The organism is Leucobacter sp. BZR 635 (genome assembly GCF_048061935.2).
GTDB lineage: Bacteria > Actinomycetota > Actinomycetes > Actinomycetales > Microbacteriaceae > Leucobacter.
Genome location: NZ_JBLUNZ020000022.1, coordinates 115344 through 171889, shown reverse-complemented (window position 1 = coordinate 171889; position 56546 = coordinate 115344). Strand labels below are relative to the sequence as shown.

The 56546-nt window shown below is 67.9% G+C and carries 49 protein-coding genes and 1 riboswitch (2 of these 50 cut by a window edge); of the genes, 24 read left to right on the top strand and 25 right to left on the bottom strand.

All coding sequences use genetic code 11. The features are described 5' to 3' along the window. A protein-coding gene (locus ACI1US_RS03940; RefSeq protein ID WP_416550046.1) for an aminotransferase class I/II-fold pyridoxal phosphate-dependent enzyme crosses the window boundary here: on the bottom strand, nucleotides 1–767 show its beginning. It extends 1894 nt beyond the left edge of the window; only the first 767 of its 2661 coding nucleotides appear in the window; the start codon lies at nucleotides 765–767; its stop codon lies off the left edge, out of view. A 163-nt stretch (nucleotides 768–930) separates the two neighbouring features. Here ACI1US_RS03940 and ACI1US_RS03935 point away from each other — a divergent pair, with 163 nt between their 5' ends. Together ACI1US_RS03935 and ACI1US_RS03930 are read left to right on the top strand one after the other, a co-directional pair. Next, nucleotides 931–2361 (top strand): NAD(P)H-quinone dehydrogenase, encoded by a 1431-nt coding sequence (locus ACI1US_RS03935; protein WP_416550043.1) that lies wholly within the window; start codon nucleotides 931–933, stop codon nucleotides 2359–2361. Beyond that, nucleotides 2361–2825, top strand: coding sequence for a cupredoxin domain-containing protein (locus ACI1US_RS03930; protein WP_416550044.1), 465 nt, complete (start codon nucleotides 2361–2363; stop codon nucleotides 2823–2825). Before ACI1US_RS03935 ends, ACI1US_RS03930 begins: the two co-directional genes overlap by 1 nt. Nucleotides 2826–2884: 59 nt before the next feature. On the opposite strand, the gene ACI1US_RS03925 is transcribed toward ACI1US_RS03930, so the two are convergent. After that, entirely contained in the window at nucleotides 2885–3865 is a 981-nt protein-coding gene (locus ACI1US_RS03925) for an LLM class flavin-dependent oxidoreductase (protein ID WP_461638315.1), read from the bottom strand. An 85-nt stretch (nucleotides 3866–3950) separates the two neighbouring features. On the opposite strand from ACI1US_RS03925, the gene ACI1US_RS03920 reads away from it, so the two are divergent. From ACI1US_RS03920 to ACI1US_RS03910, 3 genes are read left to right on the top strand one after another with little or no spacing between them, the layout of a single operon-like run. Next, nucleotides 3951–4700 carry a hypothetical protein gene (locus ACI1US_RS03920; RefSeq protein ID WP_461638313.1) on the top strand — a complete coding sequence of 250 codons (750 nt, stop codon included), beginning with the start codon at nucleotides 3951–3953 and terminating at the stop codon, nucleotides 4698–4700. After that, entirely contained in the window at nucleotides 4697–5281 is a 585-nt protein-coding gene (locus ACI1US_RS03915; protein WP_461638311.1) for a hypothetical protein, read from the top strand. Before ACI1US_RS03920 ends, ACI1US_RS03915 begins: the two co-directional genes overlap by 4 nt. Further along, nucleotides 5278–5787 (top strand): hypothetical protein, encoded by a 510-nt coding sequence (locus ACI1US_RS03910; protein WP_416550047.1) that lies wholly within the window; start codon nucleotides 5278–5280, stop codon nucleotides 5785–5787. Before ACI1US_RS03915 ends, ACI1US_RS03910 begins: the two co-directional genes overlap by 4 nt. Here the strand turns inward: ACI1US_RS03910 and ACI1US_RS03905 are convergent. Further along, entirely contained in the window at nucleotides 5691–6926 is a 1236-nt protein-coding gene (locus ACI1US_RS03905) for a hypothetical protein (RefSeq protein WP_416550048.1), read from the bottom strand. The two genes, ACI1US_RS03910 and ACI1US_RS03905, sit on opposite strands and share 97 nt — an antisense overlap. A gap of 49 nt (nucleotides 6927–6975) precedes the next feature. Further along, a complete protein-coding gene (locus ACI1US_RS03900; RefSeq protein ID WP_416550049.1) occupies nucleotides 6976–8742 on the bottom strand; it encodes an acetyl/propionyl/methylcrotonyl-CoA carboxylase subunit alpha in 1767 nt (588 codons plus the stop codon). A gap of 158 nt (nucleotides 8743–8900) precedes the next feature. Between ACI1US_RS03900 and ACI1US_RS03895 the strand changes: the two genes are divergently transcribed. The 4 genes from ACI1US_RS03895 (at nucleotide 8901) to ACI1US_RS03880 (ending at nucleotide 11603) form a co-directional block, all read left to right on the top strand. After that, a complete protein-coding gene (locus ACI1US_RS03895) occupies nucleotides 8901–9503 on the top strand; it encodes a DUF937 domain-containing protein (RefSeq protein ID WP_416550050.1) in 603 nt (200 codons plus the stop codon). Between the two features lie 77 nt (nucleotides 9504–9580). Next, nucleotides 9581–10027 (top strand): FAS1-like dehydratase domain-containing protein, encoded by a 447-nt coding sequence (locus ACI1US_RS03890; RefSeq protein WP_416550051.1) that lies wholly within the window; start codon nucleotides 9581–9583, stop codon nucleotides 10025–10027. Next, nucleotides 10024–10455, top strand: coding sequence for a MaoC/PaaZ C-terminal domain-containing protein (locus tag ACI1US_RS03885; RefSeq protein ID WP_416550052.1), 432 nt, complete (start codon nucleotides 10024–10026; stop codon nucleotides 10453–10455). Before ACI1US_RS03890 ends, ACI1US_RS03885 begins: the two co-directional genes overlap by 4 nt. Continuing rightward, nucleotides 10446–11603: a UDP-N-acetylmuramate dehydrogenase gene (locus ACI1US_RS03880; RefSeq protein ID WP_416550053.1), complete on the top strand. Its 1158-nt coding sequence runs from the start codon at nucleotides 10446–10448 to the stop codon at nucleotides 11601–11603. Before ACI1US_RS03885 ends, ACI1US_RS03880 begins: the two co-directional genes overlap by 10 nt. 317 nt (nucleotides 11604–11920) lie before the next feature. Here ACI1US_RS03880 and ACI1US_RS03875 read toward each other — a convergent pair whose 3' ends face one another. Further along, entirely contained in the window at nucleotides 11921–12826 is a 906-nt protein-coding gene (locus ACI1US_RS03875; RefSeq protein WP_461638307.1) for a metallophosphoesterase, read from the bottom strand. 122 nt (nucleotides 12827–12948) lie between these two features. Between ACI1US_RS03875 and ACI1US_RS03870 the strand changes: the two genes are divergently transcribed. Both ACI1US_RS03870 and ACI1US_RS03865 read left to right on the top strand, forming a co-directional pair. After that, nucleotides 12949–13515 carry an NADPH-dependent FMN reductase gene (locus ACI1US_RS03870; protein ID WP_461638305.1) on the top strand — a complete coding sequence of 189 codons (567 nt, stop codon included), beginning with the start codon at nucleotides 12949–12951 and terminating at the stop codon, nucleotides 13513–13515. Between the two features lie 102 nt (nucleotides 13516–13617). Then, nucleotides 13618–14553 (top strand): helix-turn-helix transcriptional regulator, encoded by a 936-nt coding sequence (locus ACI1US_RS03865; protein WP_461638303.1) that lies wholly within the window; start codon nucleotides 13618–13620, stop codon nucleotides 14551–14553. Here the strand turns inward: ACI1US_RS03865 and ACI1US_RS03860 are convergent. The 4 genes from ACI1US_RS03860 to ACI1US_RS03845 form a co-directional block, all read right to left on the bottom strand. Next, nucleotides 14550–15803 (bottom strand): MFS transporter, encoded by a 1254-nt coding sequence (locus ACI1US_RS03860; protein WP_461638301.1) that lies wholly within the window; start codon nucleotides 15801–15803, stop codon nucleotides 14550–14552. The two genes, ACI1US_RS03865 and ACI1US_RS03860, sit on opposite strands and share 4 nt — an antisense overlap. A 99-nt stretch (nucleotides 15804–15902) precedes the next feature. Then, nucleotides 15903–17390: an O-acetylhomoserine aminocarboxypropyltransferase/cysteine synthase family protein gene (locus tag ACI1US_RS03855; protein WP_461638299.1), complete on the bottom strand. Its 1488-nt coding sequence runs from the start codon at nucleotides 17388–17390 to the stop codon at nucleotides 15903–15905. Between the two features lie 187 nt (nucleotides 17391–17577). Further along, nucleotides 17578–18810 (bottom strand): heparan-alpha-glucosaminide N-acetyltransferase domain-containing protein, encoded by a 1233-nt coding sequence (locus ACI1US_RS03850; RefSeq protein WP_461638297.1) that lies wholly within the window; start codon nucleotides 18808–18810, stop codon nucleotides 17578–17580. Nucleotides 18811–18890: 80 nt separating this feature from the next. Further along, the gene (locus tag ACI1US_RS03845; RefSeq protein WP_461638295.1) at nucleotides 18891–20528 is read right to left on the bottom strand and encodes a SulP family inorganic anion transporter; all 1638 of its coding nucleotides are present in this window, start codon (nucleotides 20526–20528) and stop codon (nucleotides 18891–18893) included. A gap of 135 nt (nucleotides 20529–20663) precedes the next feature. On the opposite strand from ACI1US_RS03845, the gene ACI1US_RS03840 reads away from it, so the two are divergent. Further along, a complete protein-coding gene (locus tag ACI1US_RS03840) occupies nucleotides 20664–21995 on the top strand; it encodes an anaerobic C4-dicarboxylate transporter (RefSeq protein ID WP_416550056.1) in 1332 nt (443 codons plus the stop codon). 72 nt (nucleotides 21996–22067) lie between these two features. Here the strand turns inward: ACI1US_RS03840 and ACI1US_RS03835 are convergent, their stop codons facing one another. Both ACI1US_RS03835 and ACI1US_RS03830 read right to left on the bottom strand, forming a co-directional pair. Continuing rightward, nucleotides 22068–23165 carry an N-formylglutamate amidohydrolase gene (locus tag ACI1US_RS03835; RefSeq protein ID WP_416550057.1) on the bottom strand — a complete coding sequence of 366 codons (1098 nt, stop codon included), beginning with the start codon at nucleotides 23163–23165 and terminating at the stop codon, nucleotides 22068–22070. 62 nt (nucleotides 23166–23227) lie between these two features. Beyond that, nucleotides 23228–23704: an ATP-dependent zinc protease family protein gene (locus ACI1US_RS03830; protein WP_416550058.1), complete on the bottom strand. Its 477-nt coding sequence runs from the start codon at nucleotides 23702–23704 to the stop codon at nucleotides 23228–23230. Nucleotides 23705–23730: 26 nt separating this feature from the next. Between ACI1US_RS03830 and ACI1US_RS03825 the strand changes: the two genes are divergently transcribed. Next, complete coding sequence (locus ACI1US_RS03825) at nucleotides 23731–24927, top strand: RimK family alpha-L-glutamate ligase (protein ID WP_416550059.1); 1197 nt, start codon at nucleotides 23731–23733, stop codon at nucleotides 24925–24927. Between the two features lie 50 nt (nucleotides 24928–24977). Here ACI1US_RS03825 and ACI1US_RS03820 read toward each other — a convergent pair whose 3' ends face one another. Continuing rightward, nucleotides 24978–25709 (bottom strand): YceI family protein, encoded by a 732-nt coding sequence (locus tag ACI1US_RS03820; RefSeq protein WP_461638291.1) that lies wholly within the window; start codon nucleotides 25707–25709, stop codon nucleotides 24978–24980. A gap of 92 nt (nucleotides 25710–25801) precedes the next feature. Beyond that, the gene (locus ACI1US_RS03815; RefSeq protein ID WP_461638289.1) at nucleotides 25802–26386 is read right to left on the bottom strand and encodes a hypothetical protein; all 585 of its coding nucleotides are present in this window, start codon (nucleotides 26384–26386) and stop codon (nucleotides 25802–25804) included. Between the two features lie 107 nt (nucleotides 26387–26493). Here ACI1US_RS03815 and ACI1US_RS03810 point away from each other — a divergent pair, with 107 nt between their 5' ends. Together ACI1US_RS03810 and ACI1US_RS03805 are read left to right on the top strand one after the other, a co-directional pair. Beyond that, a complete protein-coding gene (locus ACI1US_RS03810; RefSeq protein ID WP_461638287.1) occupies nucleotides 26494–27696 on the top strand; it encodes a histidine kinase in 1203 nt (400 codons plus the stop codon). Then, a complete protein-coding gene (locus ACI1US_RS03805; protein WP_461638285.1) occupies nucleotides 27693–28388 on the top strand; it encodes a response regulator in 696 nt (231 codons plus the stop codon). Before ACI1US_RS03810 ends, ACI1US_RS03805 begins: the two co-directional genes overlap by 4 nt. A 25-nt stretch (nucleotides 28389–28413) precedes the next feature. On the opposite strand, the gene ACI1US_RS03800 is transcribed toward ACI1US_RS03805, so the two are convergent. The 3 genes from ACI1US_RS03800 to ACI1US_RS03790 all read right to left on the bottom strand — a co-directional run bounded on the left by ACI1US_RS03800 (nucleotide 28414) and on the right by ACI1US_RS03790 (nucleotide 30603). Continuing rightward, nucleotides 28414–29364 carry a diacylglycerol/lipid kinase family protein gene (locus tag ACI1US_RS03800; RefSeq protein ID WP_461638283.1) on the bottom strand — a complete coding sequence of 317 codons (951 nt, stop codon included), beginning with the start codon at nucleotides 29362–29364 and terminating at the stop codon, nucleotides 28414–28416. Nucleotides 29365–29460: 96 nt separating this feature from the next. Then, nucleotides 29461–30039, bottom strand: a complete 579-nt coding sequence (locus ACI1US_RS03795; RefSeq protein WP_461638281.1) for a hypothetical protein — start codon at nucleotides 30037–30039, stop codon at nucleotides 29461–29463. 21 nt (nucleotides 30040–30060) lie between these two features. Further along, nucleotides 30061–30603 (bottom strand): GNAT family N-acetyltransferase, encoded by a 543-nt coding sequence (locus tag ACI1US_RS03790; RefSeq protein ID WP_461638279.1) that lies wholly within the window; start codon nucleotides 30601–30603, stop codon nucleotides 30061–30063. A gap of 45 nt (nucleotides 30604–30648) precedes the next feature. On the opposite strand from ACI1US_RS03790, the gene ACI1US_RS03785 reads away from it, so the two are divergent. Beyond that, nucleotides 30649–32271 carry a deoxyguanosinetriphosphate triphosphohydrolase family protein gene (locus ACI1US_RS03785; protein WP_461638277.1) on the top strand — a complete coding sequence of 541 codons (1623 nt, stop codon included), beginning with the start codon at nucleotides 30649–30651 and terminating at the stop codon, nucleotides 32269–32271. A gap of 395 nt (nucleotides 32272–32666) precedes the next feature. On the opposite strand, the gene ACI1US_RS03780 is transcribed toward ACI1US_RS03785, so the two are convergent. Genes ACI1US_RS03780 through ACI1US_RS03770 form a run of 3 tightly spaced genes read right to left on the bottom strand, consistent with a single transcriptional unit; the run spans nucleotide 32667 to nucleotide 35324 of the window. Next, a complete protein-coding gene (locus tag ACI1US_RS03780) occupies nucleotides 32667–33356 on the bottom strand; it encodes an NUDIX hydrolase (RefSeq protein WP_416550060.1) in 690 nt (229 codons plus the stop codon). 31 nt (nucleotides 33357–33387) lie between these two features. After that, entirely contained in the window at nucleotides 33388–33723 is a 336-nt protein-coding gene (locus ACI1US_RS03775; protein WP_416550061.1) for a hypothetical protein, read from the bottom strand. Continuing rightward, nucleotides 33720–35324, bottom strand: a complete 1605-nt coding sequence (locus ACI1US_RS03770; protein ID WP_416550062.1) for an acyl-CoA carboxylase subunit beta — start codon at nucleotides 35322–35324, stop codon at nucleotides 33720–33722. Before ACI1US_RS03770 ends, ACI1US_RS03775 begins: the two co-directional genes overlap by 4 nt. A 109-nt stretch (nucleotides 35325–35433) precedes the next feature. On the opposite strand from ACI1US_RS03770, the gene ACI1US_RS03765 reads away from it, so the two are divergent. Next, nucleotides 35434–36318: a biotin--[acetyl-CoA-carboxylase] ligase gene (locus tag ACI1US_RS03765; protein WP_416550063.1), complete on the top strand. Its 885-nt coding sequence runs from the start codon at nucleotides 35434–35436 to the stop codon at nucleotides 36316–36318. Between the two features lie 38 nt (nucleotides 36319–36356). Here ACI1US_RS03765 and ACI1US_RS03760 read toward each other — a convergent pair whose 3' ends face one another. Together ACI1US_RS03760 and ACI1US_RS03755 are read right to left on the bottom strand one after the other, a co-directional pair. After that, on the bottom strand, nucleotides 36357–37751 hold the full coding sequence (locus tag ACI1US_RS03760) for an APC family permease (protein WP_416550065.1): 1395 nt from the start codon (nucleotides 37749–37751) through the stop codon (nucleotides 36357–36359). An 84-nt stretch (nucleotides 37752–37835) separates the two neighbouring features. Next, entirely contained in the window at nucleotides 37836–39452 is a 1617-nt protein-coding gene (locus tag ACI1US_RS03755) for an amidohydrolase (protein WP_461638273.1), read from the bottom strand. A 155-nt stretch (nucleotides 39453–39607) separates the two neighbouring features. Between ACI1US_RS03755 and ACI1US_RS03750 the strand changes: the two genes are divergently transcribed. Continuing rightward, on the top strand, nucleotides 39608–40357 hold the full coding sequence (locus ACI1US_RS03750; protein ID WP_461638271.1) for a TetR/AcrR family transcriptional regulator: 750 nt from the start codon (nucleotides 39608–39610) through the stop codon (nucleotides 40355–40357). On the opposite strand, the gene ACI1US_RS03745 is transcribed toward ACI1US_RS03750, so the two are convergent. After that, the gene (locus ACI1US_RS03745; protein WP_461638269.1) at nucleotides 40354–41112 is read right to left on the bottom strand and encodes a hypothetical protein; all 759 of its coding nucleotides are present in this window, start codon (nucleotides 41110–41112) and stop codon (nucleotides 40354–40356) included. The two genes, ACI1US_RS03750 and ACI1US_RS03745, sit on opposite strands and share 4 nt — an antisense overlap. 603 nt (nucleotides 41113–41715) lie before the next feature. After that, entirely contained in the window at nucleotides 41716–42600 is an 885-nt protein-coding gene (purU, locus tag ACI1US_RS03740; RefSeq protein ID WP_416550066.1) for a formyltetrahydrofolate deformylase, read from the bottom strand. 46 nt (nucleotides 42601–42646) lie between these two features. Further along, nucleotides 42647–42726: riboswitch (ZMP/ZTP riboswitch) on the top strand. A 29-nt stretch (nucleotides 42727–42755) separates the two neighbouring features. Between purU and glyA the strand changes: the two genes are divergently transcribed. Both glyA and ACI1US_RS03730 read left to right on the top strand, forming a co-directional pair. Continuing rightward, nucleotides 42756–44039 carry a serine hydroxymethyltransferase gene (gene glyA, locus ACI1US_RS03735; RefSeq protein ID WP_416550067.1) on the top strand — a complete coding sequence of 428 codons (1284 nt, stop codon included), beginning with the start codon at nucleotides 42756–42758 and terminating at the stop codon, nucleotides 44037–44039. Between the two features lie 94 nt (nucleotides 44040–44133). Next, the gene (locus tag ACI1US_RS03730; RefSeq protein ID WP_416550068.1) at nucleotides 44134–45015 is read left to right on the top strand and encodes a bifunctional methylenetetrahydrofolate dehydrogenase/methenyltetrahydrofolate cyclohydrolase; all 882 of its coding nucleotides are present in this window, start codon (nucleotides 44134–44136) and stop codon (nucleotides 45013–45015) included. Nucleotides 45016–45065: 50 nt separating this feature from the next. On the opposite strand, the gene ACI1US_RS03725 is transcribed toward ACI1US_RS03730, so the two are convergent. Further along, a complete protein-coding gene (locus ACI1US_RS03725) occupies nucleotides 45066–47480 on the bottom strand; it encodes a helix-turn-helix transcriptional regulator (protein WP_461638266.1) in 2415 nt (804 codons plus the stop codon). Between the two features lie 699 nt (nucleotides 47481–48179). Between ACI1US_RS03725 and ACI1US_RS03720 the strand changes: the two genes are divergently transcribed. The 4 genes from ACI1US_RS03720 (at nucleotide 48180) to ACI1US_RS03705 (ending at nucleotide 55518) form a co-directional block, all read left to right on the top strand. Continuing rightward, nucleotides 48180–51980: a DUF7927 domain-containing protein gene (locus ACI1US_RS03720; RefSeq protein WP_461638264.1), complete on the top strand. Its 3801-nt coding sequence runs from the start codon at nucleotides 48180–48182 to the stop codon at nucleotides 51978–51980. An 83-nt stretch (nucleotides 51981–52063) separates the two neighbouring features. Further along, nucleotides 52064–53629: a SpaH/EbpB family LPXTG-anchored major pilin gene (locus ACI1US_RS03715; protein ID WP_461638263.1), complete on the top strand. Its 1566-nt coding sequence runs from the start codon at nucleotides 52064–52066 to the stop codon at nucleotides 53627–53629. A gap of 57 nt (nucleotides 53630–53686) precedes the next feature. Beyond that, the gene (locus ACI1US_RS03710; protein ID WP_461638261.1) at nucleotides 53687–54634 is read left to right on the top strand and encodes a class C sortase; all 948 of its coding nucleotides are present in this window, start codon (nucleotides 53687–53689) and stop codon (nucleotides 54632–54634) included. A gap of 23 nt (nucleotides 54635–54657) precedes the next feature. Beyond that, entirely contained in the window at nucleotides 54658–55518 is an 861-nt protein-coding gene (locus ACI1US_RS03705) for a class C sortase (RefSeq protein WP_461638259.1), read from the top strand. Here the strand turns inward: ACI1US_RS03705 and nagA are convergent. After that, nucleotides 55508–56546: the 3' portion of an N-acetylglucosamine-6-phosphate deacetylase gene (gene nagA / locus ACI1US_RS03700; RefSeq protein WP_461638257.1), read on the bottom strand. It continues 152 nt past the right edge of the window; only the last 1039 of its 1191 coding nucleotides appear in the window; its start codon lies off the right edge, out of view; its stop codon occupies nucleotides 55508–55510. The genes ACI1US_RS03705 and nagA overlap by 11 nt on opposite strands.

Sequence of the window (56546 nt, the reverse complement as noted above, 5' to 3'; positions counted from 1 at the left end):
CGCTTTGTGAGTGCGCCCGCGAGCTCCTCGATGTGCGCGCCGGCCATGAGGTACAGGTCGAGCTCGGGCCGGAGCGAGGAGAGTGTATCGGCGAGGCCGAGCACGCGCTGCACCGAGGCCAGCGGGCTGCGCGCAGTGGTCTGTGGGGCGACCGTCGCCTCGTGGGCGAGCTCGATGGTCTCGCGCAGGTCGCGGCTGAGCGTCTGCTTGGTGCGCTCGCTGAAGCCGGGACGAACGACGCAGGCGAGAATGTTCGGGTTGGTGAGCACGGCCGCAACCGCGTCGTCTGCGGAGGGTACGATCACGTACTCGTAGACGAAGGTGTCGGCGGCGCTGCGCATGCGGAAGCTCTCCGCGCGCATGGTGTCGCGATCTGCGTCGGTGGTCTCATCGACAACGAGCACCTCGAAGCGGGGGCGCGGGTCGTTGTCGCTCAACGCCTCATCGTCTGCGTCAGGATCGGTGTCGCCGGCGGCCTCTTCTGAGGTGCCGACCGCGCGAAGCCGGTTCACGACGCGTCCGATGCGGTCGAGCGCCGACTGGTACTCCCCGGCCGAGAGGAGCTTGCTGATGGTGGTGACGTAGCGCTGGCCGAAACCCGCCCAGTACATCTCGAGCGTTTCGAGGGCGCGGAGGGAACGGAAAATCTCGCTGTCTGCCGCAAGCGCCTCACTGGCCTCAGACCGGTCGCCGAGTGCGAGCCGCTTCACGGCAATGCGGAGGTACTCCCATGCGTCGCTTCGCATCCGCCATGTGCTCGAAGGCATACCCGGGTCGCGTTCAAGTACCGGTTCTGCTGTCGTGTCCGTCACCAATTGCCTCCAACGTCGCTGTCGCGTGCTCAGCCCGCGCGCAGAAGAACGCTGGCGCGGGGCTCTAGTCCTTGATCCTACGGTGCCGAGTATGCCCGAGCACGCCTAGACTTGTCATATGGCGAAAGAACGTAAGCACAGGATCGTTGTACTCGGCGGCGGACCTGGGGGGTACGAAGCGGCTCTCGCGGGCGCGCAGCTGGGTGCAGAGGTGACGCTCGTGGAGCGGGCCGGAGTCGGCGGCTCCGCGGTGCTCACCGACGTTGTTCCGTCAAAGAGCCTCATCGCGACCGCTGGCGCGGTGCAGTCGGTGCGCGACGCGGGAAAGCTGGGTGTGCAGGCGTTTCTGCCCGGCGGCGACGGCAAGCCCGTGCGCCCCGAGATCGCAGTGAACCTTGCAGCCGTGAACAAGCGCCTGCTCGCGATGGCCGGTGCCCAGTCGACCGACATGCGCCAGAGCCTCGAGGAGAGCGGCGTGCGGCTCGTGCAGGGGTCGGGCAGGCTCGACGGTCCGAACGCCGTGCTCGTGTCGACCTCGCAAGATGGCGGAACCGACTTCGACCGCATCGAGGCCGACACGATCGTGGTTTCGGTCGGTGCAAGCCCGCGCGAACTCGACTCGGCAAAGCCTGACGGTGAGCGGATCCTCACCTGGCAGCAGCTCTACAATCTGCAGGATGTTCCTGAGCACCTCGTGGTTGTGGGCTCTGGCGTCACCGGCGCGGAGTTCGCGAACGCTTATGCCACCCTCGGAGCCGAGGTGACACTGGTTTCCAGTCGCGAGCAGGTGCTCCCCGGAGAAGACCCAGACGCGGCGGCCGTGATCGAACACGAGTTCAAGCGCATCGGCATGAACGTGATGTCGAAGTCGCGCGCCGACGCGGTCGAGCGCACCGCCGACGGCGTTCGCGTGACGCTCGCAGACGGCAGCGTCGTCGAGGGATCCCACTGCCTCATGGCCGTCGGATCGATCCCGAACACCGCGGGCCTCGGCCTCGAAGAGGCAGGCGTCGAGCTCAGCGACAGCGGGCACATCAAGGTCAACAAGGTCGCACGCACGTCGATCCCCTCGGTGTACGCCGCGGGCGACTGCACCGACTTCTTCCCGCTCGCGTCTGTCGCCTCGATGCAGGGTCGCACCGCAATCATGCACGCGCTCGGCGACTTCGTGCGCCCGATCGACCTGCGCAACGTCGCGTCGAACGTCTTCACCTACCCGGAGATCGCGACCGTCGGCTGGAACGAGCGCACCCTCGCCGACGCGACGACGATGGCGACCGCGATCAGCCACACGATCCCGCTCAACGCGAACCCGCGCGCGAAGATGATCGGCTTCACCGACGGCTTCGTGAAGCTGTTCGCGTGGAAGGCCTCCGGCACGGTCATCGGCGGCGTCATCGTCGCGCACCGCGCAAGCGAGCTCATCTTCCCGCTCGCGCTCGCCGTCGAACACCGCCTCACGGTCGACCAGGTCGCCTCGGCCTTCACCGTCTACCCCTCGCTCACCGGCGCGATCACCGACGCCGCGCGCGCGATGCACGTGCACTAATGGCGACGCTGCAGAGTGAGACTGGCCGCGCGGCGATCCCGGCGCGCACGGCGCAGCGATCCAGCACGGCGCAGCGATCCAGCACCGCGCGACGCGCCGCCGCGCACCTCGCGGCCCGGCTCGCGGCGGTCGTCGCCGTATTTGGGCTCGCGCTCGGGCTTGCCGCGTGCTCGCCCGAGAAGCCACCTGTGGTGCCGTCTGACGACGACGCGAAGGTGTCAATCACCGTTCGCGTGATCGACAACCGCTTCGAGCCGAGCAACATCACCATTCAGCAGGGGCAGGCAGTGAACTGGGTGTTCGAGGGCGCTTCGTCTGAACACGACGTTGTCGCGAAAGACGGCAGCTTCGTGAGCGAGCTCATGATGGAGGGCAGCTACACGCACGTCTTCGACGAGCCGGGTGCCTTCGACTACCTCTGCTCGGTGCACCCCGAGATGCGCGGGCTCATCACCGTCGAGTAGCTGCGCCCGCCGGAAGGTAACTGCCGCGACGCCAGCCCGCAGCCGCTACTTCGGGGTCGCTACCCCGCAGCTCCGAGCCTGATCGACTCGAGCTGCTCGGCGCGTGTCGGCGCGGGGTGCACGGTGACGAGCTCGTCGGCGTCCGCGAGCTTCGCGAAGTCAACGAGCTGCTCGCGCACCCGTTCGGGCCCGCCGACGGCCGTGTAACGCATCATCGAGCGAATCTCGGTCGCGGCTGGGGTGTCGCGAATCGACTCCGCCTGTTCGACAGTGAGCGGCACATCGCGACCGCGCGACAGGAACGCGCGAATGCGCTCGACCTCGGCCCGGGCGAACAGCGCACGTGCCGCCTCGTCGTTCTCCGCGGCGATGACGTTCACGCCCGCGCTCACGTACGGCTCGGGGTGCGCCGCGCTTGGCTGGTAGTTCGTGCGGTAGTGCTGCACGGCGGCCTGCAGCGCCTGCGGTGCGAAGTGCGAGGCAAACGAGTAGGGGAGGCCGAGCTGTGCCGCGAGGTTCGCGCCGAACAGGCTCGACCCGAGGATCGTGATGGGTACATTGGTGCCGCGGCCGGGGTAGGCGTTCACCGCGGTGATCGGAAGCTGATCGCCGAGATAGGCCTGCAGCTCGAGCACGTCGTTCGGGAACGCATCGGCAGCCTGCACCGTGCGGCGCAGTGCGCGGAAGGTCAGGCCGTCGGTGCCGGGCGCGCGCCCAAGCCCCAGGTGGATCCGGCCCGGGTGCAGCTCCGCGAGCATGCCAAACTGCTCGGCGACGACGAGCGGGGAGTGATTCGGCAGCATGATGCCGCCCGCACCGAGACCGATGCGCTCGGTCTGAGAGGCGACGTGAGCGATGAGCACCGCGGGGGAGCTGGAGGCAATCGTCGCCATGTTGTGGTGCTCCGCATACCAAATGCGGTCGTACCCTGCGGTCTCAGCCGCCTGCGCGAGCTTCACAGAGTGCTGCAGAGCCGAAGCGACGCTGCCACCCTCCTCGATCGTTGCGAGGTCCAGGAGGGAGAGCTTCAGATCAGTCATATCCGGTACAACGGCCTGGAGGAGCCCGCTATTCCAATGGAATCAACGGCCTGACCAGGGAACACATAGGCCTTAGACTGAATTCGTGCCTGATCCCGCCCCCGACGCAACCACTGTGGCAACGCCCGGTTGGTGGACTCGGCTGTCGCGCTGGGTGCAGCGCATCCCAACCGGCTGGTTCGCGAGTATCTTGACCGGTGTCTTCCTCGCAGTGACCGCAGCCTTCGGCGGCCTGGCTCCCGTCGCCGAAGCGGCAGTTGAGTCGCTCGAACCCGGTGAGGCCCGCGTCGGGCCACAGCTGTCGGTGGCCGTGGAGCGGGCGGTGGTGTTCGATAGCTTCCCGCAGGCTGGTGCCTACGCCGGCGAGGGCGAGCGGGTGCTTGCGCTGCTCGTCACGGTCGAGAACCGCTGGAGCGAACCGTTGCTCGCCTCAGCGGGGGCCGTCGAACAGGCGCTCCGGGTCGAGGGGCTCGGCGCGCTTGGCGAGGGATCCGGCGACGGGCCAGGCGAAGCGCCCGACGATCCAGCGCCCACCGCGATCGCGCGGCTTGATGACGCAACCCTCGGCCCGTGGCTGCAGCCGGGCGTGCCCGCCGACCTGGTCGTGACATGGGTGGTGCCCGAAGCGAGCGCGCGGGTGGGCGAGACGATCTCCGTAGTGATCCGCGAGGCAAAGCTCGAGCGTGGCCAACGGCTGACCAGCGACGAACGATGGACGAGCCCGAGCGAGGTCGCCACCGTGACCCTCGAGACAATTGCCGGCGGCTCGGACGAGCCTGAGGCAGAGCCAGAGCCAGAGCCAGAGCCAGAGCCTGAGTCGGAGGCGGGCGCGTGACGCGTGCGCGGCCCCGCGCGCGGACGGTTGCCGTCTGGGTGGCCGGCCTCCTCCTGCTCGCGCTCGCGTCACTCCTGCTGCGAGCTGTCCCATCGACCGCAGATAGCGAGCGCCCGTTTGTGGTCGACGCGCAGCTCGGTGAGACTGCCTACGGGCGAACGATCGCGGTCGCGGCGAGCGACATGGAATTCGCAGACACCGTCCGTGCGGGGAGCTGGGAGCAGCCGGGAAACTGGCTCGTCGTCGATGTTGCCGCGACGGCCACGGGCTCTGACGCGGCGACCTACCTCGGCCGCGTCGCGCTGGTGATCCACGGCGAGGGGTCGGCGGGCGGTGCGCGGGAGTATCGCGCGAGTGAGCGCTTTCCCTCCATCACCGCTGGGCCGCTCATCGCAGGGGTCCCCATCGCCGGGGGAATCGCATTCGAGCTCCCGGCGGGTGCCACAGGTCACGCAAGTCTCGAGTTCGCGGAGAACGCGGACACGCGCCTCGACTCGCTGCTGCGATTCAGCGTTGACCTTGACGAGGTGCCCCGTGTGCAGGAGCGAGAGATCACCGACGAGCATTGGGGGCAGCTATGACTTGGTGGCGCCGAAACCGGCTGGCCCTCGCAGCCCTCGCGCTCCTGCTCCCCGTGACCGCCGGGGTGATGAGCTGGAGCGCGTGGAGCGGATACCGGGCCAACCAGCCCACCACCCCAGTGCCCGTCGCTGGCGGCGCAGTGAATTACGCCAGCGGCATCCTGGGCCCGGCAGAGACAACCGAGCTCGTAGCCGCAGACTTCGGCCTGCCCGCAAACACGAGGCTGATCCGCGTCGTAGTGCCAGTGGTGCCCCACGACGGCGAGAGCGCCACCTGCCAGGTCCCCGAGCTCTGGGAGCGGGGCGGCGAGCGGCGCTGGGCGGAGCAGTCGAGCCTTATCGGCGCGGAACCCCTCACGCGCAGTGTCGCGTGCACTGACGAGATGGGCCCCTACGAGCTGACGCTCGACTACGTGGTGCCGACGGACGCGGGCGAGCTGTCGCTGGCCATCGTGTCGCCCGGAGCGCTGCCGGTGTTCGCGGAGATCCCGATCATCTCGTCGTAGCTGCTCGCGACGAGCGCCATGCGGATCGGCTCGATCACGAGCGGCACGATGAGCAGGATCAGTGAGTCCGCGAGCAGCCAGAAGCTGTTGATGTCGTGCGGTCCGAGCGCCCGGAACACGCCGACCCTGAGCGCTCCCTCGAGGAAGAGCACCGCGGTGAACGCGAGGATGTAGCCACCAATGAACATCGGCCCTGCGGTGCGCATGTGGAGGACTGCACGCCAGATGGGGGTGAAGCGCGAGGCAAAGTCGCGCCAGAGATCGCCGAGCCTGGAACGGACCTGCTCGGGCAGGTGCTGGTAGCGCTCGTCGATCCGCGCCGCGGCCTTCGGAACCGCGATCTTCGGCTCAGTGAGCTGCACGGAGCGGCCGTAGATCACGCCGACGATTGCGAGCCAGGCGAGCGGCGCGATGGTCACCTTCGCCGCCTCGCCGATGATGAGCACCACGGTGTCCCAGGTGGCCCCGAGCGGCGCGAGCCAGCCGGTAAGGCCCGCGCGCAGATCCGCCAGCCACGCCATTGCCTGCCGAGAGTCGACCCACGCACCGAACGCCTCGAAGCCGCGCGAGATGAGCGTGACGGAGAGGTAGATCCAGAGCGTCTCAAGATACACAGCCCCGAGTGCGAACCCTGCTGGGAGGCGCTCGCGATAGCGCCCCCACAGCCAGCGCAGTGCGTAGGCTGCGACGATGATCGCAATGGCGGTCACCGACACCCCGAGTACCTCGGACGTCGGCTGCTCAGGGGCACTCTGCCCCTCAGCGGTCGCGGTGAGGATCAGGTCTGCCCGGACCTCGATGAGCCGGTGGAAGTAGCTCGTGACATCGTCGGCGAGGTACCCGCGTGCCGCGTAGAACGCGACGAAGGGAAGGATCCCGGCGAGCAGCGCGTCAGTGAATCGGCGCGCGGGGCTCCTGCCGGAGTCGGGCAGTGCGCCCACGTTGGCGAGGCCATCGCGCAACACCACCAGCATCGCGACGAGAGCGAGCAGGCGCGCGAGCACCGCCAGCGGCAGCAGCAGAGTGCCGAGCTCCTCAACCCAAGCCCCGACAAAGCCGGCGAATTGGATGAGCAGGTGGTGCAGCAGCATGCCCGCGAGGTAGCACGCAACGAGGAGGGGACCGTAGGTTGCGAGCAACCGTACGGTCTTCCTCCCCGCCGCGAGCATGGGCTAGGCCGGCCCGCGGTTAGACGGCGTCGACGATCGAGAGCAGCGGGTGGCCGCTCGACACCGTCTCGCCGAGCGGGGCATCGATCTTGCAGACGACGCCGGAGCGGTGCGCGTAGATCGACTGTTCCATCTTCATTGCCTCAAGTACCACGATGAGTTCGCCCTCGGCGACCTCTTGGCCGTCCTCGACAGCGAGCTTCACGACCGTCGCCTGCATCGGGGCGGCCACGGTGTCGCCCGTCGCCGTGGCGACTCCGGCACCCTTGGCGCGCTTCGGGGCTGGGCCGCGGGTCACGTCTTGGTCGGCGAGCGGAAGCAGAGTGGTCGGCATCGTGACCTCGACGCGGCGACCAGCGACCTCCACGACGACCGACTGGCGGCTCGTGACTGCCGCGGGAGAGGTCTTCTCGCCCTCCCAGGGCTCGATGTCGTTGACGAACTCGGTCTCGATCCAGAGCGTGTACACGCCGAACTTGCCATCGGGCGCGGTGAACGCGGGATCGCGCACGATCTTGCGGTGGAACGGGATCACGGTCGGCAGTCCGCGCACCTCGAGCTCGTCGAGCGCGCGGCGTGAGCGCTCAAGCGCCTCCTCGCGGGTCGCGCCGGTGACGATGAGCTTGCCGAGCATCGAGTCGAACGCGCCGGAGATCACGTCGCCCGACTGCACGCCGGTGTCGACGCGCACGCCGGGGCCGAGCGCCGGCTTGAACAGCGCGACCGGGCCTGGCGCGGGCAGGAAGCCGTTGCCGGGGTCCTCGCCGTTGAGACGGAACTCGAAGGAGTGGCCGTGCGCAACCGGATCGTCATAGTCGAGCACGCCGCCCTCTGCGATGCGGAACTGCTCGCGTACGAGGTCGATGCCGGTGATCTCCTCGGAGACCGGGTGCTCGACCTGCAGGCGGGTGTTCACCTCGAGGAACGAGATCGTGCCGTCTTTCGCGACGAGGAACTCGCAGGTGCCGGCACCCACGTAGCCGACCTCGCGGAGGATCGCCTTCGACGCGGCGTAGAGCTCTGCGTTCTGTGCGTCGCTGAGGAACGGCGCGGGGGCCTCCTCGACGAGCTTCTGGTGGCGGCGCTGCAGCGAGCAGTCACGCGTCGAAATGACGACGACGTTGCCGTGGCTGTCGGCGAGGCACTGGGTCTCGACGTGGCGGGGCTTCTCGAGGAACTTCTCGACGAAGCACTCGCCGCGGCCGAAGGCAGCGACGGCCTCGCGGGTGGCCGACTCGAAGAGGTCGGCGACCTCTTCACGGTTGTAGGCGACCTTCAGGCCGCGACCGCCGCCGCCGAAGGCAGCCTTGATCGCAACGGGGAGTCCGACCTCGTCGGCAAAGGCGAGCACCTCTTCGGCACCGGCGACGGGATCGCTCGTGCCGGGGGCAAGGGGGGCGTTGACCTTCTCGGCGACGTGCCGGGCAGAGACCTTGTCGCCGAGACGCTCGATGGCTTCGGGGCTGGGGCCGATCCAGATCAGGCCGGCACCGATGACGGCGCGAGCGAAGTCGGCGTTCTCGGCGAGGAAGCCGTAGCCGGGGTGCACGGCGTCGGCGCCTGCGCGGCGGGCGACGCTGAGAATCTTGTCGATGGCGAGGTAGCTGTCGGCGCTCGTCGAGCCGCCGAGGGCGTACGCCTCGTCGGCGAGCTGGGCGTGCATGGCGTCGCGATCCTGATCTGCGTACACCGCAACGGAGGCGATGCCGCTATCGCTAGCGGCCCTGATAATACGAACGGCGATCTCGCCCCGGTTGGCGATGAGCACTTTACGAATGCGAGACATAAATTACAGCCTATTCGACAGGCGGTGTCGTCCGTTGGATATTCGTCACAAACCTTTTGCTGGATCGTTGCCGATGACTACATGGCATCCGAATCAGGCGAGGTAGTCTATGAAGCGTGTAAGTCGCACCGGGCGACACTCGATGGGGGATATCCAACATGGCAAACACCAATCCACTTGATGCCCTGCTCTCGCAGGTGCCGGTCGGCGAGCTCGCCGCAAAGCTTGGCGTTGACGAAGACACCGCGCTCGCGGCAGTGAAGCAGGCCCTGCCCGGCCTCCTCGGCGGCCTCGCAGTCAACGCGGCAAGCGACGAGGGCAAGCAGCAGCTCGAAGGTGCGCTCGCAAAGCACACCCCCGCTGACGGCACGATCTCACTCGACGCGATCGACGAGCAGGACGGCGAGAAGATCGTCAAGCACGTGCTCGGCGACAAGCAGGACGCGGTCGCGAACGCACTCGGCCAGCAGGCAGGCAACGCTGGCATCGCGAAGCTCATCCCGATGCTCCTGCCGCTGCTCGCACCGATCGTCATGCAGTTCCTCGCTGGCAAGAAGCAGCAGGCTCCCGCACAGGCTGAAGAAGCTGGCGGCGGCATCGGCGACGTCCTCGGCGGTCTGCTCGGCGGCCTCACCGGCGGCAACCAGGCGAAGAGCCAGGGCGGCCTCGGCGATCTCCTCGGCGGCCTGCTCGGCGGCGGTGGCGGCAACGCGCAGGGCGGCGGCCTCGGCGGCCTGCTCGGCGGCCTCCTCGGCAAGTAAGCCGAAGCCCACGCAACGCTGCGGGCCCGTGCCAGGTGGAAACACCGGCACGGGCCCGCAGTCGTTAGACTGGTCCCGTGGTTAATCCAGACGTTCAGGGCCGGGTCTACCCGCCCACGCAGCCGTACCTTGTCGGGCGAGAGAAAGTGCGCGAGTTCGCTCGTGCCGTGCTCAGCGAATCGCCGATCCACCTCGACCCCGAGGCCGCTCGCGCCGCCGGGTACGCCGACGTGGTCGCCCCGCCGACCTTCCCGGTGACCGTGCAGGAGGCGACGCTCGCGCAGCTGCTCGCCGACGACGACGCGGGAGTCGACTTCACGCGCGTCGTGCACGGTGATCAGCGCTTCAGCTACACGCGACCGATCGTCGCCGGCGACGAGCTCACCGCGACGCTCACGATCGCCGCGGTGAAGCAGCTCGGCGGCCACTCGATGGTCACCGCGTCGAGCGAGATCGTCGACGCTGCGGGCGAGCACGTCGTCACCGCAATTTCCACACTCGTCGTGCGAGGAGAAGAAGCATGAGCGCCATCGCACCGAACTTCGAACAGCTGACCGCGGGCGACGTCGTCGCCGAGCGCGAGATCACCCTCACCCGCGACGAGCTCGTTCGCTACGCGGGGGCCTCGGGCGACTTCAACCCGATCCACTACCGCGACGACTTCGCGCAGTCCGTCGGGCTTCCCGGAGTGCTCGCGCACGGCATGCTCACGATGGGCGCGGCGGGTTCAGTCGCGACCGACTGGCTCGGCACCGCCGGCGTCGTTCGCGACTTCCAGTCCCGCTTCACCCGCCCGGTTCCCGTCGACGCTGCCGCGGGCGCGATCCTCACCGTGACCGCAACCGTCGGCCAGCTCGACGGCGAGGCCCGCACCGCGCGCCTCGACCTGAAGGTCACCTTCGGCGGCGCAACCGTGCTCGGCAAGTCACAGATGGTGGTGGCATTCGCGTGAGCGCCCAGCCGCTGTCCGCACTCACTACGATGCGGGTCGGGGGGCCGGCTGAGCAGATCCTCACCGCGCACACCCGTGACGAGCTCATTGAGCAGGCGATCGCCCTGTGGGGGCACCGCGACGACTGGCTGCTGCTCGGCGGTGGATCGAACACCGTCATCTCCGATGAGGGCTACCCGGGAGCGGTGCTGCTCGTGCGTACGAGCGGCATCGCCCGCATCGACGACCCCGAGCTCGCGGCAGGGGCCGTGCGGCTCCGCGTCGAGGCCGGGCATGACTGGGACGCGCTCGTCGACGAGTGCGTCGAGCGCGGCTGGGCGGGCATCGAGGCGCTGTCTGGGATCCCCGGTCTCGTCGGGGCCGCCCCCGTGCAGAACATCGGCGCCTATGGCCAGGAGCTCTCTGATGTGCTGCACTCGATCGAGTTTCTCGACGCGGCCACCTACGAGCCGCGCCGCATGCTCGCCTCCGAGCTTGAACTCGGATACCGCGACTCGGTGATCAAGCAGGGGCTTGAGGGCGTTGTGCTGTCGATCGACCTCGTGCTCGCCGACGCCGCAGTGGTCGGCTCTGAAGCAGGGCCTGAACCGCTGTCCGAGCCGATCCGTTTCGCGCAGCTCGCCTCGGCCCTCGGCGTCGAGCTCGGCTCTCGCGTGCCGTTGCGAACCGTGCGCGACACGGTGCTCGCGCTGCGCGCCGCAAAGGGCATGGTGCTCGACGAGAGCGACTACGACACGTGGAGTGCGGGTTCGTTCTTTACCAACCCAATCGTGACGGAGCGCTTCGCGCGCGGCCTGCCCGAGAACGCGCCGCGGTTCCCCATCGTCGACCCCGAAGAGGCGCCGGCCTTCACCAGCCTGGACGAGCTCGAAGCGGGCCAGCCGCTGCGGATCCCGGCACCCGCCAAGGAGCATCGCGTGAAGCTCTCGGCGGCCTGGCTCATCGAGCATTCCGGCGTGCCGAAGGGCTACCGGCTGCCGGGCTCAGGCGCGTCGGTGTCGACGAAGCACACGCTCGCGATCACGAACCGCGGGGCGGCATCGGCGGCCGACGTCGGAGAGCTCGCAAGGTTCATCGTGCAGCGCGTGCAGCAGGAGTTTGGCCTCGTGCTCGTGCCCGAGCCGAACCTCTACGGCATCGAGGTCTAACCCGGCTCCTCACCGCTGAGGGTGCAGACCTCAGCCTTTGAGGGGTGCCCAAAAGACATGTCTTCAGCGAGGTCGGGGTATTTTTGCTGCCGATCAATCCTGACTTCGCTGAGGACATGTCCTCTGAGCGGGATTCGGGGTGGGCGTTTTGCAGCTCCCCAGTTGCCTTGACACCCGCTGAGTGAAGAGTCTCTAAACTTCCCTCCCCCTCCCCGAGTTTTCTATTCTGAGCCTTGTGCGGCCTCCGTAAGGCTCAGAATAAATAAATCGGGGTATTGAGGAATCCGGGGCCGGGGCGGGAGCTGCGGGAGGATCGGCTACTGCCGCCCCGCCGCCTCTATGATCTGCCCGACCTGCTCCGCGTTAAAGCGAAACACCTCGTCGCCCGTAGCAGGCTCCGAGAGCGGAAGCACGCGGGTGCGTTCCGCACTCACCTCGACGACGGCAGCGCCGAACCAGTCGTTCGCCGACTCCTCCGTGCGGCCGTCGAAGGCCGCCGCGAGGTTCGTGACGCCGGGCGCGACGACGACCGGCATGCCGTAGACGGTCTCAACGATCGGGTGATGGTAGTGCCCGCTGAGGATAGCCGTCACGTCGGTGTCGCGGATGCGATCCCACAGCCCGTCGGCCGACCGCTCATCGAGGGCAAGCGCCTGCAACAGGTCGGTCTCGGCGCGGACTGGCGGGTGGTGCATGACGATGACGGTGCCGTGGCCCGCGGGGGACTGCACCGCGTGTTCCAGGAAGTCGAGCTGCTCCTCGGAGAGCTCGCCATAGCCAGCCCCGGGCACTGTGGTGTCGAGCACGATCGTGCGCCAGCCGCCGACCTCGGTCACCGACACGACGGGCCGCTCGGGCTGCCCGTCCGAGCTCGGCGGCTGGAGCGGTGACGCCGCCGCCGGCGTGTGCACCGGAACTCCCGGCTGACCCTCGCCGAGCACCTCGCGGAAGCCCCCGCGGTCGTCGTGGTTGCCCATCGCGTAGATCGTGCGGGCACCGCGTTCGGCCGCCCACGGGTCGAGGATGTCGCGTACGAGCTCGTAGGAGGCAACGCTGCCGTCCTCGCTGATGTCGCCAGAGCAGACGACGAGATCGAAGGGGCGATCCGCCACGCGCTGAAGCGCCATGCGCAGGTGAGACTCGGTGTCGACGACACCGTAGTGGAGGGAATCGTCGCCGTGCAGGTGGGTGTCGGTGAGGTGCAGAATCCGCAGCGTAGCCATGGCCGCACTATACTCCCGCGGGGTGGACAACAGGTGGAGTTGTGAATCTCCGGGAATGTAGCTTGGACTTTCCTCGTTGAACTCCATGTACACGCATGGTTTTTTCAGAAAGGAACCGCTTCATGACTACATTAAACATTGGCTTCCTCGTGGGCAGTGTGTCTTCGACCTCCATCAACCGCCGCCTTGCCAATGCCCTGGTGAAGCTCGCTCCCGAGGCGAACCTCAACTTCACTGAAATTCCAATCGCGAACCTGCCGTACTACTCCGCAGACCACGACGCCGCGATCCCCGCGGAAGCCGCCGAGTTCAAGCAGGCAGTCGAGAACGCCGACGGCGTCATCATCGTCACCCCCGAGTACAACCGCTCGGTCCCCGGCGTGCTCAAGAACGCACTCGACACCGCAAGCCGCCCGTGGGGGCAGAACAGCTTCGACGGCGTTCCGTCGGCCGTGCTCGGCGCATCGATCGGCCAGATCGGCACCGCGCTCGCGCAGGCACACCTGCGTGGGATCCTCGCGTTCCTGAACTCACCCGACCTCCAGCAGCCCGAGGTCTACCTGCAGATGACCGACGGCCTCATCACCGACGACGGCGAGGTCACCAACGAGTCGACGAAGGAGTTCCTGCTCAGCTGGCTCCGCACCGCGCACGACCACTTCGCGCTGCACGCGAAGACCAAGAACTAACACAGCGGAAGCTTCACTGTGCGGCGGGGGACGGCGATGGCCGTTCCCCGCCGCTGTGCGTTCTGGCGGAATAGCCTGCGCTCGCGGCCGGTTGCACCCCGTATGTCAAGCTCCGCACCCGCGCCACTCGACGGGCTCCTCGAAACCGTCGACGTCACCGTGACCCAGACCCGTCGGGCAGAGGTCTCCCGGGGGCGACGCTTCTCGCTGCCGGGCGGCTCGCTCACTCTCGTCTACGTTGCCGACGGCGCGCTCCACGGGGAGCCCGCTGTCGCTTGCGCGCCCGACCCGCTGCGGCCCGGTGGCGTCATTGCCCAGGCCGCCGCCCCCGATACGTTCCCGGCGGGCGCGGCGCTGCTCACGCTCGGGCGGATGCCGCTCACCTTCGAGGCGCTGCACGACACGACCCTTGTCGTGGTGGATCTCGAACTGAACGAGGCAGCCAGCCGGCTGCGGCAGCTGCTCCCAGACCCGCTGACGATGCTCGACTTCTCGCGAATTGATCCCGCCGTGTCCGCGCTCGCGAGCAACATGGGCGTGCACACCGACGGGGCGACCCAGACGGTTGACGCGGGCGGCGCGGCGCTCGTCTGCCGGCTTATGGCCCGGACACTGCTGCTCAGCCTGCTGCGCGCCTGGGTGTCGGCGGGGTGCGCGCCGAGCGGCTGGGCAGCGCGGGCGGTGGATCCGCACCTCGACCCGATCATCAGCGCGATCCACAGCGATCCCGGCCGCGACTGGTCGGTCGACGCGCTCGCGAGCCTGGGGACAATGTCGCGCTCGGCGGTCTCCCGCCGCTTCCGCGAGCTGCTCGGCGCCTCGCCGGGCCAGTACATCACGGTGGTGCGGATGGAGGATGCGAAGCGCCGACTTGCGCAGGGCGCCTCGGTGACGCAGATTTCACGGGAGCTCGGGTACGCGTCGGACGAGGGATTCAGCCGTGCCTTCCGGCGGCACACCGGCCTGCCCCCTTCGCGCTGGCGCGCAGCAGACCCGCACGCCGACGGCGCTGCAGTGCGGGCCCGCAGCGCGGCCTAAGCCGCAGCCGTCGCGGCAGCGGCGACGGGGCCTCGGCGGTGGGTGAGCCCGAACAGCAGCGCGCCGACCGCGAGGATGACGATTGCCGCGGCGTAGAGCGTCGAGACGCCGAGGAGGTCGCTCAGCGCGCCGCCGCCGGCCGCAGCGAGGAAGATCGCCGCCTGGAAGCCGATCACGACGAGGCTTCCGCTCGCCTCAAGCTGGTCTGGCAGCCGGTTCCCCGCCCAGGTGTTCACGATGAGGAGCCACGATGCGAAGAAGGCACCCCACACCGTGACCGCGATTCCGACCGCCCAGAGCGCGCCAGGAGCGGCAATCACGGTGAGGATCGTTGCGGCCATCACGAGCGGCGCCGAGACCGACAGCACCCGGAAGGTGCGGTCGACGATGAGCCCCACGACGAGATTACCGACGAGCCCACCGGCCCCGAACAGCATGAGCAGCAGCACGATCGTGCCCGCATCGATGGGAGCTCCGCTCGCGTCGCTCACCCGCTCGAGCGCTAAGCGGATGTAGGTGTAGGCGGCGAAGTGTCCGAGCACGACGAGCAGGTGAGCGCTGAAACCGAACCCGACACCGCGGCTGCGCAGCGCCCGGCCGAGCGCGGCGAAGCTGCTCGACGACGTGACCGGGATTGGCGGCAGCAGGAAGCGCAGCGCGACCGCAAGTAGGACGAGCGCCGCACCAATGATGCCGAAGCCGACTCTCCAGTCGAAGGCGTTCGACAGCATCACGCCGAGCGGCACCCCGGCGACGGTCGCGAGCGAGACGCCGCCGGCGGTGAACATCAGGGCCCGGCCGACGCGCTTCGGGCCGACGAGGGTCGAAGCAGCGCTGAGCGACATCGACCAGAACACGCTCAGCGACGCGCCGAGCAGGAAACGCGCGATGAGGATGATCCAGAACGACGGTGCGAGCGCGACGACGAAGTTCGAGAGCGCACCGAGCACTGCCATCCAGACGAGCAGCGCGCGCCGGTCCAACCGGGGGAAGAGGCTGCCGACCGTGATCGCAAGGATCAGCCCCGCGAGCGCCGTGATGCTCACCGTCTGGCCGGCCTGGCCCGGCGTGATACCGAGGCTCGCGGCCATCTCCGTGAGCACCCCGTTCGGGAGAAACTCGCTTGTGACGAGGAGAAAGCTCATCATCATGAGCGTGATGAGCGCCCCGTAGGGCATGCGATTCGAGGGCGTGTGGCTCGAGGGCGTGTGCCCTGGCGGGACGACGGGAAGGGACGCGGTTGTGGTCATACATCTACGCTCCCAGCGTGCGGGAGCGGGCGCCCGACCGTGCGCGCCCGGTTCCCGACCGATCGTCTCGCGTTCGGGGTGACGTGCCGCTCAAGCGGCTCAGCCGAGCGCGGCGACCCCGTTGAGCGCGGCGACCCCGTCGAGCCCCGCACGCAGGTCCGCGATGAGGTCGCCCGCCGACTCCAAGCCCACCGAGAGCCGGAGCAGCCCGGGCGTGATCCCGAGCCGCTCGTTGATCTCCGGCGCGAACGTCGCGTGCGTGGACGTGAGCGGGTGGATGATCATCGAGCGGGTGTCGCCGATGCCCGTCATCCGCGAGAAGACGCGCAGGCCGTTCACGAAGGCGCGGGCACCCGCGACGCCGCCGCGCACGGTCACTCCGAACACGGACCCGGTCCGCGCCCCGGCCCCGTCAGCGGTCAGCCCGTAGTTGCGCGCCGCGAGCTCGAACAGCGGCGACGACGGCAGGCCGGCGTAATCGACGGACTCGACCTCGGGCTGCTGCTCAAGCCATGCGGCGATCTCGAGCGACGAGGCGACGTGCCGCTCCATCCTCAGCGACAGCGTCTCGAGCCCCTGGTGCAGCAGAAATCCGTTGAACGGCGACAGCGCGGGGCCGATGTCGTTCACGACGCCCTCGCGGGTGGCGCGGGCGTAGGCGCCGGGGCCGAAGCGATCCACCATCGACCCCAGGCCCGGCTTCACGTCGGTGATGAGCGGGTACGAGCGGCCCGCGCGCTCCGCGGCCTCCCAATCGAAGTTGCCGCCGTCGACGATGGCCCCGCCGACCGCGGCCCCGTGGCCGGTGAGAAACTTCGTCGTCGAGTGCACCACAATGTTCGCGCCGTGCTCGAACGGGCGAATGAGCGCGGGCGTGCCGACGGTGTTGTCGACGACGAGCGGCAGGTTGTGGCGGGCGGCGACCTCAGCGATGCGGCGGAGGTCGGTGACGTCGTTGCGCGGGTTCGGGATCGTCTCCGTGTAGATCGCCTTCGTGTTCGGGCGGATCGCCCGATCCCACTCGGCGTCGTCCGCCGCATCCCACACGTAGTCGACCTCGATGCCGAAGCGCTTGAAGCTGCGGCCGAACAGGATCCGGGTGCCGCCGTAGATCGACGCCGTCGAGACGATGTGGTCGCCGCCCTGCGCGATCGCGAACAGCGCCGAGGAGATCGCGGCCTGGCCGCTCGACACGGCGACCGCGCTGGATCCGCCCTCGAGCGAGGCGAGACGTGCCTCAGCGACCGAGTTCGTCGGGTTGCCCTGCCGCGAGTAGATCGGGTCGATGCTGCGGCCGGCGAAGCGGTCGACCTGGTCATCGAAGTCGTCGAAGACGTAGCCGGCGCTCAGCGCGATCGGCGGCACCCTGAGGCCCGTGTTCAGGTCTGGGTATTCGCCCGCGTGCACCTGCCGGGTCTCGAAGCCGAAGCCCGACCAGTCGGTGTGCGGGGTCGCCGCTGCGGGCGCGGGTCCGTGCGCGAGCGAGTCGTGCGCGGCGGTGCCCTGTGCTCCGGTGCCCTGCGCGGCGGTGCCCTGCGCGGCGGTGCCCTGTGCCCGTGTTTCGTGTGCCTTCGTACAGTCAGCCATGCCCTCATCATGCATGCGGCCTGCCCGATCGCGCGAGCGCCCAGGTAACGCGGCGTCACGCAGCGGCGGCTTGCCGGCAAGCATGCCGGACCGCAAGTACTGGTCAGTGTGCGCCGGGGTGCGCTGCTGGGCCCCGGTTTCCTGGAGCAGACTGACCAGAAGTTGCGGTTGGCTGGAGCCAGCACCCCTACGTGCGGGTGAGGGTGTGCACGATACCTGAGGTGAGCGCCTCGAGTGGGCCGCGGCGCTTGAGGAGCGAGAGGATCACACCGATCACGAGCACGCCCGCGAGCTGGATCCCGAACGCGCCGAGACCCGCGATCCACCACGGGGTGCCAGCCGAGAGATCGACGCCCGCATACACCGGCGCGTACGCGATGCTCGTCGCCACGAGGTGCAGCGTGTAGATCGTGAGCGGAGCTGCGCCCGCCGCGCGGAAGACATCGGTGACGGGCCCGGGCGCCGCGCCGCGGGAGTCGAACAGGGTCACGAGCAGACCGATCACTGCGAGCGCGATGCCGACTGTGCGGAGCATCTCGATCGGGGATCCCGAGTGCGGGGCGGCGACGAGCTGCGCCCACAGCTCAGGCGACGTTGGGGCGCCGAACTGCTGCATCCCCAGGAACTTCGTGAACAGTGCCATGTCGAGCCCCTCGGGGGCGGCGACGCCGAAGCGTGCGAGGTTCGCGAGGGTCCAGTTCGAGATGAGCGTCGCGACGGTCGCAAGCAGCACGCCGAGCCCCGCGAGGCCAAGGGCGGTGCGCGAGAGCTTGCCGCGCTCGTTTGCGGCGATGAGCGCGCGGGCAATGAGCATGCCAACGAGTAGGTACGCAACCCAGGTGATCGCGGGGTACGCGCCCGTGAGCAGCAGCCCCCGAACGGTTTCGAGCGGCTGTTCGGCGATGCTCTCAAACGAGGGCGATCCCGCCTCCTCCACAACTTCGAGCGTCTGCCGGGCGAGCGCGTTGAGCGGGCCGCCGGCGAGCCACAGCGCCGCGGCCGTGGTGGCGAGCACCCAGGAGGGTGCCGCGACGAACACGGACACGAGAATGAGCGCGACGCCGTAGTAGGCGAGCACCACAATGATCGGCACGTTCAGCGCCCCGAGCCACAGCCCGAGCGCGATGAGAATGAGGCCGCGCAGCACGATCCCGATGACGGCAGCCCCGCGGCGGCCGGCCGCGAGCGCCCGCTTGCTCGCGAACACCGCACTCACACCGCCGAGTACGGCGAAGAGTACCGCGGCGATCCCGCTCGTGAGCGTCGTCGCGATCTCGGCCGCCCGCTGGTCGAGGAGCGATGCGGTCGGGTTGGATCCGACGATTGCGACAAGGTGGTTTGCCATCATGCCGATCACGGCGAGGAACCTCGCGAGGTCGATGCCGATATAGCGGGCGGAGGATCGGGTATTGCGTTCCATGGTCTCCAGTCTGGTGCACTCCGCCGCGGCCGGGGTCAGCCGCTGGTGCGAGCCGTGTGGCGCCAGGGTACCGAATCTCGCTAGGAGGCCCGCCTGATGTGGTCGCGCGCGTGCTCGAGTGCGGGGTCGAGTTCGTCGTAGAGGTGGTGTGGATCGCGCAGCGATGAGATCACCCCGAGCTGTTCGAGGAGCTTGCGGTGGTGCCCCTGCACGCCCTTGATGAGCACGGTGACGCCGCGCCGCTCGAGGCTCGCGACGAGGCCGGCGAGCGCGTTCGCGCCGGTCGCGTCGATGATCTGTAGATCGGAGAGGCGGAGGATCGCGACCTCGACCCCCTCCTCGTCGGAGATTGCTTCGACGAGCCGGTCTGCCGCACCGAAGAACAGCGAGCCCTCGACCTTGAAGAGGGCGATGCGCTCGTCGCCGGGCTCGGCCTCGCCCGGCAGCGTCTCGCGGGTCGCGACGCTCATATTGCCGAGGGTGCGCAGCGCGAAGAACGCGGCGACGGCGACGCCGATGCCGACGGCCACGACGAGGTCGACGCTCACGGTGATGAGCAGTGTGATCGCGAAGGTTGCGGCGCTCGATTTGCCCGAGCGGAATACCCGCCCGGCGGTCTCAAAGGAGACCATGCGTGCGGCGGTCATCATGAGCACGCCAGCGAGGGCCGCGAGCGGGATCGCGCCAACAATGGGCGCCGCGACGAGCACGACGAGCAGCAGCGCGAGGGCGTGCACGATCGCCGCGAGCCTGGTGCGGGCACCCGAGCGCACGTTCACGGCGGTGCGCGCGATGGCGCCCGTCGCGGGCATGCCGCCGAACAGTCCCGAGGCGATCGAGGCGAGGCCCTGGCCGAAGAGCTCGCGGTCGGCGTTCACGGGTCCGGTGTCGGCGATGGTGGCGGCGACGCGCGCCGACAGCAGCGACTCGATCGCCGCGAGCGCGGCGACGGCGGCCGCGGGGCCCGCGAGGGATCCGAGCATCGCCGCGTCGAAGCTCGGTAGCGTCGGAGCGGGCAGGGTGCTTGGCAGTTCGCCGATGGTGGGGAGGAAGGATCCTGCGAGCGCGGCGACGACCGACACGATGAGGATCGCGGCGAACGACGACGGGAAGCCCGGCGCGAACTTTTCGAGCAGCAGCATGATGACGGCGACGGCCGCGACCGCGGCGAGCGGCAGCAGCGCGCCAGGCCAGCTCGCCTCGGTGACGGTCTGCCAGGCGGCAACGACGGCGTTCGAGGAGTGGCCTTCGGCAGCGACCCCGAGGGCGGCGGGGACCTGCTGCAGGAAGATGATGATGCCGATGCCGGCGGTGAAGCCCTCGATGACTGGCCACGGGATGTAGCTCACCGCCCGCCCCAGCCTGAAGATGCCGGCGAGCACGACCATCAGCCCGGCCATGAGGCTCACGACCGCGACGGCCCCGGCTCCGTGCAGCACGACGATGGGGGCGAGCACGACGACCATCGCGCCTGTCGGGCCCGAGACCTGCACGTTCGAGCCGCCGAAGACGGCAGCGACGAGGCCGGCGACGATTGCGGTGATGAGGCCTGCCTCTGCCCCGACGCCCGAGCTCACACCGAAGGCGAGCGCGAGCGGGAGTGCGACGATCCCGACGGTGAGGCCCGCGACGATGTCGCCGCGCCAGCCGCTGCGGAGCCCGCTGTAGTCGTCTCGGGAGGGGAGCAGGGCTCGCAGCCCCGCAAGGATTGCGGACACGTGTTGCCTTTCTCTCGACCCCTCCATCATGCCTCACGAGTCGTGATAGTTGGTACATAGAAAATGCTGGGCTAGGACCTCCTGGCGAGATAGTCTGATCCAGAATTAGTCAAAGGGGAACTGATGGATATCTTTATGTTCATAACGCAGTTGCTCGTGGTGCTCCTCTGTATTGTCATGGGCACGCGATCAAGCGGCGTTGGTCTGGGACTGTGGGGCGGCACCGGCGTCGCGATCCTCGTCTTCGTATTCGGCCTTGCTCCCGGCGCACCACCGGTCGACGCGCTGCTCATCGTGCTCTCCGTCGTGCTCGCCTCCTCGATGATGCAGGCAGCCGGCGGCATCGACTGGATGGTGTCGATCGCAGCGAAGGTGATCTCGAAAAACCCGAAGCAGATCACGCTCATCGCGCCGCTCACCGCCTTCCTCTTCTCGGTCGGCGCGGGCACTTCGAACATTCTGTACCCGCTGCTCCCGGTGATCTACGACCTGTCGTACCGCAACGGGATCCGCCCCTCGCGCCCGCTCTCGCTGTCCGTCGTCGCCACCGGCGTTGCGCTCGCGTGTAGCCCGGTTTCCGCCGCGATGGCCGCGATGATCGCGCTCACGGACACGGCACCGTGGAACTTCGAGCTTATGGACATCATCAAGGTGACGCTCCCCGCAGCGATCGTCGGTATCTTCCTCGCCAGCCTCTTCGTGCGCCGCCTCGGCAAGGACATCGCCGACGACCCCGAGATCCAGGCGAAGATCGCCTCGGGCAAGCTCGTCGCCCCCGGCACCACCGCGACCGCCGTCAAGGCCGAGGTGACCGTCACCAGCCAGGGCCGCTGGGCGGCAATCATCTTCCTGCTCGGTGTCCTCGTCATCGTTCTGTTCGGCCTGTTCTCGGGCCTGCGCCCGCTCGGCGCCGACGACTCACCGATCGCCATGACCCCGATTATCGAGATCATCATGTTTGTTTCGGGCACCCTCATCATGCTCGTCTCAAAGCCGAAGGTCTCCGAGATCCCCACGATGACCGTGTTCCGGGCAGGTATGGTTTCGGCGATCGCGCTGTTCGGTCTTGCCTGGCTGACGAACACCTTCCTCGGCGAGCACTCCCAGCTCGTCGCCGACGGTATCGGTGGCCTCGTCGACACGGCCCCCTGGATCTTCGCCCTCGGCGTCTTCCTCGTCTGCGTGCTCACGACCAGCCAGTCAACCGCGACAAACTCGATCGTGCCGATTGGTCTCGCTGCCGGTATCCCGCTCGGCCTCATGAGCGGCATGTGGGCGGGTGCCTTCGCCGGTATCTACCTGCTGCCGACGAACGGCTCGCAGATCGCCGCGGCGAACTTCGACGAGTCCGGCTCGACGAAGCTCGGCACGAAGCTCGTCGACCACTCGTTCTTCCTGCCGACACTCATCCTCGCGGCGGCGACGATCGCGGTCGGCTCGCTCTTCGGGGTGCTCTGGGGCGGCTAACCCCAGGAACGCAACAGGAGCGGCTCGCCATGTGGCGGGCCGCTCCTGTTGCGTCCAGGCGGTGTGCGACGCCTACTGGGCGGCGCGGAACGCGTCCCAGGAGCGCTTGCAGGCCTGGGCGATCGCGTCGACGTGTGCGGGATCCTCGGCTACCCAGTCGGTTCCGGGCTGCTGCAGCTCAGCCGCTGCCGCGTCACCGAGCAAGAACTCGCGCAAAAACTCTGCCTGCACCGCACCGAGGCGAAGCCCCGCAGCGTCGGCCTCCGCGCGGAGCTCCCCGAACCGTTCGCCAGCGGCGCGGATCTCCTCGCTGCCCAGGTACGGCTGATTGAGCAGCACTGCATCCGGATCCGCGACGTCGAAGCCGGTGCGGTGGGCGGCACCGAGGGCGCGCAGCGCGGCAGGATCCATCGTGGGGCGGTCTGCGGGGTCCCGCTCCTCCCCGTCGTGATCGCCGCGGTTCGAGAGCGCGACGACCGCAGGAAGCCGATCGGCCTCGGCACGCTCAACGTTGACCGCGCCCTCGCGGGTGGTCGTCGTGTTCATGGTGTCGTGGAACGACAGCCTGGTGAATGAGCCGCCGCGCTCGAGGCCCTGCGCGACGAAGCGGTCGGTGAGTTCCTCACGCGTGCGCTCGTAGACGCCGAGGCCCTGCTCGGCGGTGTCCGCGAACGCGTCGACGAGCCGCTGCAGCCCCTCGTCGGTGTCCGGGATCTCGAGGATCGGGAAGAACGAAAACGTCACAGGGCGGATCGCGTCGACGCCCGTGAGGTCGACTTTCTGCCACGCGCCAGCGGCCCGCACGCGCTCGATCGCGGCGGCGAGATCGGCGCGCACGTCGGCCGGCTTCTTGCGATTCGGGTCGCGGATGAGGCGCGGGTGTGGGTTGATGACCGCGACGATGCGGGGATCGATCTCGGCCCAGCGCCGCACGATTGCCGCGGTCGCAACATCGGAGAAGTCGTACTGCAGTCGGCGGGTGAGCGCGGGTGAGAGGAACTCGGCGAGCTCCTCGGGGATCGCGGCACCCGAGTGCGGTGTCGCGACGAGCACGTCAGCGTCGGCAATCGCCTCGTCGAGCGTGCGCGATTCGGGGTTCGCGTAGTGCGTGATCTGCTCGGCGGTGAAGACCGTGCCGGACGGGATTAGATCGAGAGAGTTCGTGCTCATGTGCTCAGACTACTCAGGAGCCCGGCGTGTGACCAGGGGTTTGTGAGTGAGGTCTGGAAAAGCTATGCGCGACCCTGGTTTCGCCTGCGGATCGCGGCCGGCGGCCGGCCCCCGAGGTATGACTCGCCCGAGTCGACGACGTAGCCCTGTTTGAGTGCTTCGCGCCCGATGAGCATGCGAAACACCATCTCTTCGCGGTCGGTGAGGGTGACCTCGACCGGCACCTCGCGGCCGACAAGACCGAGATCCATCACGACCACGAGCCGGTCCTGGGTGTGGCCCGAGGAGCTGCGAACGGTGCGGCGATCGTGGATCGGCAGCTCCACCTCAACCTCATCGAGCACACCCTGCTGCCACGGCTGCACGGTGAAGCGCACCCACTCGGTGCCCTCCCGAGTGAAGACGGTAATGTTGCCCGCGTGCAGGGCCGAGGTCTGCGCTCCGGTGTCGATCTTGGCTTTGATCCACGACACCCCGATTCCGGGCAGGCTCACCCATTCACGCCAGCCCGTCAAGGTGCTTGAATAGTATTCGTCCACGACTCCTATCTTGGCAGGAAATCAGCTTGAAACTGGCGATTCTTTCGCGCGCCCCACAGGCGTACTCGACGCAGCGTCTCCGCGCGGCCGCTGAAGCACGCGGCCACACCGTGAAGGTGCTCAACACCCTTCGCTTTGCGATCGACCTTGCGAGCGATGAACCCGACCTGCGCTACCGCGGTAAGCAGCTGAGCGACTACGACGCGATCCTGCCCCGCATCGGCAACTCGATCACCTATTTCGGAACCGCCGTCGTGCGGCAGTTCGAGCAGATGGACGTCTATACGCCGAACACCGCGAACGGCATCTCGAACGCGCGTGACAAGCTGCGAGCGATCCAGATCCTTTCCCGCCACTCGATCGACATGCCGCCGACCGCGTTCGTGCGCAACCGCGCCGACGTGCGCCCCGCGATTGAGTCTGTCGGCGGTGCCCCCGTCGTCATCAAGCTGCTCGAAGGCACGCAGGGCATTGGCGTGATCCTCGCCCCGCAGGTGAAGGTCGCCGAGGCGATCATCGAGACGCTGCACTCGACACAGCAGAACGTGCTCATCCAAAAGTTCATATCCGAGAGCCGGGGCCGCGACATTCGCGCGCTCGTCGTCGGTGACCGTGTGGTCGCCGCGATGCGCCGCGTCGCCTCGGGCGACGAGTTCCGCTCGAACGTGCACCGCGGCGGCACCGTCGAGCCCGTGAAGCTCGACCCCGCCTACGAACAGACCGCGGTGCGCGCGGCGCAGATCATGGGCCTGCGCGTCGCCGGTGTCGACATGCTCGAGGGCGACGACGGGCCGCTCGTCATGGAGGTAAACTCCTCGCCCGGCCTGCAGGGAATTGAGACCGCGACCGACCTCGACGTCGCGGGCGCGATCATCGACTACATCGCGAACCAGGTGAACTTCCCCGAGATCGACGTGCGCCAGCGCCTCTCCGTGTCGACCGGGTACGGCGTCGCCGAGATCTCGATGCACGAGGGCGCCGAACACGTCGGCAAGCAGCTCGGCGACCTCGGGCTGTGGGATCGTGACATCACCGTGCTCACGCTGCACCGCGGCGTGCAGGTGATCCCGAACCCACGTAAGCACGTGCTGCTCGAGGCGGAGGATCGGCTGCTGTGCTTCGGCAAGCTCGAAGAGATGCGCTCGATGATTCCGGAGCGGCCGCGCCGCCGCGCCCGCGTGCGCAAGCTCCCGCCGGAGGCGCAGGATCTCGTCGACGGGTAGCGCGTCGGCCGCCGGGCTCCCCGGACGCGGGGGCCGGCGCGCTACGCCCGCTATGCCCGCTTCGCGGTGAGCTGGAACTCGACCAGCCCATCGGGCTCGACCTCCACGAAGCCGAGGCTCGGCGCTTCGATGCCGTAGTCGGCGAACGTGATTGGGATGCTGCCCGCGAGCTCCGCCGTGGTGCCGTCGCTGCGGAGTTCGACGTCGAAGGTGACGGTTTGGGTCTCGCCCGCGAGCGTGAGCTCGCCCGTCGCCGAAGCCCGCACGGTTTCTCCGGCATTCGGAGCCTCGGCGAGCGTGACGGGCTCAGTGAGCGTGAAGGTGGCCTCGGGGAACTCGCCCGCACGGACGGCTTGGTCGCGGAAGTAGGCGTCTCGGGAGCCACTGTCCGTTGTGATTGACGCGACGTCGACGGCGAGGCGGGCGGCTCCGAGTGTCAGCCCATCCTCGCCGATGGTGAAGGTGCCGGAAACCTCTGGGGTGCGTCCCGTGACCGTGACATTGGTTCCGTTGAGCACCTCATCGACGCGGTAGCCCGCTTCTGACCCGTCACTGACTGCCCAGTCGCCTGCGAGCTGCGCCGGGTCGAGGCGCGCTGTGCCCGCGGCATCGCCAGATTGCGCGGATTCACCAGGGGAAGCGGAATCGCCAAGCGAGGGAGCTTCCGCTGCCGGGGCCGCAATGAGGTCGCGGTAGATGGCGGGGCCTGCGATGGCCCCTGCGGTGCCGAGTACGAGGACGCCGGCGGCAACACCGATGAGGATCTTGTGGCTTTTCTGCATAGTCGGTTCTTCCGTTGAGGCGGGCGGATGCACCAACTGTCCCAGCCCGAACCATGAGAAACCTTTGAGAAAGATGCGAGAAAGCTGGGGGATCAGCGCTGCGGCGGCTGTTCGACCTGCCGGGCGGCCTCCGGGTCTCGGCCGCCCCCAGACAGGGTCACCCACACGGGCCAACCAACGAACCAGATCCCGGTGACAAGCCACACCCGCCCGATCCAGCCGATGAGCGCCTCGGTGCGGGGCGGGTCACCGACGAGCCACACGATGAGACCGATCACGGCGGTCGCGATCACGGCGCACAGCAGCATCTTGCCCCACTGCTGCCATTCGTACCGCACCTGCGCGGGCCCGGACTTTGGGGCTTTGAACGGCGGCGGGCCACCGGCGAAGCGGTGCGCGAACCAGCCGTCGGCGCGCGAGATGATCTGGTGCCCGAACGCGACGGTGAACCCGAGGTAGACGGCCCCGAGGCCGTGCGCGAAGTCAGCCGTCGCGCCGTTCACCACAAGATCCCAGGTGATGAACGTAAGCAGCAGGAGGTCGAGCAGCGGCACGCACAACAGCAGCACACTCGATAGCCGCTTGAGTCGCAGCAGATAGCGCGCGCCCAGCCCGCCCCCGAGCATCACCCAAAACCCGATCTCGCAGGCAATAATGCCGACCACAATGATGTTCATGAACCAAGCCTCGCGGTCGGTGCGCTCGTGCGGCTCCTGCGGGTGGCCGGAGGGTCTCATTCGTTCGGATGAGATCTTGCTGGGCACAGGTGCGGGAGGATGGGAACATGGACACTGACTGGTGGGTGAGACTGCGGGCGCAGCCCGCCCGGCGGAACACGCTGATCGCGCTGTTCTGGCTCGGCCTCGGTGTCGTGCTCTGGGCGTTTGGTGTTCGCGGGCTCTGGCAGCTCGTCGCGCTGTTCGGTGCCCCGCCGTGGGCGTTCCTCGTGACGCTCGGCGCAATCGCCCCGCTCGTGCTGCTGCGTACTCGGCGGCCGTTCCTCGGCCTCGCACTCGGGGCGGTTATTGCGATCGTCGACACCCTCATGGGGGCGAGCCTCGGCGTCGTATTGATATTCACCGATCTCGTCTACGCGGCGATCAAGTACGGCAGCGAACGCGGGGTGCGGATCCTCACCCGCGTAGCCGGTATCGCCGGCCTTGGGCTCGTGCTCGCGCTGTTTGGAATCGTGCCGCGCGACCCCGGCCTGGCGGTGTTGCTCGTGCAGTGGGCGCTCATCGTGCTGGTTTCTGGACTGTGGGGCTGGAACGTGCGCGCAGAACGCGCGAGAACCCGCACCGAGCTCGCCGCGCGGCACGCCGACGAGAACCGTGAGCTGCGCACCCGCATCGCCCATGATCTGCACGACCTCGTCGCGAACCAGATCGCGGTCGCGGGACTCCACATCGAGGCTGCAAAGCTGCAATCGGCGAAACTTGGGAACGATCACGGGCCGCTCACCCTGAGCCTCGACCGGGCCAAACTCGGCACCGAGCGCGCGCACCGTGAGCTGCGCGGCCTCATCTCCGTGCTCACCGTCGTCGACGGGACTGACGGACGCGAGCCGGTGCGCGTCACCGAAGCACTGCAGCAGCTCGGGCAGCTCATGCCGGCCGGCAGGGCGATCCGCTGGCACGACGGTGCGGCGGCGCGCATCGGCGAGGCGCTCTCGCACGCGCAGGCCTCGCGTGCGACGATCGTGGTACGTGTGCTCCAAGAGCTCGTCGCGAACGCCGCCCAGCACGGCATCGGTGACCTCGCCGTCTCCGCGGAGCGCGACGACGTTCAGCAGCTCCGGGTCACCCTCATGAACGCCGTGAGCGCCGACAGCGCGCCGGAGCGCCCGGGCGGCGGGCTCGGCGTCGCGGGGACCGGGGTGCTGCTCACGAGCCTCGGCGGCGAACTCGATTCGCGAGAAACACCGACCGGGTGGCGGGCGACGCTGACACTCCCGCTGCACGACCCCACGGGCAGGAGTACGACATGACCACCCCAACCAGAGTGCTCATCGCCGACGACCACGAGGCCGTGCGCGGCGGGGTCGCTGCGATCCTGCAGGCGAGCGACGACATCGAGGTCGTCGCCGAGGCCGAAAACGGTTTCGACGCGCTCGCCGCGTGCCACCGCGAACAGCCAGACGTCGCGCTTGTCGATCTTCGCATGCCGGGCACCGACGGCGTCTGGGCCACCGAACGGATCACCGCTGAGACCGCCACCCGCGTGCTCGTGCTCACCACCTACGACTCGGGTGAACTCATCGCGAGCGCGCTCGCCGCGGGCGCCCACGGGTACCTGTTGAAGTCAACGAGCGGCAGTGACCTCATCGACGCGGTGCGGCACGTCGCGGCTGACCGGCACGTGCTCGATCCCGCAATCGCCGGTTCGGTGATCGCGGGCTTTGCGGCTGCCCAGCGTGCGGTGCCAGGGGGTGTCTCGGGGGCCACAGGTATCCCGGGGGATCCGGGCGCGGGCTGTGCCGGCGCAGCCGGTCTCACCAACCTCACGCCGCGTGAACGAGAGGTGCTCGCGCTGCTCGTTGACGGACTCACGAACCAGCAGATTGCTGACACCCTCCACATCGGGCTCACGACCGCGAAGACCCACGTGGGTGCGCTCTACGCGAAGAGTGGCGCGGCCTCGCGGGTGCAGCTCGCGGCGCTCGGTTCGGCGGTGTTGTAGCCGATCCAGGCGCGCGCTCGCGTGGTTACCTGACCCGGAGAGCCGCCGGCAGGATTCGCACCTCGAACGCCGTGACATCGGCGAAGTCGTCGCCGTCGACCTCAAACGCGTGGGGCTGAGGCAGCTCCGCGCGCACTGATCGCGCTCGGAGGTGCTCGGTGCTTTCCGAGCTCTCGGCACGGTCAGCGCCGGTGAGGATCCGCTTCAGACCGTTGTCCCACACCAGGTTGCGCATCGTGTCGAGCCAGGCTGCGGCACCGTCGGCGCGGAGCACGAGCAGGTCGAGCTCGCCGTCGTCTGGCTGCGCGTCGGGGAGCAGCGTCATGCCGCCCTGAATCGTGCCGCAGTTCGCGATGAGTAGCGTGTGCGCCTGCTCGGGGACGGCCTCGCCGTCATCGAGGGTGAGCGAGAACTCGACGACCTCGGTCTCTGCGGCCGCGCGTCCCAGCGACTCGACGTACGCGAGCCAGCCAGCCTTCGCCTTGAGGTCGTCGTCGGTCTCAACGATCATGTGGGCGTCGATGCCGAAACCGACCATCACGACGAAGGCGTGGTCGGCCTGGGAACCGTCGGCGAAGCTGAGCCGCGCAGACCCGAGGTCGAGCGGTCGTGGCTGTTCAGTGAGCACGCGCGTAAAAGCTGCCTTGATATCGCCGAGCGGCACATCGAGGTTGCGGGCGAGCAGGTTGCCGGTGCCGAGCGGCACGATGCCGAGATCTGCTGCGGGCGATCCAGAACCACCGAGCGCCTCAGCGACGGCCCGCACGGTGCCGTCGCCACCCGCGGCAACGACGATGTCGCAGCCGTCCGCGAGAGCGGCGGCGGCTGCCCCCTGCCCCGGGTCTTCCTTCGTCGTCTCGAACCAGCGGACTTGGGCGTCACTGGCGGCTTCGGTGAGCGCGGCATCAACCGCCTGCCGCAGCTCGGCCTCCTCGATCTTCGATGGGTTCCATACGAGTCCGACGGTTTGGTTCACGGTGTTCCCCCTGGGGTGACACGGCTCGCGCTGTCACGAGTCGTTCGTATCTCTATGATTGCGAGCCCCGCTGGTGACCGGCTGAAAATCAGGGGATCAGCCTGACAGGCCCGCGAGCTGCCCCTTCCAGTGCGCACGCCACGCCTCGATGAGTTCCCCGTCGGAAAGCCCGTCTTGACTGATCGTGATGATCGCCTTCGCCGGGTCTTTCGCGATGGTCGCAGCGACCTCGACCTTGCCCGCCTCCGCGAGATTGAAGCGCCAAAACGACCGCTTCTCGGTGCGCGAGCTCCGGCGATCGGTGACGGTGTGCCCGAGGTGCGTTGCCGTCGCCCCGTGCGCCACGACCCACGCTTCAAGGGCGGCGTCGCGGTCGAGAGCGATCGTGCGACTCGCGCTCACCCTGAACGACCCGGTCGAGGACTGGCCGGGCACGCGCAGCCCGACGTGCTGCTCGTAGGCGATCGCGACGCCCTGCGCCCACCACTCCTCGTTCTCAACGCCGTGCGGCATCGTCGAGAGTGCGAGCTTGGCGATCTCGGCATGACTCAGCGATCGGGCACCGTGCGCGGTGAACACCGCGACCCACTCGTCCCACGGACGGCCCGTCGCGCGTTCAATCGCCGGCACGCGCTCACCGCGAGTTTGATTACCTACGCCACCGCTGCTGCTCATGGCATCAGTGTAGGCGCGACCTCAGACATTCTGGTCGCTTGCGAGTTTGCCGTAGATAAGCGTGTCGCACCACTCGCCACGCATCCACTCGGCCTCACGCAGATGCCCCTCCAGTCGCATACCGATCCGCTCCGCGACCCGCATCGACGGCACGTTGCGCGGGTCGATGATCGCAGCCACCCGGTGCATCCGCACCTCGGAAAATACGTAGTCGAGGAGCGCGGTGGCGGCCTCGGTCACGAAGCCCTGACCCGCGTGCGCTGGGTCCCCCGCCCAGCCAATCTCCGCGACCCGGTGGTCGCGGTCGGTGAACCAGCACATCACCTCGGCGACGCGCTCACCCTCGTGCAGCACCATGAGCGAGACGGCACCCTGTTCCGTGTCAAAGCCGCGACGGTTCATCCGCTTCGAAATCTCGGCCTCCGAGATGTCAGCCGTCCACGGACCCGCGGGGATGAACCTGCCGACCTCCGGCTGCGAATACACGCTCACCAGCCACTCCCTGTCGGCGTCTGTGAGGAGGCGCAGCTCGAGTCGTTCCGTGCGGATGGGGGCAAAAGTCATAGCTTAATGCTAAACGGGGGTCGCCTGAGTGGTTGAATGAGGGGCATGACTGAGCAGGCGATCCCCGTGAACCGCGAGACCAGACGATACGCGGAGCAGGAGTCCTCGCAGCACGCGGCGCTCGCCGCCGAGCCGCCCGAGGTGCCGGGCGGATCAGGAGATCTCGGAGACAGCTCAGCCCTCGAGGAGTTCCGCATCGACCTCGAGCGGATCCGCTTCTCCTCGTACTTCGCCCGCCTCTCCGACGTCACCCAGGTCGTGCCGCAGTCGGGCGTCGGCCCGGTCATGCACAACCGGCTCACGCACTCGTTGAAGGTGAGCGCGGTCGCCCGCGTCGTCGCCGCAAACCTCGCGGGTGCCGCCGCCCAGCACGAGGCCTTCGCGCGGGGAGAAGCGTCGCACGACGACGAAACCGGAGCGACGATCGCCCGACTCGGCGGCTGCGACACGATCGTCGCGCAGGCGGCAGCCCACGCCCACGATCTCGGCCACCCGCCGTTCGGGCACCTCGGCGAGCGCGTGCTCGACCGAGTCGCCCGCGAGCGGCTCGGGCTCGCGGAGGGCTTTGAGGGGAACGCGCAAACCTTCCGCATCCTCACCTCGCTTGACACCCTCGGCCGCGACTTCCCCGGCCTGAATCTCACGGCGGCAGTGCGATCCTCGGTGCTGAAATACCCGTGGACGCGCGGCCGGTGGATCGGCGTCACCGAAGACGAGCTCCCCGTCACCGAGCGGCCGCGCGGCGTCGGCAACGACCCCATCAAGGGGGCCGAAAAGTTCTCGGCATACGTGCTCGAGGCCGGCGAACTCGAGTCGTCCCTTGCCGCGTTCCCCGCGATCGGTGAGGGGGTGCAGACCGTCGAGTGCGCCGTCATGGACATCGCCGACGACATCGCGTACGCGGTGCACGACCTCGATGACTTCACGCGCGCGGGGGTGCTGCAGCATGCGGCAGTCTCTGCCGAACTGCAGACGTGGCTTGTCGAGGATGCGCTGCTCGCGGCTGAGCCCCTCGAGGCCATCCGGGCCGAATGGCGCAGGCCGGGCCGCTCGCTCGAGCTGCGCTGGCGCAGCATGAGCCGAAAGGACGGCTGGATCGCCGACCGCGAAGCCTTCCGCGCGGCAGTGCAGCGCGTGAGCGACGAGCTCGCCGACGGGCTGCTTTCGACACCCTACGACGGCGGCATCGCGAGCGAGCGCGCTGTCTCGGGCTTTACGCGGCGGTGGATCGAGCGGCTCCGCTCCGCAATCGTCGTCGATGCGAAACCGCATATGCGTGGCGGCCACGTCCGGCTGAACCAGCGTGCCTGGCACGAGGTCGCTGTGCTGAAGTTTGTGCACTCGAGCTTCGTGCTCGAGACGCCCGACCTCGCACACTCGCAGCGCGGGCAGGCGAGGGTCGTCGAGGAGCTGGTGCTCGGCTTCGATGCGTGGCTGTCGGATCCCTCCGATGCGGGGCGGGCGCCTCGCCGGCTGCTCGAGTGGGTGGACGAGTCGACCGAGCGGATCTTTGAGCTCTCGCAGGAACGCCCAGAGCTGCTGCAGGGCGACATCACGGGCACGGGGATCCACCGCCGGGGCCGGGCCCGCGCGATCCTCGACTATGTCTCCTCGTTCACTGACCAGCAGGCGGTCGCGGCCTTCGACCTGCTCACCCGCGCGGGCTAGGGCAACCCGCCTACCTGCAGTCCGACCGCAGCGCCTGCTCCACCTCTACTCGCATCCAGCCTTCCTGCGCTCAGTGGCCATTACCTCAGCGAAGTCATGGCTCATTTACGGTCTATTACTCCTGACCTCGCTGAGGTCATGGCGAGTGAGCGCTACGCGGTGGGCTGAGGCTGGGTGGGCCAGGGCTGGGTGGGGGCAGGGTTGGGTGGGCTGAGGCTGGGTGGGCCAGGGCTGGGTGGGCCAGAGCGGGGCTCGTTGGGCTGTCCGGCTTCCTCACCGACCCCATTCATCCAGTCGGACTCTTGCGAGGCCGGAAAACGGGGTGGAATGGATTACACGGGGCTGTACAGCTCGCGAATAGGACGTGCGGACTCGCGGAGAGGGCGAGAGGGCGACTAACCCGCGACCTCATAGTCGGCACCGGGCTGCCACGGCAGCGACCAGCCGACGCCGTCATAGATGCTTGACAGCAGCATGCCGGTGAAACCCCATACAGTGTGCCCGCCGAAGCGCTCCTGCAACTTGAACGCCGCCCCGCGGTGCGTGAACCCCTCGCGCCGCAGCACCGAGTGGCCGCGCGCGGCAGGATCCAGCATCTCCGCGACAGGTACCCGAAACACCTCGACAGACTCCGTATGATCCGCGGCTATCTCGCTCGGGCGCTGCCACCAGCCGATCACGGGGGTGACGAGGTTGCGGCTCACCGGCACGTGGATCTCCGGAAGCGTACCGAGCACCTCGACCCCGGACGCGTCGAGCCCGGTCTCTTCCTCAGCCTCGCGCAGCGCCGTCACGGTGATGTCGGCGTCCTCAGCTTCGACGCCGCCGCCAGGAAACGCGATCTGACCGGCGTGGTGCCGCATCCGGTTCGCCCGCCGGGTGAGCAGAATATCGAGCTCAGCGGGCACGGCTCCTCCCGCCGCCGGGTCGGCGTGCACCTGATCGAGCGCGCCGAAGAGGATCAGCACAGCTGATCGCCGCAGCTCCCCGTCTGTCGCGGGGAACGGTGGGGTGAACTCGATGTCGAATCCCCGATCCACCGCGTCTTTGAGTTGCTGTCGGGCTTCCGCTGCAGTACGTGGCATGCCCTCAGCCTAGGCGGTAAGTCGCTTGCGGCTAGCCGTCCGCGAGGAGATCTGCAAAACCGTCTGGCACGCGCTGCGACCTCGCCCACGGTTCGCGGTCGCGCCGCGCGACACGCTTCACCTGGCGTGACTCCTCGGCGCGTGCGGCGGTGAGCACAGCGATTACTGCAGCACGCTCCTCGTCGCTCACGCCGCGGGTGACGAACGTGATGTCTTCGCCGTGGATCGCGTCGTCAACGTCGCCAGCGTCCTCACGCTTTGCGGCGTCACGGGCGGCGGCGTCGGGTGGGAGTTCGCCGAGCGTCTCGTCGGAGAAGCCGAGTTCGCGGGCGAGCTCGGTCGCCTGGACGGGAGTGTTCTCGCTCATAGCGGGATGTTGCCGTGCTTCTTCGCGGGGAGCTCGGCGCGCTTGCCGCGAAGACCGCGCAGCGCCTTGATCACCGCGAGGCGGGTGCCAGCGGGCTCGAGCACGTTGTCGATCTCGCCGCGCTCGGCCGCCAGGAACGGGCTGGTCACGTCGGCCGTGTACTTCGCCGTGAGCTTCGCACGCAGCGCTTCGACGTCCTCGCCTGCAGCCTCAGCCGCGGCGATCTCCTTGCGGTACAGGATGTTGACGGCACCGGCACCGCCCATGACGGCGATCTCGGCGGTGGGCCACGCGATGTTGAAGTCCGCGCCCATCTCCTTCGAGCCCATCACGATGTACGCGCCACCGTAGGCCTTGCGGGTGATGATGGTGACGAGCGGCACGGTCGCCTCGGCGTACGCGAACAGCAGCTTCGCGCCGCGGCGGATGACGCCCTGGTACTCCTGCTCGGTACCGGGCAGGTAGCCGGGCACGTCGACGAGGGTGAGGATCGGGATCGAGAACGCATCACAGAAGCGCACGAAGCGGGCCGCCTTCTCGCTCGCGTCGATGTTCAGGGTGCCGGCCATCTGGTTCGGCTGGTTCGCGACGATGCCGACGGTGCGGCCCTCGACGCGGCCGAAACCGATGAGGATGTTCGGGGCGAACAGCGGCTGCACTTCGAGGAAGTCGCCGCCGTCGATGACGGCCTCGATGATGGCCTTCATATCGTAGGGCTGGTTCTGGCTGTCGGGGATGATCGTGTTCAGGCGACGATCGGCCTCGGTGATCTCGTACGCGGTGTCGCTGTCGTAGATCGGCGCCTCGGCGAGGTTGTTGTCGGGGAGGAAGCTGATGAGGGTGCGCGCGTAGTCGAGTGCGTCGAGCTCGTCGCTCGCGAGGTAGTGCGAGACGCCGCTCGTCTTGTTGTGGGTGAGCGCACCGCCGAGCTCCTCGAACCCGACTTCTTCGCCCGTGACGGTCTTGATGACGTCTGGGCCGGTGACGAACATGTTGCTCGTCTTGTCGACCATGATGACGAAGTCGGTGAGTGCGGGCGAGTAGACCGCGCCGCCGGCCGACGGGCCCATCACGATCGAGATCTGCGGGATCACGCCGGAAGACATGGTGTTGCGCTTGAAGATCTTCGCGTACTGCGAGAGCGAGAAGACGCCCTCCTGGATGCGCGCGCCGCCCGAGTCGAGCATGCCGATGATGGGCGCGCCGGTCTTCAGCGCGAAGTCCATCGCCTTGACAATCTTCTCGCCGGCGGCCTCGCCGAGCGAGCCACCAAACGTGGTGAAGTCCTGCGAGTAGACGACGACCTGGCGGCCGTGGATCGTGCCGACGCCGGTGACGACTGCGTCACCGAAGGGCTTGTTCTTCTCCATGCCAAACGCGGTGGCGCGATGCTTCACGTACTTGTCGAACTCGACGAAGGATCCGGGGTCGAGCAGCGAGGAGATGCGCTCGCGGGCTGTCATTTTGCCGCGCGGATGCTGCTTGGCTGCCGCTGCCGCGTCGCGGTCGCCGACTGCCTCTTGGTACTTCAGGCGGTGGTCTGCGATGCGGCCGGCCGTCGTCGCGAGATACTCGGGGGCGGTGTCGTTCTCTGAGGTCACGAGATTAGCCTAGCGCGCGCACCCGAGCCATTCTTAAAGAACTCCTCCAACTGAATTGCGGATCCTTGGCCGAAACCCACAATGTTGCCGCGGGCGTAAGCTCGGAGGCATGGATTTCAGGCTTACCCGCGCCCAGCAGCCCCGTGTCGAATGGCGGGATGAGTCTCCCTCAACGAACGCCGAATTGCGCGAGCTTGCTGCCGCCGCGGCAGTCGCGGGTGATCCCCTCCCGCACGGCACCGTGCTGCTCACCGATAACCAGACCGCGGGTCGCGGTCGGCTCGCTCGCGGGTGGGAGGTGCTGCCCGGGCGTGCGCTCGCCGTATCCGTGCTCGTGCGCGGATACGGCGACGGGCTCGCTGCCACACCTGCTTGGGGGGAGCTCGGGCCGGGCTGGCTGCCGTTCATCGCTGGATCCGCCGTGCACGCCGCCTTTCAACCGCTGTTCGCGGCGGCGGCTGCGCGTGACGAGACGGAAACACTACGGGTCGGCATGAAGTGGCCGAACGACGTACACGTGCGCGACGAGGAGGACGCGCTCGAGGGACGGCCTGGCAAGAAGCTCTGCGGGATCCTCTGTGAACTCCTCCCCGACGGCAGCGCTATCGTGGGCATGGGCATGAATCTTCTGGTCCCTGAGTGGGAGCTGCCGACCGAGCGTGCGACGTCGCTGCTCGCCGCCGGTGCCGACGTTGGCCACGCCGAGACGTTTGGCGACCCGCTCGGAGCGGAGCTCGCCGACCGCGTGGTGGCGGGGGTGGCGGCAGAGCTGCTGCGGCTCACAGAGCTGGCGGCGCGCGAGCCCGGAGCGATCCGCAGCCGAGCCGCGAGGCACTCCCTCACGGTCGGCACCGAAGTGCGCGTGCACCTTCCGGGCGACAAGATTGTGGACGGGCGCGCGCGCAAGCTCGCTGACGACGGCGCGCTCGTGGTGGATCTGCCGACCGGTGGGACCCTGACGGTGAACGCCGGCGACGTGCAGCACCTGCGGTAACTGTCACGTCGCCGGCGAGCGGCACGAGTACGGGCGGGCTAGCCGCGGTTGCCTTCGAGGGGGAACTCGTCGCCGAGCGCGTCGATCTGTTGCGTCGTTGGATCGCCCTCCGAGAAGTCCATCTTCGGGACCGGCTTTCGGAATCCCTTGGTGACGATCGCGATCACCCCGACACCGATAATGAGCCAGGCAAGCCCCACGATCCAGGTGACGGGCTGCAGCGACGTCCACAGCCAGATCGTCAGCGCGAAGCCAATCGCCGGCGCGACGCCGTACCGGAGGACCTCTCCGAACGTCGCAGGCCGCGCGCGGCCGCCCTTGGGGAAGAGGTAGCTGCGGATCACCGAGAGATTCACCATCGCGAACGCGGCGAGCGCGCCGAAGCTGATCATGAACGCCACGGTGTCGAACGGAACGAAGAGCGCCGAGAGCGCGAACACCGACACGACGACGGCCGCGACGGCGGGGGTGCCGAAGCGGTGGTGCAGCTTTGACAGGGGCTTCGGGAGCATCCCGTCACGCCCCATCGCGTAAAGAATGCGCGAGACCGACACCTGGCCCGTCATTCCCGAGCCGAAAGCGCCGGCGACGTACACGGCAACGAAGAGCGCGGTAAACCAGTCGGCGCCGAAGGAGTCCATCACCGTAGTGCCTGCGGCCTCGATCTGCGCGTCGCTGAGTGACGCCCAATCGGGGGTGAACGCGAGCGCGCCCGCCCACGCGACAAGGATGAAGAAGAAACCGCCCACCAGGGTCGAGAGCATGATCGCGCGCGGGATGTCGCGGCGCGGGTTCTTGGCCTCCTCGGACAGCGTGGAGACAGCATCGAAGCCGAGGAAAGACATTGCAAGGATCGCTGCGCCCGAGGCGATGGCCCCGATGCCGCCCTCGCCGAAGGTGAATGGATCGAGCACTCCGACCGATTGATCGCCGCCGAGATACTGCTTGAACGCGAGCACCACAAACACGATGACGAGCAGCACGGAGAGCGCGATGATCGCGATGTTCAGCTTGTTCACGAGCGTGATGCCGAGCACGTTAAAGAGCAGCACGAGCAGCAGCGCCGCGAGCGTGAACACCCACACTGGGACTGCGGGGAACTGTGTGTTCAGATAGATGCCGATGAGCATGAAGTTGATCATCGGAATGAACAGGTAGTCGAGCAGCATCACCCAGCCGGTGAGGAAGCCGGGCCCACCACCGAACGACTGCTGGGCGTAGGTGTACGCGGAACCGGCGACCGGATATTTTCGCACCATGGCCGCGTAGCTTGCCGCGGTGAACAGCATCGTGACGACCGCCACAATGTAGGCGGCGGGGAGCTTGCCCCCGGTGACCTGGTTCACGATGCCGTAGGTGGTGAACACCGTGATGACCGTCATGTAGGTCACGCCGAAGAACGTAAGGCCAGTGAGTCCGAGCGCTCGCCGCATGTGCGGCTGTGCCTCGTTCGAGGTGGGGGTGGGTGAATTCGACACGATTCTCCTTTGAATCAGTGGGTCGGGTGGGGTAAAGCGTTAGTGGGTGCGTTCGCCGGCGAGCCAGGTCCCGCGGACTTCGATCTCGGGGACGGCGGTCGGGTCGACGGTGAGCGGATCGGCGGCGAGCCAGACGGCGTCCGCGATCATGCCGACGTTGAGTGTGCCGCGTTCGGGCGCGAGCGCCTGCTGGGCGGTGGCGAGCGTGTAGGCGGAGAGTGCCGCGCCGGCGCTCACGCGCTCGTCGGGGAGCCAGGAATCCGCCTCGGGCTCGAGGTGGCTGTGCCGGGTGACGGCCGTCGCGAACGCGGGCCGCCAGTCTTTCGTCGTGACGGGCCAGTCGCTGCCGAACGACACGGTCGCGCCGGAGCGGAGCACCGAGCCGATGAGGTACTGCCAGCCCTCACGGTCGTGCCCGATGTGCGGGATCGTGAGGTCACGCATGACCGCGTCGCACTGCGCCCAGTACGGCTCGAAGTTCGCGATGACGCCGAGTTCGGCGAACCGGGCAATGTCGGCCGGTGCGAGCATCGCGACGTGGGCGATGACGTGCGCGCGCTCGCGGGGCGGGTTCTCCGCGTTCACCGCCTGGATCGCATCGAGGGCGATCCGGTTGGCGTCGTCGCCGATCGCGTGGATGTGAAGCTGGAATCCGGCCGCGTCGAATGCCTTGGCGGCCTCGGCGATCTCGTGCTCTGCCCAGTTGGGCAGCCCGCGCTCCTCTGGGCGATCCGCATACGGGGCGCCGAGGGCGGCGGTGCGGCTCTCGATCACGCCGTCGACGAAGAACTTGATTGTCTCGGCGCTCAGCCTGGCGTGCCCAAGCGCGCGGATCTCGTCGCGCAGCTCGATGAAGCTGCCGGCCTGCTCGCGCCAGGTCGCCGGGTCGGCCCGGAACGCAAGATTGACGCGGGTGTGCAACCGGTTCTCGCGTGCGGCCGCGAGGTAGGTGTCGACGTCGCTGAGCTCGACCCAGGCATCCTGCACCCAGGTGGTTCCCTGCGCGGCGTAGTCGCGCGTCGACGACTCGATTGCGGCGACCCGGTCGGCGAGGGCGAACGCCGGGACGACGTCGGCGATGAAGTTGTTTGCGGCGGCTTCCTGCAGCGTGCCGATGGGGGTGCCGTCTGCGCGCCGCACGTAGCGACCGAGTGGTGGATCGGGGGTTTCTGCGGTGATGCCGCCCGCTGCGAGCGCTGCCGAATTCACCCAGGCTGTGTGGTAATCCCACGCACGCAGGATGGTCGGGGTGTCGCCGGTGACCGCGTCGAGCCACTCGGCGTCGAAGACGCCGCCCGGCGCGAAGGTTGCGTCGTAGCTTGCGCCGACGATCCACTCGGCTTCGGGGTGTTTGCGCTTCCACTCGGCCACCGCGTCGATGATGCCCTGGAGATCTGCGGCGTCGCGGACGCTGGGGCCCGCGGCCTCGAGCCCGCCGAGCACGGGGTGGGCGTGGCCCTCGCCGATGCCGGGCACGAGCGTTCCGCCCGCGAGATCCACGACGGTGGCCCCGGCCTGTTCGGCGAGCGCTACTGCGTCGGGGCCCAGGGCAACGACGCGATCGCCGCGAAACGCGATTGCGTCGCTCGTGTGCGTGCGGCCCTCGCGCTCGGCCTCGAGGATGATGCTTCCACCAGTGAACACCGTGAGTGTCATGCTCGCTCCTTCTCCGGCCTCGATGCCGGTGCAGGGTTCCCCCATTTAATGAACAGTGTTCGTTATTGTAGGCCCACTCGGGCTGAGAACGCGAGTCGCAGGGGTGGTGTGGCACGGACGGCGTCCTCCGGTAGCCTCTGCTGAGAGAGAAACCGATGCGGCGGGAACGAGGCCGCGTCGACCGCTCGGAGAGAAAGTGGCGCACCATGGCGGTGAACGAGGAGACAACGGCCCGACGATCGGGGCGGCCCACTACGGCCGTGCTCACGCGCGGGCTCATCCTTGAGACGGCGCTCAGGCTGCTCGACGAGCGCGGTGAGTCTGGCGCGAGCCTACGTGACATAGCGCGCGAGCTGGGGGTGCGGCCGTCTGCGCTGTACAACCACATTCAGGGGCAGGACGACCTGATTTCTGGTATCCGAGAGCTTGTCAGCGACCGTATCGATGTGTCGGGCTTCGCCGAACTCTCCTGGGACGCGGCGCTCGAGCGCTGGGCGCGCTCGTACCGGAACGCCTTCGCTGCGCATCCGCCGACGATCGCGCTCCTTGGCGTGCTGCCGATCGCGACGGGAACGCGCACGAGCCAGATGTATGAAGTGGTGTGCCGCGGGCTGGTGGCCGCTGGTTGGCCCGAGGATGAGGTGTTGGTGACGGTCATCGCGATTGAGAGCTTGATTTTGGGCGCTGCGCTCGATCACACCGCTCCGGATAACATGCTCGACCCCGGCGACGACCCCGAAGCCCCGACGTTCAGCGCGGCGTATGCGGCTGCACGGGCCCGGACAGATCAGCAGCGCCCGACTGATATTGCCTTCGATATTGGCCTCGGCGCAATGCTCGACGGCTTGCGCGCGCGGCACGTGAAACTGACCAACTCACCCAGTGGGGTGCGGCCGGTGGGTTAGGCCGGAGACCCGTTGGGGACGATACCCGGATCCTGAGTATCGGTGAGTTCGCGCCGGGTGCGCTCTGGCCGTTTGCCTGGCGACGGGTGCCCGTCTTGCCTGCGCGTATCGCGCTCTGTGGGTTCTTCGTGCGGCGTGGCCCAGGGGACAAAGACCGACATGAGTCGGAAGAGCCGATCGTCGAGCCGATCGATGCGAGAGCTGAGTTTGGTGTCGAGTTGATCGATGCGGGAGCTGAATGTGGTGTCGAGTTGGTCGATGCGGGAGTTGAGCGTGGTGTCGAGATGATCGATGCGGGAGTTGAGCGTGGTGTCGAGTTGGTCGATGCGGGAGTTGAGCGTGGTGTCGAGTCGATCGAAACGTGAGTTGAGCTTGCTGTCGACCCGGTCGATTTGCGTGGTGAGTTTGGCTTCGTTGTGGTCCATTCGTGCTCCGAGTCTTGTTTCGACGCTCTCGAATCGTTTGCCAACCGAGTCGAATCGTTTGTCGATCGCGTTGAATCGTCTGTCGACCGTGTTGAATCGTCGGTCGATGGTGTCGAATCGCCTGTCGACAGCGTTGAATCGCTTGTCGACCGCGTCGAAACGCCTGTCCACGGTGTCGAATCGCCTGTCCACGGTGTCGAATCGCCTGTCGACGGCGTTGAATCGCTGGTCGACGGTATCGAAGCGTGTGTCAATTGCTTCGAATTTCTTGGTGTGCGCACTGAGGTGTGCGTCGATTCTTTTGAATTCGGTAGTGAGGCTCTTCGACATTACGGCGTGCAAAGTGATGATGAGGCCGGCGAGCGAGATGCCGACTGTGGCTAGCGGAATTTGGGAGAGTAAGTCCAAGGTGGCCTCCTGTGCAGTGGGGAGATTTCGCGTTGGGCCAACGGTACGTCTCGGCGTCGGAGAGTTGGGGGCGAGGGCTGCAAATGTGGAGAGATTGGAGGAGAGTGCCTGAGCTTCTTCGCTGTGGATAGCGGTTGATCCCCGACGGCTTATGTGCGGCTCGGCTCAGCTTCCCGATGTTTCGCATCCCGCTCAACAGCCTCCGCACGGCGGGCGATTTCTCCTTCGAGTGAGGCATTCTTGCGAGCGGCCGCAGCGACCCTCCAGCGGCGTTCGGAGACGCCGATGCTGACTATGTGGGTCTTCGTGTCCCCTGCGCCCCATACGACGAGGTCGAGAGTGCCGGGGAGGAGCAATGTAAGCAACATCACTGACAGCCATTCCATGGGGTACCTCCGGGAGTCGCTCCGAATATGGGTAACCCAACGGTACATGACAGGTGTAGCTTACGGCGCTGTGGGTTCTGTGGAAAACCCCGCGGATCGCGATTGCCAGGGGCGTTGTGGGGAAAGCTCCCCTCTGCCGCTACCGGAAGATGATCGTGCGATCCCCGTCTTGCAGCACCCGGTTCTCGGCGAACCAGCCGACGGCGTGCCGCAGCACCCGCGACTCAATGTCCTGCCCGAGCTGCACGAGCTCGCGGGGCGAGTAGGAGTGATCCACCCGCGTCGTGTCCTGCTCGATGATCGGGCCCTCGTCAAGATCGGTCGTGACGAAGTGAGCCGTCGCCCCGATGAGCTTCACGCCGCGCTGGTGTGCCTGCTTGTAGGGGTTTGCGCCCTTGAACCCGGGGAGGAACGAGTGGTGAATGTTGATCGCGCGCCCAGCGAGCGCCTCGCAGAGCTCGGGGGAGAGGATCTGCATGTAGCGCGCCAGCACGACGAGCTCGATGTCGTGCTCTTCAACTGCCTCGAGCACGCGGGCCTCGAAGGCCGCCTTCTCCGCGGCGTCGGTAACGGGGCGGTGCTCAAAAGCGACCCCGTAGAACTCAGCAATGTCGCGCATTGTTTCGTGGTTCGAGAGCACGAGTGGCACCTCGATGGGGAGCTGGCCCGCACGCTTGCGGTACAGCAGGTCGTTCACGCAGTGCGTCGCGGTCGAGCCGAGCAAGAGCGTGCGCACGGGGCGGCCGACCTGGTCAAGCCGCCAGCTCATGTTGTAGCGCTCGGTGACAGGTGCGAGGGAGCTGCGGAATCGTTCGCCAAAAGTGTCGGCCTGCGCGACTGCCTCGACCTGGAGGCGCATGAAGAAGCGACCAGTGTCGGCTGACGCGAACTGCTGGCTCTCGGCAATGTTGCCGCCGGCGGCGACGATCGCGCCGCTGATCGCATGGACAATGCCCGGTCCATCGATGCAGGAGAGAGTGAGTACCCACTGGGAGCCGGGCGTATCGGCGACGAACGTGTTCATCCGGCCAATTCTAGGCCACACAAGCGGGTGGGTGTCGCTGCTAGGATTGCAGCGTCGTGACTGGCGTGCAGATGGAAACCATCGGGGAGCGACATCTTTGAACGGCCGCTCGCCTGGGCCACACATCCTGGAAACATCACACAAGGGAGACTCACGTGTCCAACCAGTCAGCATTCTTCAACGAGCCACTCGAGGTCGTCGACCCCGAGATCGCTGAGGTTCTTAAGGGCGAGCTCGGCCGCCAGCGCGCCACGCTCGAGATGATCGCGAGCGAGAACTTCGTACCGCGTGCCGTACTCGAGTCGCAGGGCTCCGTGCTCACCAACAAGTACGCAGAGGGCTACCCGGGCCGTCGCTACTACGGTGGCTGCGAGTACGTCGACATCGCTGAGGATCTCGCACGCGACCGCGCGAAGAGCCTGTTTGGTGCCGCGTACGCGAACGTCCAGCCCCACTCGGGCGCGCAGGCGAACGCCGCGGTGCTCGCCGCGATCGCTGAGCCTGGCGACAAGATCCTCGGCCTCGAGCTTGCGCACGGCGGCCACCTCACGCACGGCATGAAGCTCAACTTCTCGGGCAAGCTCTACGACATCGTGTCGTACGGCCTCGACCCCGAGACCTTCCTCATCGACATGGACGTCGTGCGTCAGAAGGCGCTCGAGCACAAGCCGAAGGTGATCATCGCCGGCTGGTCGGCGTACCCGCGCACGCTCGATTTCGCTGCATTCCGCGCGATCGCCGACGAGGTTGGCGCGATCCTCTGGGTCGACATGGCGCACTTCGCCGGTCTCGTGGCTGCGGGCCTGCACCCCAACCCGGTGCCCCACGCGCACGTCACCTCGTCGACCGTGCACAAGACCATTGGCGGCCCCCGCTCGGGCTTCATCCTCACGAACGACCTCGAGCTGCACAAGAAGCTCAACTCGGCCGTGTTCCCCGGCCAGCAGGGCGGCCCGCTCATGCACGTGATCGCCGCGAAGGCGACCGCGTTCAAGCTCGCGGCCTCTGACGAGTTCAAGGAGCGCCAGCAGCGCACCCTCTCGGGCGCGAAGCTTGTCGCCGAGGCGCTCACGAGCGATGCGGCGAAGGCCGCGGGCGTCGACGTCCTCACGGGCGGCACCGACGTGCACCTCGTGCTCGCCGACCTCCGCAACTCGAAGCTCGACGGCCAGCAGGCCGAGGACGCGCTGCACGCCGTTGACATCACGGTGAACCGCAACGCTGTGCCCTGGGACCCGCGCCCGCCGATGGTCACCAGCGGCCTGCGCATTGGTACCCCGGCGCTCGCGACCCGCGGCTTCGGCGACACCGAGTTCGCAGAGGTAGCCGACATCATTGCGCTGACCCTCACCGAGACCGGCAACGTCGACGAGCTGCGTGCCCGCGTCGCCAAGCTCACCGAGGCGTTCCCGCTCTACCCGGGCCTGGAGACCTGGTAACCAGTAGGTACTGAGTCTGTTCGGGGCGCGTGAGGAACTCTCCTCCGCGCCCCGGCTGACTTTGTGGCCCCCCAAAGCACTTCAAGGAGTACACATGACCGCACAGAAGCTTGACGGAACCGCCGCGGCGGCCGCCATCAAACAAGAACTCACCGAGCGTGTCGCCCAGCTGGCTGGCCGCGGCGTCGTGCCCGGGCTCGCGACCGTCCTCGTGGGCGAGGATCCCGGATCGCAGTGGTACGTCGCGGGCAAGCACCGCGACTGCGCAGAGGTTGGCATCGCGTCGATCAAGCGCGAACTGCCCGAGACCGTCACCCAGGATGAGCTCGAGGCCGTGCTCGACGAGCTCAACGCCGACGACAGCTGCACCGGCTACATCGTGCAGCTGCCGCTGCCGAAGCACATCGATACCGACCGCATCCTCGAGCGCATCGATCCTGACAAGGATGCAGACGGGCTCCACCCGACGAACCTCGGGCGGCTCGTGCTCAACGCGAACACCGAGATCAGCTCGCCGCTGCCATGCACGCCGCGCGGCGTGATCGAGCTTGTCGAGCGCAACGGCCTCTCGTGGGCGGGCAAGCGGGTCGTCGTAATTGGTCGCGGGGTGACCGTTGGCCGCCCGATCGGGCCGCTGCTTACGCGCCGTGAGTACAACGCGACCGTCGTGCTCACGCACACGGGCACGGTGGATCTGGGCGCGGAACTGCGCCAGGCAGACGTCATCGTCGCCGCCGCGGGTGTCGAGGGCATCGTGCGCGCTGAAGACGTGAAGCCGGGCGCGATCGTGCTCGACGTCGGAGTCTCACGGAAGGTCGATCCCGAGACCGGCAAGAGCCGGGTCGTGGGCGACGTCGATCCTGCCGTCGCGCAGGTCGCCGGGTGGATCTCGCCGAACCCGGGCGGTGTCGGCCCGATGACTCGCGCGCTCCTGCTCAAGAACGTCGTCGAGATGGCGGAGCGCCAGCTCGGCTGAGTGTTGACTCGTGCGCAAGCACGCTGAGGGGGACGACCCAGCCGGCCCCCTCAGTCGTTTCTAGGCTTCGGCATTGCGGCACTCGGTTGCGTGAGGATCCCCATCCGGCTTGCCCGGAGAATGGCGGCGTCGCGGTCGCTGACGCCCAGCTTGCGGTAGACCGAAGCGAGATGTTTTTTCACTGTTCCGGTCGTCACGAATAGGCTCTCGGCCGCAAGACCCGCGTGCTGGTGCTTGCTAATCGCCGCGAGCGCACGGAGCTCCCGCTCGGTGAGCGGTTCGTACCGGACCGCTCGGGCAGGGAGCGGGATCCGCTCGACCGCGTTGATGAGCGTGCAGCCCGCTGCGGCACGTGCGGTTTCCGCGAGGGCGTGGAGCTCGGGGTAGGGCACCCCCAGGAGCGCAGATTCCAGCTGGTACTGCTCGATGAGCTTCGCCGCCGCGCAGCATGCGGCGATGGCCTCGGGGTGCTGGCCGCACCCCCAGGCGGCAAGGGCGTGGATCAGCCGACTATCGACGCGTCTGCGGCGACTTGCTTGGGGGTCCCCGACCCCTTCGGCGAGCAACATGGCCTCGACATCTCTGCTTGCGAAAAGGGCAAGCCGGGCATGCTCGAGCTGAACCGCGGTCTGGCTCGCAGGGAATCGCTGCAGCAGCTGTTTGGCGCGTACGAGGTTGCCGAGAGCGCTGTTGAGCGTTGCTTCGAAGGTAGTAATTGAGTCGTGCCAGGGCGGAGCAAGCGCTGCCTCGGCTGGCGCGCTCCCGAGGCCCGCGGTGAGGTGGGTGAGGGCGGCTCCCGGGCCACGCTCGCGCCAGATATGACTGCTCTGGGCGATGAGCAGCAGCGGCCAGGGTTCGAGCCTGTCGCCAAAGGCAGAGAGTCGGGCAGTGGCCTGTTCGAGCTCCCTGGCGTCGCCGTGCTCGGACGCTTGGAATGCGCGAGCTACCTCCGCCCCGGACCAGAGGGTGCCCGGCGAGAACTCCGCTGCGTCGTGTGCGGCCGCATCAAACTGCCGCAATCGGTTGCCGCTGCTCCTGAGATCTCCGTCGACTGCGTCTGCGAGGGCGAGTTCTGCCAGCGCTGCCCTGCGCCACCCGTTTCGCAGGCTTTCCGCGGGAAGGGTGCGTGAGCCCATGAGGGGAACATCGCGCCACTTTGTGGGCTGTTGCGAGATACTAAGCAATCGCACGAGCATGGCCTGCGCGCGCGTGATCTGGCCTAGCGCGAGGGCGGTCGTCGCGAGTTCGCGGTAGATGGAGGGAAGTGACCCCGAGACGCTCAGCGGTCCATCCTCGTGCTGCGCCACTGCCGCGCCCTGCGCCTGTGGGAATGTGGGATCGAGATCGAGAAGCTCCTCGAGCTGGCGCATAAAGCGCTGGGCGTGGTCGAGCCTGCCCGAGATGCGGTTGAGCACCATCGCCTGGCACACCACGTGGAGGTCTGCTGGTCTCGCAGAGGCATTGCCCGGCGACGGGAGCCGCCGCGCGACCGCTCGAAGCCAACACCGCAGCAGAGAGCGCATGCGTGACGAGGCCGCTTCGGGGAGCGAGTGTTCGAGCACGAGAAGTGCCGCGGAGAATGCTGGGTGCGTGCCGAGCACGGTGGGCGGGATCGACCGGAGCGCGCGAACTGCTCGCGACGCATCGAGGGTGATTGAGCTGAAGTTCTGCTCGAGGATTCGTTCTGCCGCGCCGAAATCCTCAGCGGCGCAGAACAGTGAGAACGCCGCAGCCGGGGAGCTCACGGCGATTTCCGCTGCGCGCTCCAGGAAGCTTTGGCGGCGTTCGTCCGGGTCAACCGTTCTCCGCGAGTGCTCTGCCAGCGGGGCCAGAACCGCCGGGTGGCAGTGATACTCGGTGCTCCCAGGCGATCGGATTCGCGTGAGGAGGCCGTACTCGTAGAGCCGATTGCACACGTCCGTTTGTGCCGGGCCACTCACCCCGAGCAAGCCCTGGATTTGCCGCGCGCTCACTCCGTCGAGATCTGCTGCCGCGAGCAGCACACGGCGCTCCTGCTCGGTGAGCATTTGGAGCGATCCCAGCGCGAACGCGTCGAGGTTCTCGAGTGGATCCGTCTCCGAGGGCACCCGCGAGCCGCGAAGTGACTCTTCGGGGGTCGCTCCCACGGTGTGCGCGCTGTTTCTGAAGTTGAGCGCAGCGTGCACCGCGAGGGGCCAGCCCGCTGCGCGCTCCAGGGCTACGCTGAGGCGAGCTGTCGGAGGGGTGCCGACTACGTCCGCGAGGCGTGTCGCCTCTGCCGGAGTGAGGCTGAGGGCGTGGATGTCGATCAGCCTCACGTTCAGGCTCGCCGTGACCAGCGGGCCGTCGAGCAAGACGACGCGGCGACTGATCACGACGAGCGAGAGCATCGGCGATGCGCGGGCAAGCTCGGCGATGTCGAGATCTGCTTCAGCCCCGGTCGCGCGCTGGTAATCGTCGATCACCAGCGTGAGACGGGACTGCATGTGGTGTGCCAGATGGAGTGTGCGTGCTGCGGAGGTGTCGGTTCGTGACGCTGCCTCGCTCGCGGCCCCGTTGCTGGTGTGCGGCGCTATTGCCGCTGCTATCGCGTGCCACAGCGTGTGCGGCGGGAGTGCTCCGCACCTGACCCACTCCACGGGCCGGGAATCGCGCTCCCGCCTTCCCAGCCAGCTGGCAACGGTCACAGTTTTTGCAAAACCAGTCGGCGCGAGAACGAGCGTGAGTTGCGGCGTTGCCGCTGCTGCTGGGCCGCTTGAAGTCAATTGACCGCGCAGCGGGAAACTGCCTGGAGGAGTGGGGCTTGCGGGGGGCGGGGGCATGGCAGCGCTGCCTGGGAAGCCGTCGACGACATCGTGTGTGCCAAGCATGGGTGCCTCTTTCCTGGCGCAGGTGAGCGAAGCAGGGTCTTTCAGCGACGCAAAGGAGAAGGTTTGGGTGAAGTCCCCGCTGCCTGAGTGCCCGGCCCCACCTTTCAAGCATATGCTAATCGACAGTGCATCACTTGCGAGTCAAGTGATGCTTTGACGCGGTCGGCTGGCTACCAAGCTGCCGATGAGAAAACCACTCCGGGCTGGGCAACCGCTGGCTGCCTGTATTGAGCGCAGCCAGCCCGGTGGGCTGCGGCCGGATCCTCATGCCGTTGCGCCTGCGGGCGGTGGCCAATAGACATTTATGGAGGGCAATTGATCGAGCCTCGCAGACGGGGGAGACTCGCCGCTGCTCTAGCGCTTGCCGCGCTCGTTGGCCTCGTGCTGCCTGTCGCCGAGGTCGGGTCAACGGCGGTGCAGGCGAGCGTGGTCGAGGATCCAGCCCCCGTGCTCCCGGAGTTCCCGACACCTGAGCCGTCCTCCGAGGCGGAGGAAGAGCCCGAAGCGGGTGCCACCGGAAGCGAGCTCGAAGCCGAGGTGGGGGGTCCGATCCCGCAGGCCCCTCAGCCCGCCCAGCCCATCCCGCGGGCGCTGGGCCCGTATGGCGTGACTTGGACTGTCGTCGACGAGGAAGGAAGGCCCATGCCCGGCGCGACGGTCATGCTGGAGGGGCCGCGGGCGACATCCTCGAGTTCGAGTGCATCCTGGGGGCGGAGCCGGCCGGTAACCGACTGCGAGGTGGCACCCTGCGATGCCAGGTCGATGGATCAAGATCCGCGCCCCGGCGTGTTCAAGGTCGATCGGTTCGTGGACAACGCCATCGTGACTCCGTTGACGAACAGTGTGCTGCGGCAGCGGTTCCGGATCACGCCGTCGCAGGCCCCCAGCGGGTACACCTGGGTCTCGCCCGCCACGGTCTTCGTGCCGCCGCTCTCATCTTCCCGGCCAGGGCTTCCGTCCCCCAACCCCTGGGCCGAGCCGTTCTTCAACTTCGGTTCCTTGGTAGTGCAGAAGCCTGAGCTGACCTGCTCGCCGAACAACCTCTACTCAATGGGGAAGCAGGGGCAGTTGCAGCGCGTCGTTGTGGACCGCGAAAGCGGGCGCGGCGTGGTGAGTAACGTCGGCATGCCGGCCCAATCGTCAGGGGTGAAGAACTTCAACGGTCTTGCGGTCGGTGCGGGAGGGGAATACGCCTACGCGTTCAATCGGCTCTGGCCGAGCGCCCGGATCTTCCGCTACGACGTTGTGCGGGCCGCGTGGGCCCTCACTGAAGCGACTATTGAGGGGGAAAACCTGGTCGCCGGGGCGATTGACCCAGCGGGGACGTACTGGGCCGGCGAGTTCACCGGCAGCACGGGTTTCAGGCTCTGGTCCATGACCGCCGACGGCAAGGCCATGGAGCGCAGGGGCGAGGTCGACCTGAGCGCATGGCGAGCGACCGAGACCAACGGCGACATGGTATTCGACGGTGAGGGCAACCTCTACATCGTGCGCGGTAGCGTGAACGACACCCTGCTCAACATCTTCCGAGTGGACGCGCAGGACCTCGAGGCTGGCCGGGGCGAGAACCCGGTTCCCGTGTCTGCGCTCGTCCCCAGCGGCGCAAGCCCCTTCCGGGGAATCAACGGCGTTGCCTACGACTCGCTAGGCTTCCTGTACCTCGGGGGAACCGGCGGGCTCGGGTACCTCACCGCACCCGCGGCGAATGTGAAACCGACTCCCGTTACGCTCAGCGGAGCGACCTGGGACACCACAGACCTGGCCTCGTGCGCCTTCCCGCCAACTGTCAAACTCGAAAAGCAACTGCCGGGCGGCAGAGTGGCCGACACCGACCAATTCACGCTCGAAATCTCCAGCGGGCCCACCATCGCAGCCACGGCGCAGACCTCGGGCACGGCCACTGGCCTGCAGCCCGACGCGGCGGGGCCGGTCCCTGTGACCTCGGGCGTCACGATCGCCATCGCCGAGAAACCGCTGGGGACGACCTCTCCGGGCGACTATGCCGCGAGCTGGGAGTGCCGCACGGAGACCGAGCGCGTCGCCGGCGGCGCGGGCACGAGCGGCAGCTTCACGGTTCCGGTGATGCGGCAGGGCGGCGAGATCCGCTGCACGTTTACGAACGAGGTTGTGCGCGCCGAAAAGACTGCCACCCCAGCTTCGGGCATCGCCGTGAATGCCGGCGAGATCGTACGCTACGACCTCACCCTCGATAACTCGGGCGGTATGGCCCCTGCCACGGTCGACTTCTGGGATTCACTCACTGACGTGCTCGACGACGCCGTGTTCGTGAACGCCGCAGGCGATCCGACGGCTGACGGGGCACCTGAAGTGAGCGTGGCCGGCGGCATCTCGTACGCTGCGGCGGAAGACTGGAACCCCGCAGGGCAGTGGCTGCGGATGCGCGGCACGGTAGCGGCGGGTGATGTCGGCTCACTGAGCTTTGCCGTGCGCGTGCTTCCCAACAGCGAGGACGCGGGGGCCAGGCAGGAGTCTCAGGACCCGCAGGGGTTCTTCCTCCGAAACAGGCTTGTGCGCGGCTCCGGGGGGAACACCCCGCCGGAGCTCCCAACGACGTGCGCACCAGGTGTGTGCACCGAGCACCCAGTGAACGCCTGGAGCGTCGAGAAAGACTCGGTGCCCGCAGAAGGAACGCGCCTCGCCAAGGGAGGCAACGTGCACTATCGGGTGGCCGCGGAGAAAATCAATGCCGGCACCTCGCTCGCCAACGTTGTGCTGCAGGACGACCTCACACACGTGTTCAAGACCGCTGGGTGGGCGCCCGACGCCGTACCCGCGGTTGGCGCGTTGGGCAGCGGCGTGTATCTCTTTGACGCGGCGGGCCGCTCGCTCGGCCTTGACGGCTTGCCCAACACCGCTGAGGCAAACGTAGCTGCGCCGGTGCAGAGCGTGAGCGTGCCGGAGCAACGCAATGTCGCCGAGGCCGGCAACCCCCCAGAAACGCGGTGGATCCTGACCTCCGGCGCACCGCTGACCTTGCCCGCCGAGGCCGTGCGCGCCGAGATGTGGTTCGCGGTGCAGGCAGCCGAGAGCCCGGCCGGGATACCGGATCCGCAGGTGTGGCAGAGTCCCGGAGCCACGCCGGTGACCGGCTGGACCTTCGTGAACTACGCGACCGGCACAGCGACGGGGGCCGCGGGAGAGTTCGCCCCCAACGAGTGCGTGACGGGCCTCGACGTTCCTCACACCGCGCTCGCCGCCGACGCCGAACAGCCTGCGGACCCCGCGTTCCCTGACCGGTGCAGAGTCCAGCAGGACCTCGCGTGGAACTCGTTTACGCTCCGTAAAGATGCTGGCGGGCTCGGCGTCGCGGGCCTCACAGGCGACCTCGAGTGGGGCGGCGACCCGACGGGATTGTGGAACATGGTCGGTCACGAGTTTGAGATACGCGACAGCGTGGGCGGCGCGGCGAGTGCGTACCCCTCAGTCCAGCTCTGCCGCACCGACTACGACCCCGAGCAGGGCTGGAACGGCGACTGGATCGCGCAGGCGAACGCCGGCGACGCAAGCCGCTGGGACTTTGCCACGCAGCCCTCCCAGACCCAACAGCGCGTCCTCGCCTGGAACAACGCGCACCCCGACGACCCGCGGCCCGTGTGCGGCACCCTCGCCGAGTTGACGGCCGGCCCGCAGCAGGGCCAGTGGTTCTCTGAGGGCCTCGGCCAGGGAGAGTTCTGGCTGGTGGAAACACGAGCTCCGAGCGCGCAGCGCAACCCCGAGACAGGTGAGACCCGTGCGGTGCCCGGCGTGCAGCGTCTCGCCGAAGCGATCCCTTTCACCGTGTGGCCCGACGCGGCCGGCCCCGAAGTTGCTGGGGGGATGCGGGGGCGCGGCCAGGTTGACATCGGCCACAGCGGCACAGCTCTCAGCGAGCGATGTGATGCGGCGGCAACCGTTGCCGAGCGGCCGACGGCCTGCGTCGACCGAGCCGGGTACTTCATGGTGGTTCAAGATCCAGCACCTGCCGCACTCCCGTTCACCGGCGGCAGGGGGCGCTGGGTGCTCTCCGGCGCTGGCGCACTCGTGCTCATGACAGCGCTCGCCGGAATCGCCCGGTGGCGCAGCCGAAGCCACACAACAGCGAGGCACGCGACATGAGAATACAACTCCCGGGTGCCGATCCACCCCAGCGACGACTTTCCCACATCTTCCGCAGCACCGAACTCCACGAAAGGAACACCATGTTTGAGATACGAAAGCGAGGACTGTTCGCGAGCGCAGCGGCGTTCGCGACTGCAGTAGCGCTCGCCCTCGGAGGCGCAGTCTCCGCCCAGGCCACGACGAACAGCACCATGCCAGAGAGCTCGGGGCTCGTCATCACGAAGCTCGAGCAGCCGGACACGAGCGGCGTTCCCGCGACTGGCCTCCCACAAACGAGCGATCTGCCTGCCATTCCGGGCGTCGGCTTCGAGGCTTACCAGGTGCCACTCGAGAACGACCCCCTCACGAACGATGGCCAGCGGGAGATCGCTGGCTTCACGCTCGCCGAAGCGCAGGCAGCCGTCGCTGGCGCGTCTGCAGGCCGCACCGGGGTGACTGACGCGAACGGCCAGATCCACTGGCAGACCGCCGCGGCGGAGGGCCAGCGCGACGGGCAGGATCTCCAAGCGGGCCTCTGGCTCGTGCGCGAGACGAGCACGCCGGCCGGCGTTGTGCCCGCGGGCGACTTTATCGTCGCCGTGCCGTTGACGCACCCGACTGAGCGCAACACCTGGCTCGACACGATCTACGTCTACCCCAAGAACCACACGGTTACGGGTTCGAAGACGGTCGACAACGACGGTGAGTTCGTGGTCGGCGACACGGTCACCTGGACGATCACGATCGACAACCCCAGCGCCCGCGATACGACCACGGGCGAATACTTCGCAGCCGACATGTTGCAGGTCGTCGATGAGCTCACCGAGGCCTACCTCACCACCGCGCTTGACGGCTCGGGGATGACCGTGACTGCCCCGGCGGGGCTCGTCAAGGGGACGCACTACGAGGTGACTGTCGTCTCAGACGGCGGCAAGCGCACCGTCACGGTCGACTTCACGGAGGCGGGCCTCGCGAAGCTTGTCGAAACGCCGACAGCGGCCGTCGTACTGAAGCTCGAGACAAAGATCGAACAGGTTGGCGTCATCGAGAACTCGGCGCGCTTCTCGACTTCGACTTCGCAGACAACGCCGGGTGAGATCCCCGGAACGAGCATGAAGTACGGCAGTTATGCGCTCGTGAAGCTCAGCGAGGGCGCACCGGAGGAGAGCGCTGTGTCGCTCGCTGGCGCAGAGTTCATGGTCTTCACGAGCGAGGAGGACGCGCTCGCCGCGAAGGCGGGAGATCAGGCCGCGTTGGATCGGGCCGTGCGGCCCGAGGTGACGGTGCCCGGGTACGATCGTGACGCTGGCACCTGGACGACGAACGCGGACGGCCGCGTCGACATCACGGGCCTGCGCTACTCGGGCTTTGCCGACGGTGAATCGTTCGGGGAGTCTGACGACCGCTACGTCACCTACTGGCTCGTCGAGACGCAGTCGCTTGACGGGCACCAGTTGCTCGCGCAGCCGGTCTCGTTCATCGTGGACGAGGACTCGGCGACGCAGACCGCGGAGACGATCGTGAACCAGTACGATCGCGGCGGATTCGTGCTGCCGCTCACCGGTGGCACGGGCACACTGCTGCTCACGATCGGCGGCATCGCGCTGCTGATCACCGTGCTGCTCATTGCGCGCCGCAGGCAGCACGCGACGACGAGCACGGAGTAGCTCGCGGCGTCGCGCGAGCACCGAGCTCACTCGGTGAGAACGGAAGGGAGGAACTCGATGACACAGACACGCGTATCTGATGTTGCGGGTTCCTCCCAGCCTGTTCGCAGGCGAAAGCTCGGTGTACCGATCGTGCTGCAACTGCTGGCAATGGTCGGAATCGGTGCCCTCGTCTACCCGTACGCGGCTGATTGGGTATCGACGCTCGGCCACAACGCTGAGCGCTCGGGCTACGTCAGGGCCGTCGCCGACCTCCCCGCCGAATCACGCCAGGCCGGGCTGGACGAGGCGCGAGACTACAACGCGAGTCTCCCCGCGGGGCTGCTGCTCGATCCCTATTCCGGCTCCGGCGACACCGCGGAGCAGCCCGACGAGAACAGTTATCGCGCGTATGAAGAGGTGCTTCGGGTGGCGGGCTCTGCCGTGATCGGTGAGGTGAGCTACCCGCGCCTGAACATCGGCCTCCCGCTGTATCCCGAGGCGGGCGAGGCCGCGATTAGCAGGGGGGTGGGGCACCTGTACGGATCCTCGCTCCCCGTCGGCGGCCCATCGACGCACGCCGTGCTCACCTCGCACTCCGGCCTCATCCACGCGAGCCTGTTCTCTCAGTTGCCCTCGGCCGCGGTCGGGGATCGCTTCGAGATTCGAGTGCTCGGTGAGAGCCTCTTCTACGAGGTCGACCGCATCGAGACGGTCGAGCCGTTTGTGACGGAGTCCCTCCGAGTGGCCGAGGGGGAAGACCGGGTCACGCTGTTCACGTGCACGCCGATCGGGGTGAATAGCCACCGGCTGCTCGTCTCGGGTGTGCGCGTCGATCCCCCTTCCGGCGCAGATCGCGCGATTGGCGGCGACGGGCTGACGGCTGGCTTCCCCTGGTGGACGCTCGCATTCGTCGGGGGATCAGGGCTGGTGGCGGCCATGCTGTTCGCGCCGCGGCAACCGCACCCCGCCCGCCGCGGGAACGACGCCGGGAACAGCGGGGGAGCACCGTGGCCAAGCGGCTGACTCCGACGCGCAGACAGCGCGCGGTGAGTACCGTGCTCCTGCTCGTGGGCATGGGGGCGATCGGGATGCTCGTGTATCCGGGGGCGGCCGACTGGATCGCGCGCATCGGGCACAACGCCGAGATTTCCGGCTACGTGCGCCAGGTCGAGCGCGCGCCCACCCCGGAGCGCACCCAAATCCTCGACGCCGCCTACGCTTACAACGAGCAGCTCGAGCCGGGCCCGCTCACTGATCCGTACACCTCGGTGAACGCGGATGAGGCCAGGCGCAGCGACCTCTACCTGGCGTACGAGGAAATGCTGCGCGTGAGCGGCGCCGATGCGATCGGCGTGATCAACTATCCGCGGCTCGGCATTGGGTTGCCGGCGTACCACGGCACATCCGACGCGGTGATTTCGAAGGGGATCGGCCACATGTACGGCACCTCGCTGCCCGTCGGCGGGCCGTCAACCCGCGCCGTGCTCACGGCCCACTCCGGCCTCCCGCACTCGCGACTGTTCACTGACCTGCCGAAGGCGGAGGTCGGGGATGTGTTTTGGATCAGCGTGCTCGGCGAAGACCACTTCTACCGTGTCGAGCAGACCGAGGTGGTCGAGCCGCGGGAGACGGAGTCACTTGCAATCATCGAGGGCGAGGACTGGGTGACGCTCTTTACCTGCACGCCGATCGGCGTGAACAGTCACCGGGTCATGGTGCACGCCGTGCGCATCGACGACGCTGCGGCTCCGCAGAGCGCGATGCTCGGGGGCGACGGCGTGAGCCTGGGGTTTCCGTGGTGGGCGGTCTGGTTCGTCGGCGGTTCCGGCGCGGTGGCCCGGGCGCTGTGTGCGCCGCGTCGCGAGAAACGGCGGAGGGTACCTTCGGCCCAGGAAATCAGTCGGTGAGCGTCGCCTGGCCCTCGACCCAGACCTGTTTCACGTGCAACGATGCGTCAAGCAGCACGGCGTCTGCAAGGTAGCCAGGCTCCAGCGCCCCGAGATCGTGGCCGCGCCCGATTGCCCTTGCTGGGTGCTCGGTGAGCGCGCTCACAGCGGCCGCAAGGTCGACTCCGCACTCGGTGACGGTCTGCCGGAGCGCGACGTCGAGCGTGAGCGTTGATCCCGCGATCGATCCGCCCTCGACGAGTCTCGCGACCCCGTCGTTCACACGCACCGGGAGCGACCCGAGCATGTAGTCACCGTCGTGAGCGCAGGCGGCGACCATCGCGTCGGTGATGAGCGCGACGCGGCCCGGGGCCAGCGCGAACAGCATCTTCGCGAGAGCCGGGTGCACATGCACCCCGTCGTTGATGAGTTCGAGCGTGACGTGAGGCGAGTCGACCGCCGCGGCGATGGGCCCGGGGGCGCGATGATGCAGCCCCGGCATCCCATTAAACGTGTGGGTGAGGATCGACGCACCCGCGCCAAAAGCCGCGAGCGCCTGCTCGTAGGTCGCGCTCGTGTGCCCGATCGCGACCGCGATGCCCGCGTCGACGAATGCCCGGATGGCCGCTTCGGCGCCCGGCAGCTCAGGGGCGAGCGTGATTTGGCGGAGCGTGCCGTTCGCCGCCGCGAGCATCGCCGCAGTCTCCTCAGGGCGCGGCGAGCGCAGCATCGCCGGGTCGTGCGCGCCGCGGTACTCGTCAGCGAGGAACGGCCCCTCAAGGTGGCTCCCGAGGACTCCCGGGAGGCTATTGGTGAGCCCCGCGATGACCTCGAGGTGATCCACCAGGTCGGCCGGGCGCCCGGTGACGAGGGAGAGCACGGCTCGGGTGGTGCCGTGCTCGCGGTGGGTTGAGAGCACGCGCCGGATCGCCTCGGCACCCGCCTCGTTCGCAGCGCCCCCACCGCCGTGCACGTGGATGTCGATGAAGCCAGGGGTGAGGATCGCCCCGCTCCCGTCAATAACCTCGACGTCCCCTGCTTGCTCGCCG

Excerpts from the sequence above, each read along its gene's own strand:
- ACI1US_RS03930 (WP_416550044.1), top strand. The coding sequence starts at position 2,361 with ATGGCGACGCTGCAGAGTGAGACTGGCCGCGCGGCGATCCCGGCGCGC.
- ACI1US_RS03805 (WP_461638285.1), top strand. The coding sequence starts at position 27,693 with ATGACCACCCCAACCAGAGTGCTCATCGCCGACGACCACGAGGCCGTG.
- ACI1US_RS03785 (WP_461638277.1), top strand. The coding sequence starts at position 30,649 with ATGACTGAGCAGGCGATCCCCGTGAACCGCGAGACCAGACGATACGCG.
- ACI1US_RS03910 (WP_416550047.1), top strand. The coding sequence starts at position 5,278 with ATGACTTGGTGGCGCCGAAACCGGCTGGCCCTCGCAGCCCTCGCGCTC.
- ACI1US_RS03780 (WP_416550060.1), bottom strand. The coding sequence starts at position 33,356 with ATGCCACGTACTGCAGCGGAAGCCCGACAGCAACTCAAAGACGCGGTG.
- ACI1US_RS03725 (WP_461638266.1), bottom strand. The coding sequence starts at position 47,480 with ATGCAGTCCCGTCTCACGCTGGTGATCGACGATTACCAGCGCGCGACC.
- ACI1US_RS03795 (WP_461638281.1), bottom strand. The coding sequence starts at position 30,039 with ATGAGCAGCAGCGGTGGCGTAGGTAATCAAACTCGCGGTGAGCGCGTG.
- ACI1US_RS03860 (WP_461638301.1), bottom strand. The coding sequence starts at position 15,803 with ATGACCACAACCGCGTCCCTTCCCGTCGTCCCGCCAGGGCACACGCCC.
- ACI1US_RS03810 (WP_461638287.1), top strand. The coding sequence starts at position 26,494 with ATGGACACTGACTGGTGGGTGAGACTGCGGGCGCAGCCCGCCCGGCGG.
- ACI1US_RS03755 (WP_461638273.1), bottom strand. The coding sequence starts at position 39,452 with ATGACACTCACGGTGTTCACTGGTGGAAGCATCATCCTCGAGGCCGAG.
- ACI1US_RS03710 (WP_461638261.1), top strand. The coding sequence starts at position 53,687 with ATGACACAGACACGCGTATCTGATGTTGCGGGTTCCTCCCAGCCTGTT.
- ACI1US_RS03855 (WP_461638299.1), bottom strand. The coding sequence starts at position 17,390 with ATGGCTGACTGTACGAAGGCACACGAAACACGGGCACAGGGCACCGCC.
- ACI1US_RS03840 (WP_416550056.1), top strand. The coding sequence starts at position 20,664 with ATGTTCATAACGCAGTTGCTCGTGGTGCTCCTCTGTATTGTCATGGGC.
- ACI1US_RS03935 (WP_416550043.1), top strand. The coding sequence starts at position 931 with ATGGCGAAAGAACGTAAGCACAGGATCGTTGTACTCGGCGGCGGACCT.
- ACI1US_RS03745 (WP_461638269.1), bottom strand. The coding sequence starts at position 41,112 with ATGTCGAAGAGCCTCACTACCGAATTCAAAAGAATCGACGCACACCTC.
- ACI1US_RS03820 (WP_461638291.1), bottom strand. The coding sequence starts at position 25,709 with ATGCAGAAAAGCCACAAGATCCTCATCGGTGTTGCCGCCGGCGTCCTC.
- ACI1US_RS03875 (WP_461638307.1), bottom strand. The coding sequence starts at position 12,826 with ATGGCTACGCTGCGGATTCTGCACCTCACCGACACCCACCTGCACGGC.
- ACI1US_RS03925 (WP_461638315.1), bottom strand. The coding sequence starts at position 3,865 with ATGACTGATCTGAAGCTCTCCCTCCTGGACCTCGCAACGATCGAGGAG.
- ACI1US_RS03815 (WP_461638289.1), bottom strand. The coding sequence starts at position 26,386 with ATGAACATCATTGTGGTCGGCATTATTGCCTGCGAGATCGGGTTTTGG.
- ACI1US_RS03885 (WP_416550052.1), top strand. The coding sequence starts at position 10,024 with ATGAGCGCCATCGCACCGAACTTCGAACAGCTGACCGCGGGCGACGTC.
- ACI1US_RS03865 (WP_461638303.1), top strand. The coding sequence starts at position 13,618 with ATGTCAAGCTCCGCACCCGCGCCACTCGACGGGCTCCTCGAAACCGTC.
- ACI1US_RS03895 (WP_416550050.1), top strand. The coding sequence starts at position 8,901 with ATGGCAAACACCAATCCACTTGATGCCCTGCTCTCGCAGGTGCCGGTC.
- ACI1US_RS03760 (WP_416550065.1), bottom strand. The coding sequence starts at position 37,751 with ATGCGGCGAGCGCTCGGACTCACTGGCCTTACGTTCTTCGGCGTGACC.
- ACI1US_RS03870 (WP_461638305.1), top strand. The coding sequence starts at position 12,949 with ATGACTACATTAAACATTGGCTTCCTCGTGGGCAGTGTGTCTTCGACC.
- ACI1US_RS03750 (WP_461638271.1), top strand. The coding sequence starts at position 39,608 with ATGCGGCGGGAACGAGGCCGCGTCGACCGCTCGGAGAGAAAGTGGCGC.
- ACI1US_RS03730 (WP_416550068.1), top strand. The coding sequence starts at position 44,134 with ATGACCGCACAGAAGCTTGACGGAACCGCCGCGGCGGCCGCCATCAAA.
- ACI1US_RS03900 (WP_416550049.1), bottom strand. The coding sequence starts at position 8,742 with ATGTCTCGCATTCGTAAAGTGCTCATCGCCAACCGGGGCGAGATCGCC.
- purU (WP_416550066.1), bottom strand. The coding sequence starts at position 42,600 with ATGAACACGTTCGTCGCCGATACGCCCGGCTCCCAGTGGGTACTCACT.
- ACI1US_RS03775 (WP_416550061.1), bottom strand. The coding sequence starts at position 33,723 with ATGAGCGAGAACACTCCCGTCCAGGCGACCGAGCTCGCCCGCGAACTC.
- ACI1US_RS03790 (WP_461638279.1), bottom strand. The coding sequence starts at position 30,603 with ATGACTTTTGCCCCCATCCGCACGGAACGACTCGAGCTGCGCCTCCTC.
- ACI1US_RS03715 (WP_461638263.1), top strand. The coding sequence starts at position 52,064 with ATGTTTGAGATACGAAAGCGAGGACTGTTCGCGAGCGCAGCGGCGTTC.
- ACI1US_RS03765 (WP_416550063.1), top strand. The coding sequence starts at position 35,434 with ATGGATTTCAGGCTTACCCGCGCCCAGCAGCCCCGTGTCGAATGGCGG.
- ACI1US_RS03835 (WP_416550057.1), bottom strand. The coding sequence starts at position 23,165 with ATGAGCACGAACTCTCTCGATCTAATCCCGTCCGGCACGGTCTTCACC.
- ACI1US_RS03850 (WP_461638297.1), bottom strand. The coding sequence starts at position 18,810 with ATGGAACGCAATACCCGATCCTCCGCCCGCTATATCGGCATCGACCTC.